Raw genomic sequence first — 57,671 nt, forward strand, 5'->3', positions numbered from 1 at the left:
CAAATAGCACCAGTATTTTTGGATAAGGAGAAAACCTTAGCAAAAATTGAGGCAACCATTATAGATGCTTCTGAGCAGGATGTAGCATTACTCGTCTTTGGAGAAGCCTTATTACCCGGATATCCTTTTTGGTTAGCCCTGACTCAAGCAAGTGAGTTTAATAATTCTGTTCAAAAAGAGATCCATGCGCATTACGCTATGAACTCGGTTGTTATAGAAAATGGAGATTTACAGGGAGTATGTAACTTAGCTAAACAGTATAAAATCGCTATGTATATTGGCGTAATTGAGCGTCCTATGGATAGAGGAGGTCACAGTTTGTATGCCTCCTTGATTTATATTAGTGAAGAAGGAAACATACAATCTGTTCATCGCAAATTACAGCCTACCTATGAGGAGCGACTAAGTTGGTCCCCGGGTGATGGTAATGGATTACAAGTTCATGAATTGCCACCATTTACTGTTGGAGGCTTAAATTGTTGGGAAAATTGGATGCCGTTACCCCGAGCTGCGCTCTATGGTCAGGGAGAAAACTTGCATGTAGCAGTCTGGCCGGGAAGTGATTTTAATACCAAAGACATAACGCGTTTTATAGCAAGAGAATCCAGATCCTATGTGTTGTCAGTTTCTAGTGTACTCAAACTTTCAGATATTCCTCAAGATTTCCCGAATCGAGCTGCTATCTTTGGTTCTCTTAAGACTCCGTTGGCTAACGGTGGCTCCTGTATTGCGGGGCCCGATGGCGAATGGATAGTGTCTCCAGTAATTGATAAAGAAGAGCTGATTACCGCGACCTTAGATTTTAATGAAGTTTTGAAAGAGCGTCAAAATTTTGATCCTGTGGGTCATTATGCACGTCCTGATGTAACACGACTTTATGTAAACAGAGAACGACAAAGTACAATTCAACTAGATAAAGAATAGTTGCCTTATAAAGAGGGAATAAGCTATCTTTGTGCAAAATTTCAGATATGAGTCGTGGAGATAATTCCAATAAAGGAAGTAATAGTGGAAGACAGGGTGGAAAATCCAGAGGAAAATCTTATGCAAGAGGGAATGCCCCTATACGAAAAAAAGAACCGGTTAAACGAATTATCAAAGTCTCTGACGAGATGAGGCTTAATAAATTTGTTGCGAATTCTGGGGTTTGTTCACGTAGAGAGGCAGATTTATATATACAAACAGGAAGTGTTTGGGTGAATGGTAAGCCTATTACAGAAATGGGATATAAGGTAAAGCTTACCGATGAGGTTAAATTTGACGGAAGGTTGATTACGCCTTACAAAAAAGAATATGTGCTTCTTAATAAACCTAAGGGTTTTGTCACTACTAATAGTGCAGAAAAAACCAGAACCGTTATGGATCTGGTAGCAAATGCATCAAAATCGGTACTGAAACCGGTAGGGCGTTTGGATCGCAATACAACTGGTTTACTATTATTTACCAATGATGTTGATATCGAAAGGAAACTAATTGATCACAAAGTAGGCGTACGTAAGATCTATCATGTTGAGCTAAGTCGTAACTTAAAGTATGAAGATCTAATTAAAATAAAAGAAGGCATCAAGCTGAAAGAAGGTCTTATTAACGTAGACGAGATATCATATATTGATGGAGCTTCCAAAAATGAGGTGGGGATAGAATTAAAATCTTCAAAAAACAATATCGTACACAAATTATTTGAACATTTAGAATATGATGTTGTAAAATTAGATCGTGTTATTTATGCAGGATTGACCAAAAAAGATTTACCAAGAGGACACTGGAGGATTCTTACAGAACAAGAGGTTGTCAATCTTCGAATGATGTAGTTTCTTTTAATGCAGTAGTAAGTGGTGCAGCCAAAATATTTTTGAGAATATCATAATATTGCTTCGTAATATAAATTCCATTATGTCCTGCACCCTCAATCATTATGTGATTTATCTTATCTGGATACAGCGCCTTAAGTTTCTTTGAGTTTTCTTTGGGACTAATCAAAAAGTCTCTGGAGCCATGAAAGATATAGACGGGACAAGAAACTTCTGATAAGAATTGGTAGGAAGGGATTTCATAATTTATCAGCATTTGAGGTACAGGAGCAATACTTGCAATAAAAGTATTCCAAGAATAGTACGGGGCTTCTAGTATCAATAGCTTTGGATTGTTTTTTGCGGCGGTATATGCGGCAAAACCAGTTCCTAGAGAAAATCCAAGAACAATAATACGGGATTCATCGTAACGTGTTTTGACATAATTGTATACTTCTTGAGCATCATTATATAGTTGCTCTTCTTGAGAGTAAAAGCCATCACTTTTACCATAGCCACGGTAATCAACAAATAAAATATCATACTGGTTATCGGTGTATAGCGAAGCTCTCTTCCCCCAGTCATGGATAGCGCCTGCATTACCATGAAAATACAGAATCACACCCTTAGATGCGGTTGATGTTTTGAAAAGCAAGGCATTGAGCTCTATTTTTTCGGCAACTTTGATGTTGATTTCTTCAAACGGTTGTTCAAATTTGTACTCGTATGCTTTATCCAGTAATTTCGGATTAAAAAAGAACCGTTCCTGTCTAAAGTATAAAAAAACATAAGCCCCCAGAATAAGCAGGGATATACCTAAAATAGTTCTGAGAATTCTTCTCCCTGTTTTTTTGTAATTAATTTTCAAGATGAGAGGTCTTTGCTTTTTTATGCTGAAAGATTTCAAAAATAAATATACCGATTACGATTAGATATTCTAAAGCGACCAAAGCTAAATTTTCACTAAAATTAGTTTCGGCATACGCACTATAGCTTAATACAACTGTCAGTGACCACCAAAGAACATAACGATAGGTAGTAAAGATTGATAAAAAAACAGGAATCGCCAGATACCAGGGATGAACTGTAGTAGAGAGTAAAAAATAGAGAGAAATTGCAAACAACATAGCTGTAAGTACCTGAGGAAAATTTGAGTTTTTTCTAAAAATGCTCAAACTCAAAATTCCTAAAACAGATAGAACAGGTAATATTTTACCGACTGTTCCTATTATATTCCAACCAACAGTTTGATAACCGAACCATCTAATAATATAGTAGATGCTGGCATTAAATTCAAAATTTTGAAACCACAGTGCAATAGTTTGGCTAAAGTTTTGCAGAAATTCGTTACTTATAAAGGGAAGAAAGGTTAACAATGCAATCGTAATAGTCAGCGTATAAAAAAGCAACAATTTTGGAGCTTTTCTGAATCTGGAAGGTTGAGCTTTGTAAAATGGAATAAAATATTGAAAAAGCAACGGTAGCAGGAGCAAGGGTAACAATTTAACAGAGATAGAGAGTCCAAAAACCGCTGCAGCCCAATGCCATTGTTGTTTGGCTAATAAATATAGTGACCAAGCTAAGAAAAATACCATGACCGCCTCAAAATGTAAGTTTCCCGTCAATTCTATAATTATAAAAGGATTAAGAAAGTAGAAAAAAATATGATGCTCAGGTAAGTTTAGAAATGTGAGTAGTTTTTTGCCAAAATAAAGCGTCCCAATATCTGCTAAAATGATGATTGAACGGAGTATAATTACAGTTCCCAAAATACTGTTGTCTGCAATCAAAGCAGCAATGCTATAACAAAGCTGACTTAGCGGAGGATAATTAGTGTAGTGGCTTCCGTTTAACGCTCCCATTCCATCGTATAGGACTTCTGCCTGAGCAAGGGGAGCGTTACCTTGAGAGATCCACTCCAGCGGTAAAGTTAGGTATGGATTGAAGCCTTGTACCAGAAGTCTGCCATCCCATATAAAACGATAAAAATCCTGAGATAAGTTGGGGATGGCAAATAAGAACAGAAGCCTAAATAGCAATCCCACCCCTGCCAAGAATTTAAAATCATGCTTGTAAAGACTAAGTAGTTTGTATGCAAAGAAAAATAATGCGCTGTATAAGCAAACTAATTTTATAAAATCAGTCCGTTCCAAAGAATACGCAAAAATGAGATAAAAAAGAAAACTGAAAATCAGAAGTATGATTGGGATGCCACTATATTTCTGAAGTCGACCGATCACAGTTTTGAAGTGATAGATTTTATAAACACAAATCCAAATCCTAAGAATAACATCATATGAAATAAAAATAAACCAAAATCCTGTAGTTTAAAAGCACTATACAGTGCAAAACCAAAGTATCCCATGAGTAGTGCTTCAATAATGGTATTACCTGAAATATTTTTATTGATGTATTTGTTGTCTTTTAGATTATTTTTTAACGTACTTACATTGAATTTTGGCGTTCTAATGAATTCACTCTTCTTACCTAAATGACCTTCTAGTACTGCCACGGAGTTATGAACCGAAAACCCCATTGCAATTGAGAAAAATGTAAAAAACATTTTTATGTACTCCATAAAATTCCAAAAACCTTTACCATGAATCCTCTTAAAGGTGTACCAATAACAGAAGAAAAATATCACGGTGCTTAAGGCAAAAAAGGCGATGACATTAAAGTACCAGCTGAATAAAGGGTTACTATTTTTGATATACAAAATAGGTACGCTTAATATAGCCACCAATAAAACCAAAAGAAAAAGGCTACTATTTAATAAATGAAAAAAGCTATGCAATTTTGTTTTAAATGGCACAGTTGAATCCTTGAGGAGTTTCCAGAATAACTTCTGAAAATTTTCGGCAGCTCCTTTGTTCCAGCGAAATTGTTGCGAACGTGCAGCACTAATTACGATCGGTAGCTCCGCCGGAGTTTCTACATCTTCAAGATATTTAAACTTCCATTTTTTCATTTGCGCACGATAGCTCAAATCTAAATCTTCGGTTAGTGTATCTCCCTGCCAGTTACCGGCATCAAGAATACATTTTTTTCTCCACACACCGGCAGTACCATTAAAGTTGATAAAGTGATTATTATAATTTCTCCCTACTTGCTCCATTGTAAAGTGAAAATCCAATGCGAATGCCTGAATTTTAGTTAACAGGGAATAATTGCGGTTGATATGACTCCATCGTGTCTGAACGACACCAATACTTGAGTCTTTGAAAAAAGGAATGGTTCGTAGTAACCATTGGTTACCGGGCAAGAAATCGGCATCAAAGATAGCTACAAATTCACCTTTAGCTATGTTTAGACCTTCTTTAAGTGCACCCGCTTTAAAACCACTGCGATCTTCTCTGCAAATATGCTTGATATCAAGTCCTGTATCTCTTAATGTTTTTATTTGGGCTGCTGTACTCATAACAGATTCGTCAGTAGAATCATCCAGAACCTGAATTTCTAATTTATCTTTTGGATACTCTAATAGCGCTATGTTATCTAGCAAACGTTCCATTACATATAGCTCATTATAAACCGGTAGTTGGATGGTAACGAATGGGATCTCTTGTGAGTTCTCAAAATTGAAAACAGGAGATTCATCCGGTTGCCTTTGCGATTTTATATAATTAAAGAGCAGGTTGAGTTGCGTTAAACTATATAAAAAAATAATAAGTAACGCGAGGGTGTAAATTATGATAATGGCAATATCCACTATTTGAAACTGTATTTAAAAATCCAACTTAATATCTTAATGCCTGCAAATATAGCACCTTTTACCGTTCCAGAAACTTTTGAAACTCCTATTCGATTCTTATATGGTACTTTAACTTCGGTATAGGTATAATTTTTTTTGATCGCTTTTAACTGCATTTCCACAGTCCAACCATATGTTTTATCCTCCATTTCGAGTGCTAAAAGCTTACTGAACTTAATAGCCCGAAACGGTCCTAAGTCAGTAAATTTAGCTCCAAAAAATAAGCGCATAAGGTTTGTTGCCAGCCAATTTCCAAAAATTTGAGGAAGAGTCATAGCTCCTTGCTCTCTCAGCTCTTTGGTTCGAGCACCAATCACCAGGTCTATGTTATCAGTAAGAATGGGGTCAATAATCTCCGTCAGATTTTCTGGGTAATCACTATAATCCCCATCCAGGAATACAATAATATCAGGTTTAATCTCTTGATTTTTGATATATTCTATACCCTTCAAACAAGCATACCCGTATCCCATACGCGGCTCTTTCAACACGGTAGCCCCTGCTTTCTTAGCAGCTATTTCCGTATTATCTGATGAGTTGTTGCTCACCACCACTATTTCCGAAACAAATTTGGGAATATCTCGAATAACCAGTGGTATTGCATCCTCTTCATTAAAGGCGGGAATAATAACTTTTATAATTGAATTCATCTTTTCTATGAACCTAAGTAGTGTGTTTTTGCTAATGATGATTTTCAAAACTAGCGTGCAAAATCAAACGGCGCAATATCGTAAATAATATCCACTCTTGGCAGCTATTCCTGGACTAATGGGCTAAGCGTCCCACAGGTCTTGACATACTTTATTTTCCTTGATTAACATAGTCCATCAAATCGACATCATTACCAAGTAATATTTCATTGGAATTGATACGTCCGTTCATACTATCATTTTCCAGTTTTAAAACTCCACGAGGACAAACCGCCGAACAAATACCACAACCTACGCAGCTGGATCGAACAATATTTTCTCCTTTTTGCGCGTATGCTCTAACATCAATTCCCATCTCACAGTAGGTTGAGCAATTGCCACATGAAATACATTGTCCGCCATTTGTTGTAATTCTAAACCTTGAAAACAAACGTTGTTGAAACCCTAAAATTGCAGCCATAGGACATCCAAAACGACACCAAACGCGATTTCCAAAAATTGGATAAAATCCGGTCCCTACCACTCCGGAGAAAATTGCACCGATCATAAAACCATAACTCGCACGCAATTTTTCAGCTTCAAAAATGAATAGATTTCCATCGCTGCCAAAAAAGTGAAGCGCTAATAAGACAATGATGAGAGTGAAGTATCCTATGGCGCCATAAACGGCATCTTTGGCAAGTTCTTTACGTTTGAAAAGCATCACAAGAGCAAACACAAGTGTAAGCAATGTTCCTACTCCAATTAAAAACAGGTCTTTTGTCAACCAATACTTTGAACTGTCGTCTCCAAGATACGAGTGTACAACCGCTGTTGTCATTATAGTTACGAAGACTACAACACTGTGTACCACCCAACGCTCAATTTTCCAGGCAGCTTGACTTTTGTCACTCAGGTGTCTAAAAGGATCTCCAGCAGTCTCAGCAAGACCACCGCAACCACACACCCAGCTGCAGTACCATCGTTTACCATATTTATAGGTGAGTATAGGAGTAATTATAAAAATAGAAGCGATACCAAAAATCAATAGGGCTGTTCCTATCGAGCCGGCACTTATAAAACTATCCACCCTGTATTGCTCGAAGTTGTAATAATTAAGAGGCCAAATATTCTTAAGATCGTAATACGGTAAAGAGAAGGAATCTGAATTAAGCCTGGCCATAAACTCCGGAATCAAAAAAGCAAACGCTAGTTGGAAGAACATGACAGATATGGTTCTTAATTTTTCATATCGGTTGTGTTTATATTTTAAAAAGAACTTAAAGCCAAAAGCTAAAATCGCTATTGTATAAAGTGTGCCATATACAAACCACTGGCTTGCGGGGTTGCCACTAAGAATCTTGCTCAAGGGGTCAAATAATCCTACCAGACCGGTATTGTCACCTTCGTTACGCAATCCCAAAAACTGGGGATAAAAGTACAAAACGATATAAAATCCAGTTAATACGACGCCCAGTATCCACGCCCAAACACCACGATTTGCGATAGACTTAAACCAAACGCCATCATTTTTAATGCCCTCTGTCTTATGAGAATAGGCAGCTAGGGAGAACCAAATAATTCCGCTTGTTATTGCTGTAAGAGCGGCTGCAAGCCACATACTTTTATTGGGAAAATTATAGTTTGTGAGCGCTAAAATAAAAATACCTAATCCAGTCAATCCTAAAACAACTGCGAATTTTTGTGAAGTGGTTAATGACTTGGGAGGGTTGCCTCCTGTAAGTGATAGGTTATGTTCTATATGTTTCATACTATTGATCTAAAACGTAGATGATTGTTAATTTGTGTGTAAGGTATGTACGGTGTGGGATGCTTTGAAAGCTGTTTTTATTTCTGCCTCGTAGTGTGCATAGAACTCCGGGTCAAAATTAGCTTCTCTTAAGTTTTCGATGACGTAATGGACATCTTTTTTCTGAGTGAGCCAACGATCAAATACCTCGTGTCTTAAACGTATACCAAAGGTGTTGATCCCAATGAATTGTAGAGAGTCTTTGTTGTAATTAATTGTAATGCATTTAGTATCATCACTATGTCTCCAATGAAAATGTTTTTCATGTTCTTTAGGTTTTGCAAATACCCAACCATATGTCTGATATTCAATATCCAGGAACTTTGCGCTGTTAAACCAATGTCCCGGTTGATATTTCATAGGTTTTCCACAAAGTGTTTGTGCAACTACTTCTCCCATCATTCTTCCGGTATACCAAACAGCTTCTACAGGGTTTCTATTTCCAATAGCTGTGCGCTGCTCAGCGCAATCACCAATAGCATAGATAGATGGAATATTAGTTCTCAAATGGGCATCGACTAAAACACCTCGATTTGTTTCTATATTGCTCTCTTTAAGAAATTCGATATTGGGAGAAACACCAGCTGTGAGTCCCACCACAGAGCACTCAATTACTTCTTGCGTTTCTTTAATCACCACACCTTTCGCAGCACCCTGATCATCCAATAGAATTTTATCTAGATTAGTGTTTAGCCGTAAGTCAATATGATGATTTCTGATATGACGATTGATCATTTCACTCTCACCTGGAGGAAGTACGGTATCCCAAAAACTTTTCTCACGCACCAAAAATGTGACAGGGATATCTCTGGATCTCAGCATTTCTGCCAATTCAATTCCAATCAGTCCACCACCCACAATCACTGCTCTCTTGCATACAGTATTATTAGGCGCAACTTTTTCTAAGGTTTCCAAATCTTGTTTATGGTATAAACCAAGCACTCCCTTTCCATCCTGTCCCGGCCATCCAAATTTATTAGGCTTAGAACCAGTGGCTATGATCAGCTTATCAAACGAGAGCGTTTCTCCATTGTCAAAAATCAACATATTTTGTGCCCCTTGAATCTGAATTACATTACCTTGTTTGAGATTTATTTTGTTTTTCTTCCAAAACCAATTTTCGTAAGGCTGGGTGTGTTCAAATTTCATATGCCCCATATACACATACATTAAAGCTGTTCTCGAAAAAAAATACTCAGTTTCTGCAGATACCACCGTAATTTTTTTATCAGATAGTTTTCTAATATGGCGAGCGGCAGTTATACCAGAAATTCCGTTACCTAAAATTACAATGTGTTCCATAAGTAATATAAATGTATAGTTGACCTAAAATACGCTTCTCAAAACATTAGGTCGTTAAGAACTTTTAAAACTTAATCATTTTGTGTTATTTAGAATAATTACCAATAAGGACTTGAAAACTTGAAATGGAAAAAAACTATAATTATTCTGGTAAATAGTTAACTATTTTTTAAAAAATCCTCAAAAAATTAACATTATCACTCTTTTTGAGTTAAAGATATATCAATTGAAAAAACCTTAACGGTATCCCGTTTTGAATCGAAGTAGTTTTGTTTCATAACTAATCAAATTTTTATCGTATGTCGTTATTAACCATAATATTAAACATTTTACTACCGCCATTGGCCGTGTTCTTGAAACATGGGTTGGGTATGACTTTCTTAATCAGTGTTCTACTTACATTAATAGGTTGGTTGCCTGGAGTGATTCATGCATTTATAGTAAATGACTAAAATATTATTAATTAACTATCAAAATTCAAAACAATTATGAAAAAGCAATTATTATTACTGGCTATATTAAGTGCAACGCTAATTAGCTGTGATGTCAATCAAAAAAAAGAAGCCAAACTTCCAGATGTTGATGTGGATATTGATGCCGAAGAGGGTCAATTGCCAACGTATGATGTTGATTGGGCAGATGTAAATGTAGGAACAAAAACTAAAACCATAAAAGTGCCAAAAGTGGTAGTTGTCATGGAAGAAGAAGAAGTAGAAGTGCCTTACATCGATCTTGATATGCCTAATGAAGGTGAAAAAGAAGAAATGAGTATTGTTGTTGAGACCGAAGTATCGGGCAAGGAACATGATATTGAAATTCAGGAAATTCGCGCTGATGGTAAGCGATTGTATGTTATTTCAAAATTAGAAGCTTTAGATACTGATTTAGGAGATAAAACAATGCGTATACAAGATCAGATTGAAATTAACGCGCCTGATTTAGACATTAAACATATCATTGTAGGAGAGCGTCCTGACAGAACTTTTAATGGACAGTATACTTATGTAGGAACAATGAACGATTTTAATGATCGTATCAAAAACGCTAAGGTAATCTATAAGCGATAATACAGTTAATGGTTGATTTTTAGATTACTTTGTGGCTCTCAGATTTTTCTGAGAGCCATTTTTTTTGTTCTTTTAAATCCTCCTTACAAATCTTTAATGAAATACACCTATACCTTTTTAATTCTCTTAGTTTGCTTTTGTTGCACTGCTCAAAATAAATATGCTACCCGTTATTATTTTGATGCCCATTATTTCTACGGAACGATATTAGAACATAATCCTGATATAAGTCATTTGATTACACAACATCCGGAGGGAGTGGTACTAAGTTATAACCGTAAGACTTATGGAGAAAGACCATGGGAAGGATGGTACAACTATCCGGATTATGGGGTGTCTTTTATTTACCAAGACATGCAGAATGAGTTTCTCGGGGATAATTATGGTTTGTATGGACATATGAATTTTTATTTTTTGAAAAAACATGTTCAGTTTAGGTTGGGTCAGGGAATTGCAATTACTACAAATCCTTATGATAGAAATAGTAACTACATCAACAATGCATATGGATCTAGACTTCTTAGTTCAACATATATAAAATTGAATTATACACGCCCCGCTCTTTACAAAGGAATCGGTTTAGAGGCCGGAGGCACTATAATCCATTATTCTAATGCAAGTTCAAAAGCTCCGAACAACAGTACTAATACCTTCGCTTTTACCGTAGGGCTTACTTATGATCCAAATTATACCGAAGAAAGAAGTTATATAGCCAAGGACTCAACAACCTTCAAAAATCAGCCGTTACGATTTAATCTCGCGGTATTGGCAGGTGCTAATGAAACCGATGTAATCGGATCTGGACGGTATCCTTTTGTAACCTTTTCAGGCTACGTGGAAAAGCGCATTGGTCGTAAGAGCGCTCTGCAACTAGGCGCAGATTTTTTTGTGTCCGAATTTTTAAAAGAATATATTAAATATAGATCAATTGCATTTCCTGAAGATGGAATTGATGGAACCGAAGACTATAAGCGGGTTGGATTGACTGCAGGGCATGAGTTATTTATAGGGGATCTTTCGGTAGTAACTCAAGTTGGCTATTACGTATATTATCCGGTGCCTTATCAAGGAAGGTGGTACAACAGGCTGGGTCTGAAGTATTATCTTTATAAAGACATCTTTGCTAATGTAACTGTCAAATCTCATGGTGCAACGGCAGAGGGTGTGGAGTTTGGAATGGGAATACGATTGTAAAAAGATATAAGATGGTTAGATTATTGGCAATTATCATTGTAGTTATCATGTGTGTAGGATGCGATGCGGAAAATGCTCCCGATTGTTTTCAGGCTGCAGGTGATACTATTAAAAAAGAATTTGTGGTTCCTGAGTATTCAAAAATTTCAGTGCTACAGCGTACGCAATTAATAGTCAAACAAGGAATTGCTCAATCCGTGGTAGTGGAAACAGGGGAGAACCTATTGGATGACATTGACATATATGTACAGGATGGTACCTTAATTATAGATAATAAGAACGCCTGTAATTTGGTTCGTGAATATGGACTAACCAAAGTGTATGTTACACAGCAAGAGTTGTCTGAAATAAGAAATGCAAGTGGTCTCCCCGTGAGAAGTGATGGCATGCTATCATATGCTACGCTACAACTAACATCAGAGGATTTGGAGACTGAAGATGCATTTCATAAAACAGGAGACTTTTATTTAGAACTGACATGTGATAGTCTAAGCATTATTACTAACGGAAAATCAAATTTTTTCTTATCAGGAGCGGTTAATACACTAGATCTACAGTTTATGGAAGGGGATAGCCGCTTTGAGGGTAAGGATTTGAGTGTCAATACCGCTACTATTTTTCACCGAGGTACAAATGATATATATCTAAATCCACGGAATGCTGTGACCGGTGAGCTAAGAAGCACAGGAAACTTAATTTTATTTAATACGCCCCCTGTTCTTGATGTGAAAGCCTTGTATAAGGGAAAGGTGATAATCAAAAATTGAAAACGTATATGCTATTTCTATCCTATTTCGACTGATTTTTTTTAAAAAATGGGGATAATTCCTATGAAATGATTGGGTTGAATGTTTCATATCGCTATAATTGTGTCAAATTGCTTGTATACTCTCAAAACAATCAATATTTGTTAAAACCTTAAACCTAAATAATGATTCCGCCAATTGTAATTTTATCGATAGTTATAATTCTATTTATCACTGGAATAATTTTGATTATTCGCTTTGTGAAGAAAAACAATAAATGAAGTTAATATTTTTGATATCACTTTTTTTGTCTTACTCTTCTTTATTAAGTCAGGAATACTCGAGTCAATTTGCTTATTTTTCTAAAATAGAAAAACAGGAAAATTTACAGTCATTTTTTAACGAAATGTTGGATGTGGATATGTCCCTTCAATTAATCAAAGTTTTAGATGGAGAAATAATTGATCTTTTATTTATTCAAAGTGAAAACTTTAATTTTTTAGAGGGCGTTAAAAACGATAATGAGTATCAGGATTTTTTGTATTATCGATATCATGACATTTATGCTGCGTTATTTCAGTATGACCAGATAAAAGGAGTTAGAATACGAGTTAAAAATGAAGAGTTGTCAGGGAATCTCTATTCTGTGGTTGAGGATCATGTAACTTATTTTCCTTCTAAAAAAGAATTTAAAATGAGAGTTCCTCGAGGAATACTATATAAAAAGTGGTATGTACCAACTATCGATTATAGTGACGTCTTTTTTGAGAACGATCTTTCAAAAATTCCTATAGAAAAAATAGATGATATTATTTTTGAATTTAAAGTTAGACATATTAAGAAAATCAAGGAGTAAGCCTAGAGTCCATAGTAAAGAGTAAGCAATAATTAAACCATCAGTAGGATATCCAAATTAAAATTCATTTACGCATTTATTACGATTGCAATTTTAAATACCAACTTGGTATGATGTTCTAGAGATTCTATCGAAACTAACCCGAATTACGAAACTCCAATTGATAGTATAGAAAATCACGGTTTTCTAAAGCGGATAGTGTAAAGTCTAATATTGTAAAACCTAGAAGCTCATTAAAATTGACACTGATAAGGAAGCACAACTTTATTTTGAAAGTGTAAATAGCTATATAGAGAAATCATCAAATAGCTTAAACCTTTTAAAAATCTAAAAGCAAAATCTAGCCAATCATTTCCTATCGTACTTGAAGATGTTGTTAATGAACTTATTATGTCTTGTCTACCACCAATGCTTAAACCATCCAACAGGAGTAAAGGAGGAGGGGGAGGAGGCTCCGTTGCTGGAACAATCTGTTTGTCTAAAGAAGCATTTGCAGGTACATACTATAATGTCCGTCTAGTTTATGAAACGGACGAATATGGTAGGCTTAGAATAAAAGAATCTAGTTCTTACATCTCAGGGCTCACTTATGGCTGGGAATATACCCATCATACCTCTTATACTAGAATTAGTGCTGATAATACTGTTAGTTTTGAAGTCGATGGGACAACAAGTATTAACGTTGATATAGGAGGGATTGGAACTGTATCTACCAGAAGTACTCTTTTAAAAGGCTCTTATAATCCTTGTACTGGAAGAGGAGGAATTGAAAAAATCCTGGAAAGTTATCAAGATAATCAAAATTGATATGAACATGAAGTTTTAGTATCAAATCAGTGCAGTATAAAGCACTGATTGGATTTATATATTGAGTGATCACTTCGCTACCTTCTCTTTATAATAAGCACAAAGCTCTTCACCAGAGGCGCCAAACCATCTTTTTATATAGATAATCAGAAAATGATACTGTAACCGCCAAACGCCATGTTCTTGATAACGGCGTGACGACGTAACAACCCATGAGGGAATAACAGAAAATATTTTTTGATCATATAATTTACCAATGAAATGATTATCCTCAAATACAACATAACGTTCATCATATCCACCAATCTCTTGAAATACTTTTTTGCAAACAAATAAACTCTGATCCCCTCCTCTGCAAGCTCGGTGATTTATTTTGGTGAACCAGGCCATAAGTTCAAGCCACCAATGTTTGTGGTCAAACTTCATTCTAAAACATCCTGCTCGCTTATTGTCTTTAACGTAGGTAACGATAGCTTCATCAAAATGCTTTGGAGGTAAGCTATCTGCATGTAAAAAATATAAAATATCAGCTTCAGCTTTATTAGCTCCGAAGTTCATCTGAACAGCTCTGCCTTTATTTGATCTAAAAACTTTTATTGGAAATGCGCCAATCTTTTGTGCGACGCGATGACGATCATAGTCATTTACTTTTTTGAGTGTATCATCTGTACTTCCACCATCAATTAATAATAGCTCGTGTATCTGAGTGCCCGATACCTGATCGAGATGCTTCAAAAGCACTTCGATAGTGTTTTCTTCATTAAAAACAGGAACAATAATACTAATCATTCAATAAGACGGTTCTTAAGCTTATTCGTTTAGATTCCAGTTATAGTCTAGGTAATCAATAGTTGCATTTTTGCTGATTTTGATATCCGTAAAGGGGTTGATAAAATCAATAACAGATTCGTTTCCGTTAATTAAATAATCACCTTTATACCAATCAAATATAGACGAAAGTTTTAGAGAGTTCTCTGAGATCTGATTTTTTTCGCTATTTATAAATTCTCGTGTTGCTTTATCTAACTGCTCATTAATTTTACCTGCCGTATAGGCTTCGTTTAGTAATTTAGGGCATGATATGGAGGCACAGTTGATAGCAAAATGTATTCTGGGCTCGTTCATTTTACGAAGCACACCGTTTTCGATTCCTCCTAATGATAACGTACGATCCCCTATAGGCACGATAGCTTTGGTCCAGGCACCGCTAATATCCTTAATACTTTTAACGGGGTAATTTTCAACAATTAAGTCTACTGTATACGCATTGTATAGATTAATATAGAATGCTAAGAGTTCTTGTAAGGACCAGTCATCGTTGGGTTGCATACTGGATACATATTTCAAATACTTCTGTAACTCCTCCCGGTTATCCTTCAGGCTTTTATAATCAACATCACCATTGGCATCCACGTATCTTTTTAAGATCTTATCCCACGCCGCATGATCTACATTCATGACTGAATTAGCGGTCGTTGAGGTTAGTTGCTGCGGAGTTGTCTTTGTGGGTTGACCCTGACTGGTCAGTCCTGCAGCACCCAATAGAGTACAACTACCAATTAGGATACTGGTAGTAAAGAGTAATATTAAACTTTTAGGTATCATTTTCATAGTATTTTATGTTCGGTTATTTCTTTTTAAAACTTAATGGATATAATTCCTGAGCAATGAAATTATTAGGAAATTGCTCATCATTCTCAAAACCTAATTCAATATCTCTTCCGTTTGAGGGAATGTGATCTGTCTTAAACATATAATCCCAAAGACTAAGTGAGATCCCAAAGTTTACCCCTACAGTTTTATGCTTAGGTAAAGTTTTTGAATGATGCCAAATATGCATCTTAGGATTATTGAATATGTATTTCATAAATCCATAATCCCAACCTAGGTTTGCATGGTTGAGATGACCGATGGTCAGCGCAAAGAAATGAACAATTGCGACATCTTGAGCATCAAAACCTCCAATAATAGCTAATGGAATATATAAAATAGATTTATAAAGTACCGGCTCCATCCAATGGTATCTCAGGTGACCGGCAAAACCCATTTCCTTAATGGAATGATGAACTTTATGAAAATTCCATAAAAAAGGGACTTTGTGTAACAATCTATGGGTGTTCCACTGAACGAAATCAGTCACAAGAAAAAATATAAGGAGACCTAAAAATCGTGGTAATACATCGATATCAAATAGCTGAAAATCTGAAATCTTCAAGCCAATACTCCCTAAAAGATCATTGAAGAAACGCTCAGCAACGTTTGAGAGAGCAATAAAAACAATTAAATTAAGCAAAAAGAAATTGAAAAACATATAAAAGGCATCTAGCCAAAAATCCTTGCGAAACTTAGATTGATTTTTTCTCCACGGAAAAATAATTTCGAGGATCCAGACGATTAGTGATACAACGATTAATCCATAAAAGTAATTCGCCCAGGAATTTTCAAACAAAACTTCTTTTACAAGATAGTTCCAGTATCCCGTATAAGATTCACCAACAGTCTGAAGATATTTTTCCATAAAATAAAATAACTATTCAACTATAACATAGTCGTAATAAACATATGAAGCTAACAGATGTTCTTGTAGTATTGAAGGCGGATTGTGGCAAATAGCACAATCCGCCTGAAGATCTAGCAGCAACCCCCACCATCATAGTGGTAAGTTGATTCACTGATAAAAATATCATCTCTTTTAAGATCAGCCAATGCGTTCGCTGTTTTGTCACAAATTGCCAAGGGTTGATTTTTTACCAAAACATGACCTTTCTTGTCGTCAAAGTGATTGCCATCTCCGTAATATATCGCAGCCTTACCTGTAAAGATGCAAGGGCCATCTGCTGGCATTGGATCTTTAATAGCTGCTACTTCGATGGATTCAATGTAAATCAATTCATCAGTTGCATAATTTTTTGGGTCCAAAATACGATACGGCTTGCGCGCTCTAATCTCAATGGTACCAAAGCCTACATCAGTTAAGGCTTTTACATATTCTGCAATAGGAAGACTACCACTTAGGCACAAAGCTCTTAACCGCTCGTCATTACGCAACGTATCATTCATCGATTGTTCACAGGTTGGATCACTCATAACGAGTCTGCCATGTGGTTTTAAGACGCGGTACATTTCTTCGATCGCTTTTTTAAGATCATCAGCCTTGAAAATATTAAAAAGGCAATTTTGTGCTGCCACATCGATGCTGTTATCGTCTACCGGAAGGTTAAGTGCATCTCCAAAGCGCAAGTCTACAAAATCACTTTTAAACCAGTCATTTTGAGTTTCAGCTACTTTAAAGTTCTTTTCTGAAGCTTCAATCATTTCCTTAACGACATCGACACCAATCACGCCCCCTTTTTGTCTGGAAAAATATGAGAATTGTAGTAACTCCATACCTCCACCAACACCAACGTATAATACTTTGGGATTATTTGTGAGATCTCTGGCATTAACGGTACTTCCACAACCGTAATTCATTTCTTGCATGATCTTTGGAATCTTTAATCCCGGTAATTCCCAAATTGGGTTGGTAGTACAGCATAATCCTACATCTGGGGTAAGTGCAGCATCTTTATAAACGTCATGGGTAGTATCTAAGTAGCTCATAGTATTTATTATTGTAAGTATTTTTATAGTGATTTGATGACTTCTTTAAAAATTGTAATCATGTCAGGCTCAGCTTTTGCGGCCATACTGATAATTTCCTCAATATTAATAGGTTTTAGATTGTTTGGATCACACTCATCAGTTAATACAGATAATGCAACCACAGGTAGATCAAGATGGTTTGCTACAATCACCTCGGGCACCGTACTCATGCCAACAGCGTCAGCACCGATAATTTTTAAATATTTATATTCTGCTCTCGTTTCAAGCTGTGGTCCTAAGACCGATGCATACACCCCTTTATGTAATTTTATTTTGTGCTCTTTGGCAATAGCTTCTATCTTATTATTAATGGTGGTATCATAAGGAGCGCTCATATCGGTAAAACGCGTACCCATTTGTTCTACACCTTTAAAGGCCAATGGAGATCCTCCTTGTAGGTTGATATGGTCATCAATAAGCATCAATTCACCCTTGTTAAAGTCGAGGTTCACAGCTCCTGAAGCATTAGAAACTAAGAGTGTTTTTATACCTAGACTGTGCATTATGCGTACTGGATAGGTCACATCCTGAAGTGTGTATCCTTCATACAAGTGAAACCTCCCCTGCATAACGATCACGTTTTTGCCTTCAAGTTTTCCGTAAATCAACTTTCCTTTGTGAAACTCAACTGTCGCGGTGGGAAAGTAAGGGATGTGATTATAACTAATTTCTTTTATTACTTCAAGTTCGTCCAAAAGTTGTCCCAAACCTGTACCGAGAATAATTCCTACTTCAGGATTCTCAAATCCTTTATCTCTCAGATAATCTCTTGTTTCTTCAATATAATTGGTCATATTTTTATTTTATAAATTGTTGAAATACTTCGATATCTTTAATGTCTTCAAAATAATCGATATCGTTTCGTTCCTCTAAAACTTTAACTTTTTTGCCTTCCAAGTCTTTTAGTGTATCCTTTAAAACTGTGGCTGTTCCCCATTCTTTATTTTGAAAGAGAGGGCTTGTCAATGTATTCATTCCCAAAAGATAATATCCGCCATCTTCTGCTGGTCCGATGACGTAATCGTTTGTTTTTAAAGCCTCAAAAGCAGCCTCGATATCTTTTTGCTCAACATCGTATAAGTCACTTCCCATTATGATAATATGTTGGTAACCATTCTCAAACCCAGCAGAAAATGCTTGCAGCATTCGTGCCCCTAAATCTTCGCCTAATTGGTTTTTCTTATTATATAGTGTAGGATCCCAAATATCATTTTCTCTTACTTTTACAGAATAATGAACCTCTTTGTCGACTTTAAGGCCTCTGGTCACATTAACCGTATGCTGCAATAGAAACTTATAAATATCAAGTGCAGATTGCTCACCTATAGTGGCGGCTAATCTGGTTTTGCATTTTCCTAATTCAGGATTTCTGGTAAATAGTAGAAGAAGATTTTTTGTTCTTGTAGTCAATCTTAGTGAGTTTTTATTAATTTTAGTTAGAATACATTAATAGCGTTTTTTGAATACTTACTCCATTGCTCAGAGTAGATGTGCAAGCTATCAGTTTCAATAGCATTCCTATTTATGATGGGTAAATTCTTGTTTTTCCATTCAAAAATTCCTCCATACAGATTTTTGACGTTTTTGTAGCCTGCATTGATCAACTTTTTACCAGTTGCATGAGAGCGTACACCAACACTACAATATACGACGATTAATGTATTTTGGTTTGGATAAATTTTCTTAAAAGTATCTAAGTTAAAATTTTCGTAATCAACAAAGATGGAAGTAGCGATATGACTTACCGCATGCTCTTTTTTAGATCTGGAATCCAAAACAACAGCTTCATCTTTACACATTATTAATTCTTCTATTGAAATGTAAGGAACTGAATTATCGGTATAGCGATGTAACAGCGCATCCAAATTTGACTGAGCCGTGATATCCTTGCCAAGACATCCTAAAAGAATACAAATAATATATTTCATCATATCATAATCCATTTAAGATTTAACGATTAGGCAACAGTTCCCTGACAGCTACTGCCGGCACCTGCAGTACAACCATAGCAATGCTGCGAAATGATTATATCTCTATTGTTTAAGATGTCTTCATTGTAATCTTTGATATGCTGAATTTTACTAGCTACTTTAAGATCGAGCATTTGATTAAAATCACAATCAAATAAATAGCCATCCCAACTTATTGAGATTGTATTGGTGCACATTACATTTGCAACGGCCCCGGGATTATAAGCTTCAACCAAGGCATACATATAGTCTTCATAATTTTCTGAGGCTATTAGGTAGTCTAGAAATCTGCTGATGGGTAAGTTGGTTATGGCAAATAAATTATGAAATTGAATATCAAAATCCTCTGATAGTGCTTTTTTAAAATCACGCTCCAATGCCCCTTGATCACCAGGTAAAAAAGCGCCCGAAGGATTGTATACTAAGTCTAGCTTCAGATCACTACCAGGCATTCCATAACCTCTTTCATTTAATTCCTGTAATGCTTTAATAGACTTATCAAAAACTCCATCACCTCTTTGTTTATCAGTTTTACCTCGCGTCCAGTGTGGCATCGAGGATACAACATGCACATTATACTTTTTAAAAAAATCAGGTAAATCGTAATATTTTTTATTAGCTCTAATGATAGTTAGGTTACTACGAACTATGAAATCTTTTATTCCGGCTTTACTAGCTTCTTCAACGAACCATCTGAAATTAGGATTCATTTCGGGTGCTCCACCAGTGAGATCCAACGTATGCGCACCAGTGTTTTTAATCACTTCTAAACAATGTGACATGGTTTCCTTCGTCATGATTTCTTTACGATCCGGTCCGGCATCCACATGGCAATGCTCACAAACTTGATTACACATATATCCTACATTGATTTGTAGAATTTCTAATTTATTTGGACGTAAAGTTTTATGGCCTGATTCGGCTATTTTATCTGAAAATTTTGGAAGTTCGCCATTTTGGAAAATCCCGTTGTTAAGTATTTCAAGTTGTTTATTAGCGTAAGCTAATTCGTCATTTCTTTTATGTAAAGATTTCGTCGCCATAGATAAAGGGTAAACTATTAATATAGTATAGGTTTTGGAGCTAAGTGTTTTTGCAAGTATAAACGATCTAATTACATAGATAGTTTTTCGTATTTGTTCATCATTTGAACACCATGAACGAGTGTAGCTCCACTTTCGATTGCAGCTCCAGCATGAACGGCCTCCATCATTTCTTCTTTTGTAATGCCGCGCTGTAATCCATCTTTTGTATACGCGTCAATACAGTAGGGGCATTTTACCACATGCGATACAGCTAGGGCTATTAGGGATTTTTCTCGAGCCGTTAAGGCTCCTTCTTCAAAAACTTTTCCATAGTAATCAAAAAATTTCTTACCTAATTCTTCACTCCATTCTGTAATGTTTCCAAATTTGCGCAAATCTGCAGGGTCATAATAGGGCTTTGCCATAATCGTTTTAAATTTTTACGAGTCTTTGATGTAGTCGTTATAGTGTCATCACAACTTACAAAAAAATGTTGAACATTGAGGGGTACCGTGAATTGAAAAGAATAAAAGCACCTCACAATTCTGTTAAATAATCATTTTAGGTTTCAAGATTATACAAAGAGAATCCAAAACCAATTAAATAACGTATTTTTAACCTTTGTCGCACTAGTTTTTGTTTGTTATGCTGTGCTAATATTTATAAGGATGAGGAAAAAAGTAACATTAAAGCAATTGGCAAAGGAGCTAAATTTATCAATTTCTACAGTGTCTAAATCATTAAAGAATGATAGGGAAATAAGCCAGAAAACAATTGCGAGGGTTAAGGAATTAGCAGAATTCTATAAATATAAACCTAATGCGTTAGCGGTAAGTTTGAAAAGTAGCAGAACCAATACTATTGGTGTTATTCTACCGGAAATTTTAAATCATTTTTTCGCTAAAGTTTTAAATGGTATTGAGCAAGAAGCGTCAAAACATGGCTATAAAATTTTAACATGCATTTCTAATGAGTCCTATCAGAAAGAGGTGGATTATGTGGAGATGCTATCCAATAATAGTGTGGATGGTTTAATTATGTCGTTGAGTCAAGAAACACAAATCACCAATCAATTGGATCATATTAAGGAGTTAAAAAGAGATAATATTCCTGTGGTATTATTTGACCGTATTAATGAAACCATAGATTGTGATAAGGTAATTATTGATGATGAGAAAGCGTCGAGTAAAGCGATGCAACATCTAGTTGACTCTGGATGTAAAAATATTGCGATAGTCACTACCATTTCAAGCCTAAGTGTAGGGGAGTTGAGATGCACAGGAGCTAAGAAGATAGCCGAGATGTATGATGATGTCTCCTATCATATGCTTATGATTGAGGAGGTTGCTAATGTGGAATCCATAATTGAAGAATTTTTAACATCCAATGCTGTAGATGCTGTTTTAGGATTAGATGAGACTGCCGCTGCAGTTTCAGTTAATATAGCTGCCAAAATGGGATTAAAAATTCCAGAGCAGTTGTCAGTTATTGGTTTTACAGATGGGTTGTTGGCTAAATATTCGTATCCTAAATTGAGTATTGTTTCACAACATGCAGAAACATTAGGGGCCATAGCAACGCAACGTTTATTTAAACGTTTAGCGATGAAACCTTCAGAAAAAAATAAAGCTGTAACCGAAATTGTTGAAACAACACTATTGCTGAGAGCTTCGACGTTGCCGGTGCTAAAAAATAAATAGTTCAGTAGGGAGAACTAAATCATATCTAAAAACTACCAATTAAACCGAGCTGACCGGGTCCCATGGTGATATTCCATTTGATACCAAGACGCTTACTTTTATAAGCATATCTCTTATTTTTATTTAAGTAATTGTCAATACCATCGACTACTACTACACTGATTGCTACTCCTAAAACTACGTCGGTCAACCAGTGTGCGCCTGCCCAGAGTCTAGAAACAGGAGATACAAGTCCTAAAGCGTAAATTCCGCCTTTAACATAGGGATTAGTAAATTGTTTTGAAATTGCGTAAGCAGTGGTGAATGAAAGAATTGCATGCCCTGATGGAAAAGAATGATATCCTGAATCATTAGAATAAAATCTAAAATCAGTGGATCCCTTTCCTGTTGAGGGTCGCGCTCTACCGGCCAAAGTTTTACTAATGGTTTGTATAATGCCACCGGCAGTGGCCGATGCAATAAGGAGAATACCTGTTTTGCGAACCTTTTCGTTTTTTGTAAGTATGCCAAAGGCATATACACCAGTTGTTAATCCGTAATTTAATAAAGGTTTACCAAAGCGAAATCCGGTTTCTTTCACAATATGAGGAATGTCCTCTTCTTGCTCTAAAAAATAATCATTTGCAGGTTCGTCTATGGCAAGAAGTAAGGCGCTACCCGCTACAATCCCGGCAAAAGTTGTCCAATCTCTTTTTTTCCAACGTACAGGATTTGTGTAGACATGTTTGATTCCGCCAAAGGCTGAAGCTCCATCATGTTTAATCATGTCCCATCTAGACATTTCTGGATCGGTTTCTAAACTATCTTCATCTTGTCCAAACATTTGGAAACTGATAATCCAGAATAAAAGGAAGCTAAATACTTTTAATAAATTCATTCGGCAAAAGTAATAGCTTGCCATCAACCTTGTCTTAAATTTATCTAAAAAAAAAGCATCAATTTTATCTTTGAAAGCTGAGATATTATCATTCGATAGCGTAAGGTATAGCTTAAGCTATCGAATGATCTTGTTTTATTAACTTTTTTACTTTAGCTAAGAAAGGCTCCAGCTCAAAGGGCTTTGCTATAAATCCAGATGCTCCGGCCTCCAAACATTCTTTTTCAGCTTCATGTAAGGCAGACATCATAAGAATTGGAATATCTTGCAATTTTTCATCTAACTTAAGCGATGCACAAACTTTTGTTCCATCAGTTCCCGCGATATATTTATCCAGCAGGATTAATTGAATTTCATTATTTACAATCTGATTTTTGATCGTCTTAGGATCTTTAGTGATAATCGCATTGTAATTATTAAATTCTAATATCTCCTTGACCATCACCCCAAGGATTTTGTCGTCATCTACAACTAAAACAGTATTCATTAATTATTTTTATTAAAATTTATTAAGGGTAAAGTGAATGTGAATTTTGATCCTTTACCTTTTTTACTCTCTACATCTATGGTTCCTCCATGACGGTCAATAATTTCTTTGACCAGAAATAAACCAATACCAAACCCTGAAAATGTTTCTTCATTTTCTCCTTCAACTCTATAAAAGCGATCAAAGATTTTGCTAAGGTCTTTTTTCGGGATGCCTATCCCATAATCTTTTACACTGATCGCTCCATAGTTTTCATCTTTTTTATAAATAGCGATTTCTATCAACTGACTTTTTGGAGCATATTTAATGGCGTTAGTAATTAGATTTATCAATACTTGCCCAACTCTATCCCGGTCAGCAAGTACTTCCATCTCAAAGCTATCATGAAATTCAACTTCACTTAAATCTGACGAAAATCTAATGTCTTCTACAGTTTCGTAGATTAATTCGTTGAGACTAAAATGTGTCTTTTTCAATTCTAACTTACTATTTTCTACTCTGGAGAGATCAAGCATTTCAGAGATTAATCGGGTGAGTCTGGATACTTGGCTATCGATTCTTTTTAATGATCGTTGCACCGGGACTAATGCTTCCGGAAATTCCTGATTGGCATTAATCATACTTAATAACAACTGAACATATCCCTTGATTGAAGTGACAGGTGTTTTTAATTCATGACTCACCATTTTGAGAAATTCTTCTTTTCGTCTCTGCTCTTCTTTTACTCTGTGAATTTCGGTACAGGTACTCAACCAAGTTTTAATATTTCCGGTCTCATCATGAATTGCCACTGCGCGATATAAGTGCCATTTGTATTTACCGGATTTATTAAGAAAACGCAACTCCATTTCTTGACCCTCACCGGTTGCATAGGCAACGTTTAGTTTTTTAAAAAATTCTTCCTTATCATCCGGATGGATTATTTTTGTCCACCCTTTATTTTGTAGTTTTTTTAAACTAAGACCAGTGTATTCCTGCCAACTTTTGTTGTAATATATAATTTCGCCAGTTGGGTTTGCACTAATAATTTTATCAGGTAGGAGATCGATCATTTGCCTGAATTTCTTTTCGCTTTCAGAAATTTTATGATAGAGTTCTGTCTGTTTAGATACATTAGTGGCAATCACAGCTACTTTCTCTACTTTGCCATTAAGACTAAAAATAGGTTGATAGGCAAAATCATAGTAATCCTTAACCATCTTACCTTCTTTAAAATGCTCTGCAGGCACCTCAAAGGCGTGGTAGGCCTTACCGGTTGCCAGTACTTGTAATAAAAGATCTTCAAAACCTTGCTTTCTTATCTCCGGCAGAACTTCGAGTAGTGGTTTGCCAATAATATTTTTACCTTTTCCCCAATTCTCTAAAATTGTGTCATTAGCAATTTCAATGATTAGCTTTTCACCTTGTAAAATAGCGATAAGATAAGGAGAGAGATATATCAGTTGATCATAATTACTAATTTGTTCTTGTAGCTTGCGCTCTAGAGTTATAGAAGAGGTAATATCTTTTAAAGATACTAAAATACGATCGCTGGATAACTCTTCTGTAAATGAAAGTTTTTTGGCACTTATTTCATAGTGTTTATGAGCTATTTCTAGAGTAATTGGCACATTAGTAGATGGAGTTTCGTGTAGAATTGAATTAAGGAGTAATTTAATTTTTTTATGATCCCATTTTTTATTGTCAATTCCAAAAAATGATTTATTTAAGATATTTTCGGAAGGCTTATCAGATAAGGCTAAGAAAGCTTGGTTGCTTTCTAGTACGCGTAGTTGCTCATCCAAAAGCACAACGGGATCACCTAAATTATCAAAAATTATCTTAGGTAGACAAATACTGTTTTCAGAACTATTTTTGTCTTGTTTACGTGTGATACTATTCTCTTGGCTGTTTGTCAAATATGATTTTTTTAAAGCACTTTCTCTCATCTCGATATTCCCCACATAGGATTTGGTAAAGATATGTTTAAAGTGGAAGTGAATATTATAAATTGATGTTAAGGAGCCGAGTTTTTAGTTATTGTTATGATAAAATATTCCCTTGAATTAACACTCTAATCAATTTATTAAATCAGAATACCACAAAACAAAAAAACCCGAACACAAAGTTCGGGTTTTCTCTTGCTTTAAAGTGGTGCCTCCAGGAATCGAACCAGGGACACAAGGATTTTCAGTCCTTTGCTCTACCAACTGAGCTAAGGCACCTTGTTGTAAGCGGATGCAAATATAGAGCCTTTTTTTAATTCGCAAAAGATTTTTTTAAAAAAATCTGTTTTGTACCTTTGAACAATAGTTAAAAAACATGAATTTAGTCATCGATATTGGCAATACAACCATTAAGATAGGGGTATTTAATGGAGAGAAATTGGTCTTTAAAATAGCAGCACAATTAAAAGATTTTGAGGAGGTTATTGTTTCTGTTTTGTCCGAATATCAAGAGCTGAAAAAAGCGATTATCGCATCGGTAGGAAAGTTGTCCCAAAAAAAATTAAATTTTCTTCAAAAAAAAATTGAAACCTTAGTTTTGGATGAACATGTATCGATTCCCTTTAAGAATTTATATAGCACTCCACATACTTTGGGCGTAGATCGTATAGCACTCATTGCTGCGGCAGTTTATAATTGCCAAGGTCAAAATGTATTAGTGATCGATGCAGGAACATGTATCACCTATGATTTTAAAAATAAAAACGATGAATATTTAGGAGGAGCGATATCACCGGGGATACATCTTAGATATTCTAGCTTACATACGCACACGGCTAAGCTGCCAAAATTAAGTTTAATCGCTCCTGATCAACTAACTGGAGATGGTACAATAAATGCAATACATTCTGGCGTTGTGAATGGCGTTGTATACGAAATTGATGGAGTAATTGAAGAATATTGCAACATCTATGGTGATTTAACAGTTATTTTAACCGGAGGAGATGCACATTTTTTGTCTAAAAGATTAAAAAATAGCATATTTGCCACCTCTAATTTTTTGTTAGAGGGTCTAAATTATATTTTAGCATTTAATAATACTCAATGATAAAGAAGATTTTAGTAGTCCTGCTGGTGATTGTTGCCGGTTTTTCATATGCGCAAGAGGGAACATCCTCACCTTATTCCTACTATGGTATCGGGCTCCAAAAATTCAAAGGTACGGTCGAAAACAGGTCCATGGGGGGGTTGAGTTTTTTGACAGATAGTATTCATATAAATTTGCAAAATCCTTCGGCCTACGGTGATTTAAAACTTACCGCCTATACTTTGGGTGCTACGTATAATTCTTTGAAACTAAATAGTCAAAATGGCTCATCTTCTACAGATAATGCAACTTTAGATTATCTGGCTGTTGCTATTCCTGCCGGAAAATTTGGTTTTGGTTTTGGTGTAGTGCCTGTAAACGCTGTAGGGTATCAATTAAAGTCAGAGCAGGCGGATGGTTCAGAAACGCGTTTTAGCGGAACCGGAGGTCTTAATCGTGTATTTTTAGCAGCGGGTGTTCAAATTAATAAAAACTTAAATGTAGGATTAGATCTACATTACAATTTTGGAAATATTCAGAATAAAGTACTACGCACTCGTTCAGATATTTTATTTAGCACACGTGAAATTAATGATTCTGATTTATCGGGTTTTAGTATGTCATTAGGTGTAACATATCGTACGATGCTTACTGATAAGCTTGAGCTGACTACTTCAATAGTTTCCAGTCCCTCTTTTGCATTAACTTCAGAAAATGACAGAACTTTGTCCAGTGTTGTTGTGAATAGCAGTGGCGGCGAAACGCTTATCGAGTCACAGGATGTTGAGGTTGAAAATCGGGATCTGGATTTGCCGGCAGAGTTTAAATTCGGCGCTGGTATTGGTGCTCCTAAAAATTGGTATGTAGGAGGAGAATATAGCTATGTAGATGCAGAGAATTTTGAAAATCGTTCTTTTACGCAGGAAGGAGTTACCTACGATAACGCATCAAAATTTAAATTAGGGGGGTATTATATACCTAATTATCGTTCACTTACCAGTTATTTAAATCGTATTGTATATAGAGCTGGGGTGCGGTATGATGAAACAGGTTTGACTATTGATGATAATGCAATAAATGAGTTTGGCATATCTTTTGGAGTAGGACTACCAGTGGGAAGATTGTTCTCTAATCTAAACATCGGTTTTGAATACGGACAGCGTGGAACAAAAGATGCCGGATTAATAAGAGAAGATTTTATGAACCTCTCATTAAGTTTATCTTTGAACGACAAATGGTTCAGACAAATAAAGTTTAATTAACTACAATTTATAAAATATGAATACTAAATTTTTATACACGTTAGCAGCTGGTTTGGTTTGTGGGGTAGCGAGTCTTAATGCTCAGGCTACCGACTGCGCAACTACGGCTTCTATTGCATATGAGCATGCCAAAGTGAAAAATTATGAAGCAGCAGAGAAACCTTTATGGGAAGTTCGTAAAGAATGTCCTACATATAGTGTTGCGACCTATCAATTTGGTGAGAAATTATTGAAGGCTAAATTAAAAAAAGCTCCGGATGCTGAGAAGACAGCTGTAGTAAATGAGTTAATTTCTTTACTAAAAGAACGTTATCAATATTTCCCTGGTAAAACAAAGATAGGAGATTTGCACTCTGATATAGGTCAATTAATGTTTGACAACAATATTGGAACTAAAGAGTCTCAATTTGAAGCATTTGATAAAGCATATACAGAGGACAAAGAAAATTTCAAAGGAGCTAAAAAGCTATATACATACTTTACACTATTCGTAGACTTACATAATGAAGGTAAGAAAGAGTTGCAGGCTGTATTTGATCTTTATGACGATGTAACGGAAAAGATTGAAGGTGAAGAAAGTGAAAAGGCTGCTACAATAACTGAGTTGACTGAAAAATTAGACGCAGGAACAGCTTTAACTTCAAAAGAGAAGAGAAGCTTAAAGAATGCAGAAATTAATTTGCAAGCATATAGTAAGGTGAAAGCTGGTGTTAATCAAAAGCTTGGTGTTCTAGCGGACTGTGAGAATTTGATTCCGCTTTATAACGGACAGTTTGAAGCTAAAAAAGGAGATGCTATTTGGTTAAAAGGAGCTGCAGGAAGAATGTCAGCTAAAGAATGTACCGAAGACCCATTATTTTTCAAATTGGTTGAAGCGTTGCATAAAGCAGAACCTTCTGCTAAATCTGCATACTATTTAGGATTGTTAGCATTAAAGGATAATAAGAGATCAACGGCTCTGGATTACTTTAACCAATCGGCAGAACTAGAAACTAAAGCAAGTGATAAGGCAAAAGTGTACTTTAGAATTGGTGAAGTTTTGAAAAAGCAAGGAAGTTTTGGTAAGGCAAGAAGTTATTATAGAAAAGCTTTAAACTATAAACCTTCTATGGGAGTTGCTCATCTTAGAATAGCAAGTATGATTGCTAGTAGTGCAAATAATTGTGGAGATGATGTGTTTAGCAAAAGAGCTGTATATTGGTTAGCTGCAAACTATGCAAACAGAGCAGGTAAAATTGATCCTAGTTTAAAATCTACGGCAGCGCAAACTGCAGCTAGTTATAATGCAAAAGCACCATCAAAAACCGATATTTTTAACAACCCAGGAGTTACTTCGGTAAAAATCGGATGTTGGATCGGCGAAACGGTAAGAGTTCCTAAGTTGTAATGCGTAAAAGCTTACCTCATATAATCATAAACTTTGTCACAGCATTTGCTGTGACATTGTTTTTTTCATGTCAATCGAAGCGGAATAATCAAAATCGATCTGTGAGTATAGAAGATGTGCCAATAGGCGAGATTTTTGATGTTAATCTGAAATATACAGATTCCGGAAGATTGACTGCAGTGCTTAAGGCTCCAAAAATCTTAGATTTTACAAATCAAAACTTCGCATATCACGAATTTCCTGATGGTGTTGTGTTGGATCTAATCGATAAAGAAGGTAAAATAAGTGTGGTCAAGGCTGATTACGCTATATCTTACAGAGAAACCGGACTTATAGATATGCAGGGCAATGTAGATATTAAAACTGCAGATAGTACCCATCTCAAAGCAAAACAACTATATTGGAATCAAAATAACGATTGGATTTTTACCGATCAGCCTTATACCAGTTATTTGCCGGACGGAGCTATCAATCAAGCTGATGGTTTTGATGCTAACCAAGATTTTACTATCTTGAATTCTCGCATTAATGAAGGTGTAATGGTTATAGATGAATAAAATAGTATGATGAAATTTTTTAAATTTTTTGAAATCGCATATATTTTAATCGCGATTTTTTTTCTTTATCAGGCCTACATCGAGTGGGATTTAGAAGATAGCAAAAGTATTTTGTATCTCTGTTTTGCAGGGGTTGCTGTGTTTATGTATTTCTTCAAAAGAAATTTCCGTAAACGTATTGATGCTAATAAGAATAAGCAATAATGGAACTCCAAATTATTGTTGTTGTAATATCTCTACTGCTTTCTGCTTTTTTTTCCGGAATGGAAATCGCATACGTATCTTCCAACAAGATTCATATTGAAATAGAAAAAAAACAAGGTGGCTTCTTGGCTAGTATACTGATTTTGTTGACCAGAAAACCATCAAAGTTTATTGCTACTATGCTTGTAGGCAACAACATAGCGTTGGTGATTTATGGATTTTATATGGGAGATCTACTGGTGCAACTGCTACAGGGGTTCTATCCACAACTAACCGGCGGACTAAGTTTGTTGATTCAGACAGTGTTGTCAACGTTGGTTATTTTATTGACCGCAGAGTTTTTACCAAAAGTTTTTTTTCAGATTTACGCTAATTTTTTCCTGAAACTATTCTCGTTTCCGGCTTACGTTTTTTATGTGTTGTTTTCTCCTGTGTCTACTTTCATTATCTGGGTGTCTGATTTTGTATTAAAGCATTTTCTAAAAACAGATGGGGATGAAGTGCAATTAGCGTTTAGTAAAACCGAATTAGGAGATTACATCACAGAACAAATGGAGGCTGTAGAGTCCCATGAGGATATCGACAGTGAAATTCAGATTTTTCAAAATGCGTTGGAATTTTCTGAAGTGAAATCAAGAGAAGTGATGGTGCCACGTACCGAAGTTGTTGCTGTAGATAAAGATAAAGCAGTAGACGAGGTAAATACAATTTTTGTAGAAACCGGACTTTCTAAAATCTTAGTTTACAATGAAACCATCGATGATATTATAGGGTATGTGCATTCCTTTGAGCTTTTCAAAAAACCGGTTTCTCTTCGATCCATACTAATGCCTGTTGTTTTTGTTCCCGAAACGATGTTTGTCAAAGATGTTCTCAATCTGTTGACCAAAAAACATAAAAGTATGGCCGTTGTAATAGATGAATATGGTGGAACTAGTGGTATTATTACAGTAGAGGATATCGTTGAAGAGCTTTTTGGAGAAATTGAAGATGAGCATGATTCTGTTGAATTAATAGAAGAACAGTTGGATGCGGATCGTTACCGTTTTTCTGGCCGTATGGAAGTAGACTATATTAACGAAACCTATAAAATTAATTTGCCCGTTGGCGATAATTACGAAACCCTTGGTGGTATGATTGTCGATCATACCCAAGAAATTCCGCAGCAAGGAGACGAAATTTTACTAGCAGGTTTTAAGCTTCATATTGTTGAGACTTCGACGACAAAGATTGAGGTAGTTGAGTTACATCGTATTCAAGAGGAGTAGTGAGTATTTTCTAATAACGGCATGCTTTAATCTCTACTTTAGCTATGTTGTTATGAGATTAAGGACCTAAATAAATAGCATAATCGGTTTCTAATTTCTAAGTAGTTTGGTAAAGAAAGTGTCTTTTTAAAACAACGAAGAGTTGACGACAACTCCATCAGTTTCTTCACAATTTTGAATTGCAGCAAGAAGTCTAAGTACAGCTTTTTATCATCAGGATACGACTGATAGTTTACTGCATATCAGAAAGTAAAAAAAGTTGTAAAGACTTTTGTTCTTTAATTGGTATTAATCCAATAAAATGGTATTTTCGCCCACTATATTTGAATAAATTACACTTACAATGGCAGTTTTAAATAAAATTAGACAACGTTCAGTTTTCTTAATTGTGATTATCGCACTTGCGCTATTTTCATTTGTATTGGCAGATTTGATCCGTAATGGCGGAGCAATTTCTCAAAAATCTCAGAATACAATAGCAACAATCAATGGAAATGATATTGATAGAACAGCGTTTGCTCAAAAGGTAGAGGCTGCATCCAGAAGTTTTGGAACGAATGGTTCTAGCATTCAAGCAGTAAATTATGTTTGGAATCAAGAAGTTAGAGAAGTATTGTTCGATGAACAATTCGAAGAGCTGGGGATCCAGGTTGGGGAGGATGAAGTGAATATTCTCGTACAAGAGTCGTTAGCAAATAATCCTACATTTCAAAACGAAGCAGGAGTTTTTGATAAAGCTAAATTACAGGAATATGTTGCAAACGTTAAAGCGACATCACCTGAAGCGTATCAACAATGGTTGGATTATGAAGCTTCTGTAAGTAAAGGTGCTAAAGAAGAAGCTTACCTGAATATGATTAAAGCGGGTGTTGGAGCTACATTGAGTGAAGGCGAACTTGCTTATAAAATGGAAAATGATAAAGTTGATATCAAATATGTACAATTGCCTTATAGCAGTATTCCTGATACTGAGGTAACTGTTTCAGATGCAGAAATAGAAGCGTATATCGAGAAATATCCTAAACGTTATAAAGCGGATGCATCGAGAAGTCTTCGTTATGTTGTATTTGAAGAAAAGCCAAGTGAAGAGGACGAAGCTGAGTTAAAAGAGGAAATTACTGCACTCCTTAATGATAGAGCCGAATTTAATAGTGCTACAAATACTACAGATAGTATCAAGGGTCTTAGGAATACTGAGAATGTTGAAGAATTTATAAATGAAAACTCTGCGTTAAAATACAGTGATCGCTTCAGCTTTAAAAATAATGTATCTTCAGCTATTGCCGATGATGTATTTGAGAGTAATGTTGGTGACGTTTTTGGGCCGTATAAGGATGGTGAATATTACAAAGTGTCTAAAATTGTAGCCAAGGAAACTATGCCTGACTCAACAAAAGCAAGTCATATCCTAATTTCCTGGAAAGGTTTAAATACTGCAGGTACAACTGAAAGAACAAAAGAAGAGGCTAAGAAACTTGCTGATAGTATTTTGGCAGTAGTGAAGTCTGATAAGGATAAGTTTGCAACCTTAGCTACAGAGTATTCTGCTGATTCTTCGAATAAGGATAAAGGAGGCGACTTAGGTTATTTTACACCTGGAACTATGGTAAAGCCTTTCAACGATTTTAGTTTTAATAACGGAAAAGGAGAGATAGGAGTTGTAGAGACAGCTTTTGGATATCATATCGTAAGTATCGAAGATCAAACTGAAGCAAAAACGGCGGTGAAGCTTGCAACACTTGCCAGAAAGATTGAATCTAGTGAAAAGACGATGAACACTATCTTTACCGAAACGACAAAGTTTCAAAAAGAAGCTAAGGATTCAGACTTCAGCGAAGCAGCCAAAGCAAAGAACTTAACTGTTCGCCCGGTAAATAAAATTAAGGAATTAGAAGAAAATATACCTGGTTTAGGAGCACAGCGTAGTGTTGTACAATGGGCTTTTAATGAAGATACCAATGTAGGTGATATTAAGCGTTTTGATGTACCTGCAGGATATATTGTAGTACAACTTACGGCAAGTACTGAAAAAGGTTTAATGAGCGCTGCTGATGCTTCAATGACAGTGAAGCCTATTTTGTTAAAAGATAAAAAAGCAGAATTGCTGAAAAATAAAATATCAGGTACTACTTTAGATGCAATTGCTAGTAGCCAAGGGCAAACGGTAAAAACAGCATCTGCACTTAATATGACCACACCCACTATTAGCGGTGCCGGGACAGAGCCTAGAGTTGTAGGCGCTGCATTCGCATTGGCTGAAGGTAAAGTTTCAAATCCGATTCAAGGTAATAACGGAGTGTATGTTATTGAAGTTGTTAAAAAGACACCTGCAATCAAACTTGACACTTATAAAAGTTATGCAAATCAAACGTCAAAAACACAGGTTAACGCAGTAAATTCTCGTGTGTTTAATGCATTAAAAGATGCTGCGGATATCGAAGATAAAAGAGCCAATTTTTATTAAACAGCTATAAATAGCATAGCACATAAAAGCATAAAAAAAGCCCCGAAGATTTTTCTTCGGGGCTTTTTTGTATTTGTTTTTAGTCGTTCTTGAGGTTTAATTTAAGAACGAACCTTTTGCTCCCATTTCCAGGCAGAAGCTAATGCGTCATCTAAGCTACTCTCAGCTTTCCATCCTAGCTCAGTATTCGCATTGGACGTATCTGCATATGCTGCGGTGATATCGCCTTCACGCCTTCCAACAATTTTATAGTTTAATTTTTTGTCGGATACGGATTCAAATGAGTTAATTACTTCTAGCACGGTATTGCCTGTACCGGTTCCTACATTGAACACTTCAAAATTGGCAGGATTATTCTTTTCTAATAATCGCTGTAGTGCAATAACATGTGCTTTGGCAAGGTCCACAACATGGATGTAATCTCGTATACAGGTGCCGTCACTTGTTGGATAATCATCTCCGTACACAGAAAGCTGATCTCTCATACCAATGGCTGTTTGGGTGATATACGGAATTAAATTTTGTGGAACTCCGATAGGTAACTCACCGATCTCAGCAGTGGGATGTGCTCCAATGGGATTAAAATAACGCAAGGCTATAGCGTTGAGATTTGTCTTAACTTTACAAGTGTCCCGTATTATTTCTTCCCCGATTTGTTTCGTATTTCCGTAAGGAGATTCTGCCGGTTTGACCGGAGCGTTTTCTGTAATAGGAAGTTCATCAGCTTGACCGTAAACTGTACAAGAGGAACTAAAAATAAAATTAGCTATCTGTAAGTCCTGTAACTCTTGTAAAAGATATACTAGAGTAGCAATATTATTTTCATAATATAGCAACGGTTTTTCGACGCTTTCTCCAACAGCTTTTGAAGCTGCGAAGTGAATTACTCCTTTGATATCAGTATGTCGCTTAAAAAAATCTTGCACTTTGGATTTATCGCGTAAATCAAACTGCTCAAATTCGGGTTGTGTGTTAGTAATTTTTGTGATGCCTGCAAGTACCTCCACCGAAGAGTTGGAGCAGTTATCAATAATCACAACTTCGTACCCTTTATTTTGAAGCTCAACTACCGTATGAGATCCAATAAAACCGAGACCTCCGGTTACTAAAATTTTCATTTATTAATTTTTTCAATGGCTATGGATGTAACTTATCCATATTGGTTAGGTTACAAATGTATAAAATCGAGTGCTCTTCAAATCAACAAACAACGTTAGGGAGTGTTATCTTTTTGCCAAAATTGATAAAATAAGATACATCGTTGAAGTGAGCCTTCATAAAAAGACAAGGTCAGGAGTTTCCTGACCTTGTCTTTTTGCGGTAAATTTGAAAGTTATAAGATTTGTGAGACTTTCTTGTTTACAAACTCTAAAAATCGCTCATCCTCCTCAGTAAAAGGGTCAGGGGAATCAGAATCGATGTCGATTTGACCAATATTCTCTCCGTCCTTAAACATGGGAACAACAATTTCAGATTTTACTGAAATGCTACATGCAATATAGTTGTCTTGTGCCTGAACATCCGGAACTACAAAATTTTCATTCGATACCGCCACTTGTCCACAGATTCCTTTTCCAAAAGGAATGATCTCATGATCTGTAGGAGCTCCGACATACGTTCTTAATTTCAGCTCCTCTTTATCTCCGTTTTTGAAATAAAATCCAACCCAGTTATAGTAGGTGACATTATCCTTCAGTAATTGGCAAATAGCCCGCAGTTTTTCATCAGTAGAAAGTTTCTGAGTTTCAATAATTGTATCAACTTCAGGTTTTAGTGCTTCTAAGGTCATAGATCAAAATTTGATGCAAAAATATTTATTATTTCTTAGAATCGATCGCTTAAGTCATTCTATTGTTATGTTAAAATAAATCGATATTGAAATTATTACGTACTTTTGTAGTAATGAAAAATGCTTTTCGAAATATTATTTCGGTTCTACTTGCGGTTTTAGTTTTGTCTTCAACACTATCTTTTACCGTATCTAAGCATTACTGCGGAAATTTCTTGGTTAATACGGCTATTTTTACGCCTGCTAAAACCTGTGGTATGGAGGCCGAACTTCAATCCACATCTCCCTCAAAAACATTAGTTCACAAAACACCTTGTTGTAAGGACACATTGCAGGTGGTTAAGGGACAAGATGAATTGAAAAATGCATTTGATATCCTTGACTTCAAAAAGCTGGTATTTACGCAGACTTCTCAAAGTGCGTATCACAACTTTCTGAAACCAATTGAGAGTACACCAATATTTTACTCAAAATATTCACCACCACCCATCATCAGGAACTTCACCCAATGGTATGGCACTTTTCTAATTTGAGATGCTAAGAGTGCGATAGGTGATTTACCCCTGTTGTGAGCTACGTGTAAATATCATAGTATTTTAAGAGATAAATTTTAAAATACTTTAGAGAGCACCGTCATCTATCCATTAACGTTCGATCTATCTTTTAAAGCTTTGCAACGATAGTTTGCATGAGGAAAATTCCTTACAAGGATTGGTCTGAGTCATAGAATTAAGTTTTGTAGTTTTCAACCCGGATAGAAATCATTATTTTTCTAAGATCAACAAATTTATAAAAGTAACATGACGCAATTGAATACAATTTTTTATATAAACGAAAGGCCGGCAATTGGTGTTGGTTTTATTCTCTTGTTTTCCATGCTTAATATTAGTTTGGGTATTGCGCAAACCCTTCAGGATTATCAGGAAGAAGCTGTACAGAACAATCCTGAATTGAAAGCTTTGCAGTACAATCTGGATCTAAGTGAAGAACGGATAAATGAAGCAGGAAGTTTACCCAATACTACTGTATCAGCGGGCTATTTTGTGCAAGAGGCTGAGACCAGAACCGGTGCACAGAAAGCAAGATTTAGTGCACAACAAATGGTTCCTTTATTTGGAGTGCTAAATGCTAAAAAAGATGCCGCCAGACAGATGAGCTTGGTTGAAATGAACAGACTGGAAACTGCTAAAAGCAAACTTTTCTTAAGTCTTAAACGAACATACTATACGCTATATGCCCTAAATGCCAAGCAGCAAATTTTACACGAACGGTATAAATTATTAGAAACATATAAGGAGATCGGTTTGACCGCACTTACTGCAAATCGCGCAACCGCGGTTGATATTTTAAAAATTAATATCGCTTTAAATGAAGTTCGTAATCAAGAGGAAATACTTAAGGGAGAAAAATTATCAACCCAAAAAGAATTTAATAGTCTTCTTAACCGTGATGGATTTGATTCAGTATATGTGGTCGATAATCTTTTTATTCCGGAGGAAGAACCTACTATGATTATGGAAGAAATAAATAATCATCCAGAACTCATGGCTTATGAATACCAAACCAATGTAATTGATGCTAAGCTAAAACTAAATAATAAAGAAGCGCTGCCGGCTTTGGGGTTTGGACTGGATTATGTAATTGTGCAAGAACGATCGGATATGATAGTACCGGATAACGGAAAAGATATTGTAATGCCTATGGTTTCTATGTCTATCCCTTTATTTGCTAAAAAATATAGATCACAATCCAAACAACTTGCCTTAGAGCAGGATAAAGTTATGCAACAATATGATGCTGCACAAAATATACTAGAAAATCGTTTGGAGCGCGCTATCAATGAGCGAATCACATCGAGAATCAATTATAATACACAACAAAAGAATATCGAGCAAGCACGTCAAGTTGAACAAATCCTTCGAACTGGCTATACAACTTCCCAAATTGATTTTGATGAGTTACTTGATATTCAAAAAATGATATTAGATTTTGAATATAAAAAGATTGATGCTATAAAACAATACTACATACAAACTGCAGAGATCACCTATTTAAACGTCAGTGAATAAGTATAAAACCATATTAAATTAAATAAACATGATAAAAAGAATGATTTTAAAAACAACAGTACTACTTGCAGGATCAATACTATTTTTTTCTTGCGCAAAAGAAAAGAAAACACACGAGACTCAGGTAAATCATGAAACTGTAGAGGCAGTTGAAGAGGAGGGTGTAAATTATAATGCTACAGATGATCGGACAGCCATCAAATTTGAAAATGAGATGGTGAGCAATCTATATACGCACTATTTAGCAATCAAAGGAGCTTTGGTAAATTCGAATCCAAAAGATGCGATGACGCACGCAAAAGCGTTATCAAACATGATTTCTGAGGATGAAAATTTTAAACAATTGAAGGCTACAGCAGAATTAATGGCGCTCACAACAGATATTGCAAAACAGCGTGATTTTTTTAGCACCCTTACAGATGAAACGATAAAGGTTATTGGTCAGGCTAAAATTGCTTCTGGTGAAGTATATAAGCAATTCTGCCCTATGGCATTTGATGGTAATGGAGGATATTGGTTGTCAGATTCCAAAGAAATTCGTAACCCATATTACGGAAACAGAATGTTGAAATGTGGAAGTGTAAAAGCAACTATAGAATAAAAACCATAGAAAGATTCTAAAAGAGCGATGGAAAAAGTGTTACACATAAAAAATATGGTTTGCGATCGCTGTATACTGGTGGTAAACCAGATTTTTGAGACTTTAGAGATTCCCGTAATTTCTTTAGAATTAGGCGTAGCAGTCATCGCTCTCAAAAATGCATCTTCTTTGGATAGCATTGATCGAGCCTTAGAAGAAAAAGGCTTTGTTCGTGTTTTAAAAGAGCAAGCGCAATTGACCAATGCCATCAAAGGAGTTCTTATAGCAACAATGGACGGAGAAAATGGAATCCCTAATGAAAACATATCTTCTTTTTTAGTAGAAAAACTTGGCAAAGATTATGGGCAACTTAGTAAATGTTTTAGCAGGGTTGAGAAAATGACAATTGAAAAATATTGGATACAACTAAGAGTTGAAAAAGCCAAAGAGTATATCCAGATGGGAACTATGAATTTTTCTGAAATAGGGTACGCACTAAATTATAAAAGTAGTAGTCATCTTGCATCCCAATTTAAGATGATAGTTGGGGTAAGCATGAGTGAATACCGAAAAAGTGAACATTGGAACCGTAGAGCTTTAGACCAAATTATATAAAAATGAACCATAACTTCATAAACAGCTTAGTGGGAATATGCTAATTTTATAGTGGTAAAAATGATGTAAAATGAAGCACACATATAAAATTCAGGGGATGAGCTGTAATGGCTGCCGAGCTCATGTTGAAAAGACACTGAGTACAATTGATCATGTTGAAAAAGTAGTGGTGAGTCTTGAAGATGCCGAAGCAACGATTGAAATGGCGAAGCATATTCCGATTACAACTTTTCAAAAAGCGTTAGATACGGATGGGGGCGGCTATGCAATAGCTTTACCGGGACAGGAATTTATATCATCTCAAACATCAAATACGAAAGCATCAGATGGTAAAGGGACCGGTGTTTTTTATTGCCCCATGCATTGTGAAGGAGAAAAAACGTATGATCAACCAGGAGATTGTCCAGTGTGCGGAATGGATTTGGTAGAAGAAATTAGTTTGAAAGCTTCAGTAACACAATATACATGTCCTATGCACCCGGAGGTTGTCGAAGATGCACCTGGAGATTGTTCTATCTGCGGAATGGATCTTGTTCCTATAAAAGCAGATGCGAGTGCAGAAGAGAAGAACTACAAACGACTGCTAAAAAAGCTATGGATAGCGAGTGCCTTTACATTACCGATTTTTCTAATCGCTATGTCAGAAATGGTACCGGATAATCTGTTGTATGATTGGATGGACATGGTGTACTGGAACTGGATACAACTGTTTTTATCACTGCCCGTTGTATTTTATGCAACTTGGATGTTTTTTGAACGTGCTTATCGATCTATCGTTACCTGGAATCTCAATATGTTCACCTTAATCGGTATTGGAGCAGGGATTGCCTGGGTGTTTAGTGTATTCGGATTGTTATTCCCTGATTTTTTTCCGTCTCAATTTAAATCACATCAAGGGACAGTGCATGTGTATTTTGAAGCTGCAACGGTAATTTTAACTTTAGTGCTTCTGGGTCAGGTATTAGAAGCACGGGCACATAGTAAGACCAATAGCGCAGTAAAAGAGTTGCTTAAACTGGCACCAAATATCGCTTACAGAGTTACAGACGGTGAAGAAGAACGCATACAAATAGATCAAATCGTTATCGGAGATCGATTGCGTGTAAAACCAGGAGATAAAATTCCTGTAGACGGTCGTATCGATGAAGGTGCCAGCACCGTAGATGAATCGATGATTACCGGCGAACCTATTCCTGTAGATAAGAACGTTGGAGATATGGTGCGTTCGGGTACTATCAACGGAACGCAATCTTTTGTAATGTTGGCTGAAAAAGTGGGTAATGACACCCTTTTGTCTCAAATTATCGAAATGGTGAATAAAGCGAGTAGGAGTCAGGCACCTATTCAAAAACTTGCAGATAAAATCTCCGGATATTTTGTTCCGGCGGTAGTAGTTAGTGCTATCATTACTTTTATAGTCTGGGTACTTGTCGGACCCGACCCGGCATATGTGTATGCGCTGGTAAATGGTATAGCTGTGTTGATAATCGCATGCCCCTGCGCCTTGGGCTTGGCAACACCCATGTCCGTTATGGTTGGTGTGGGTAAAGGAGCGCAATCCGGCATACTAGTTAAGAACGCAGAAGCCTTACAGAAATTGAATACAATTGATACCTTAATTATAGATAAAACCGGAACCATAACCGAAGGAAAACCTTCAGTAGAGGATGTCGTATCTGTTTCTGATAGGTATTCAAAAAATGAAGTGTTGCAATATATTGTTTCCCTGAACCAACATAGTGAACACCCATTAGCAGAAGCTACCGTTCAATATGCAAAACAACAGAACATAACAGCATTTGAAACTGAGAAATTCACTTCGATTACAGGAAAAGGAGTGACAGGAACCACTTCAGGAAAAAAGATAGCTTTAGGGAATGAGAAATTGATGATTGAAGTAAACGCTTCGCTCTCAAAAGAACTGAATAGTAGTGTCATTCAGGAACAACGACGCGGTAAGACAGTATCCTATCTTTCTGTTGATGGTATAGCGGTAGGATTTGTGGTGATCAGTGATGCCATTAAGAAAACCAGTAAAGAAGCTATTGCGACGTTAATAGCCAAAGGTATTGACGTCATTATGTTGACCGGGGATAATGAAGATACTGCGAGGGCAGTTGCATCAACCTTAGATCTTACGGATTTTAAAGCAGAAATGTTGCCTCAGGATAAGTTATCAGTGGTAGAAAATCTACAGAAGAAAGGAAAAAAAGTAGCGATGGCTGGAGACGGTATCAACGATGCACCTGCATTAGCACAGAGTGATGTAGGAATTGCTATGGGAACCGGAACCGATGTAGCAATTGAAAGTGCAGAAATAACTTTGGTAAAAGGGGATTTACAAGGGATCGTAAAAGCACGAAACCTTAGTCATAAGGTGATGGGAAATATCAAACAAAATTTGTTTTTCGCATTGATTTATAATGTGGTTGGAATACCTGTAGCGGCAGGGGTTTTGTTTCCTTTTTTCGGCATCTTATTATCTCCGATGATTGCCGCCTTAGCAATGAGTTTTAGTTCGGTTTCAGTAATTGCAAATTCATTACGATTAAAAGCCGCAAAAATTAATTAATAATAAATAAGATGAAAAAACTAATAGGTGTTGGTGTAGTATTAATGTTATTTTATGGTTGCAACGAAAATAAAAAAGAAAGCCCAATACACTCCAATCATGAAGTAACGAATGTTGAGGTGCAGACTGCAAGAAAAACATTGAGCCCCCATAAGAGTGTCATGCAAATGATAGGTGACGCACATATTCATATTGATTACTCCTCGCCCGGGGTAAGAAACAGAATTATTTTTGGAGGATTATTACCTTATGATACAGTTTGGCAGGCTGGAGCTCATAACGCTACTTGGATCGAAACCAATAAAGACTTAATTATTAACCAAAAAGAGCTGCCCTCGGGTAGATACGGTTTCTTTGTAATTCCTTCAAAGGATTCATGGATCTTAATTTTTAATAAGAATTGGGAACAACATGGCAAAGATGAATACTCCGAGCAAGATGATGTTTTAAGATTTGATGTGGCACCTGTTACCGTAAATGAGGTTCAAGAGCATTTAGAATACACTATTGAGAAAAAGGACAGCGACGAAGGTTTGATACGATTAAGATGGGAAAAGATAGAGGTGAAATTTCCTTTTAAAGTCAAAAAATAACTATCTTATGGTAAGAAGAAAACTTGCTATTAATATTCGAAAAACCCATAGGTATTTGGGACTCTTTATCGGCGTTCAATTTTTGCTATGGACAATTAGTGGCTTATATTTTAGCTGGACAGATATTGATGAAATCCATGGAGATCAATTTAAAAAAGAAGCTGTACTCTTAAGCTCCTTTGCTAATCTACAGAGTCCTTCTAAACTGCAGCCTACTGTACCTCTTAAGTCTTTGGAGTTAAAAGATATCGCAGGGGAACCTTTTTATTGGGTTAATGAAGAAATATTGTTGCATGCAAGGACTGGAGCTCTCAAGAAAGAAATTACAGAAGACGAAGCAACTAAAATTGCAGAAAAAAACATGAGGGATGGACTCTTAGTAGAAAACATTAGGCGAATCGAAAATGTTGATGAGCACCATGAGTATAGAGGACGGCCATTACCTGCTTTTGTTATTTCATATAAATCCACTAACGATATTAAAGCATATGTCTCTATTACAGATGGAAAGTTTCAAACTTTGAGACATAGAGACTGGCGATTTTTTGACTTTTTATGGATGACACATACTATGGATTATGAAGGAAGAGATAATTTTAATACAGTTATTCTCAGAGCTTTTTCTTTATTAGGTTTGTTGACGGTACTCAGTGGGTTCTTACTCTGGTATATAAGCTCTCCAACCGTAAGAAGATTAGTAAAGTTAAAGAGGAACTGAAGATTCAAATGTTGAGTCTCAGTAAGGAATATTTCAAATTATAACAAACAGCTTATGGATAGAAAGGTTTTATATATTGCTTTAGCAGCTTTAGCAGCTTTAGCAGGATTGTTTGCCGGTTATTTTATTTTTGGAAACAACGAGGTGTCTACCGAAACAAGCAACATGCATGATCACGATTTAGAAAGCAATGCGGATCAATTGTGGACATGTTCTATGCATCCGCAAATACAGCAATCAGAACCGGGAGATTGTCCAATCTGCGGCATGGATTTGATTCCTGCAGAAACGTCCTCAGATGGTTTAAGTATTGATCAATTTAGATTGACTAAAAATGCCATGGCACTGGCAAACATCCAAACCCAAAAAGTCGGAACTAGTGGTTCAGCAAATAATACGTTATCTCTTTCTGGAACTATAGTTAAAAATGAAGAAAAGGAAGTAGTGCAAACTGCTTATTACGCCGGGAGGTTAGAAAAGCTGTATGTGAACTTCGAAGGAGAAACAGTAAAATCAGGGCAATTGTTGGCTCAGATATATGCTCCTGAACTGATTGCTGCGCAACAAGAACTTTTAACAATGGCTGCTCTTAAGAAATCGCAACCCGATTTGTACAATGCTGTACGTAGCAAATTATTACTATGGAAGTTCTCAAACAAGCAGATCGATGCGATAGAATCTTCCGGAGTAGTACAAAATACAATTCCAATATATGCTAAGTCATCCGGTATTGTGATTTCAAAAATGGTGGAAGTTGGTGATTACGTTAAGGAGGGACAGCCGATACTTAAGATAGCAGATCTAAGTACAGTTTGGGCAGTTTTTGATGTGTATGAATCTGCTATTGATCAATTGAAAAAGGGTCAGAACATAACAATCCGTACCAAGACGTTTCCTGAAGAAATTAAATCAACTATCTCATTTATCGATCCCGTACTTAACTCTAATACCAGAGTGGTAGCAATTCGTGCCGTACTTCCAAATAAAAAAGATAGACTGAAACCCGGAATGTTTGTAACGGGAGAGGTCAATGTTTCTGGCAATGACCCAAAGCCAGAAGAAATAATTATTCCTAAAAGTGCAGTATTATGGACGGGAAAACGTTCTGTGGTTTATGTTAAAACTAATCCGGATGAGCCGGTGTTTGAAATGAGAGAACTCAAAATAAAAAATAATATTGGTGAATCCTATACTATATCAGAGGGGTTGTCTCCTACAGATGAAATAGTGGTCAACGGAGTTTTTACAATAGATGCTTCCGCACAGCTGCAAGGGAAGCGATCGATGATGAATTCTAAGAAACCTCAAAGTCACTCGATGAATGAAAGTGTAATGGTGATACCTAGTGCAGTCCAAAAAGAATTTGAAGAGGTAATTTTGAATTATATTACGCTCAAAGATGCCTTTGTCGTTGCGGATGCAGAAAAAATTAAAGAGGGAGCTAGCCTATTGTTAGTGTCCACAGCAAAGATAGAACGATCTGCGATGGATAAAATGCTTAGCTCTCATGTTTTCAGGATCGAAGAAATGGCACAAGCAATACTTGATAATGAAACGATTGAAAATCAGAGAGATCATTTTATTGCGCTTTCTGAAGAGATTATTGCGATTGCGAAAAACATGGATACTTTAAACAGTACCTTTTATATCATGAATTGTCCTATGGCAGATTCAAATAAAGGCGCAGATTGGCTTAGTAAAGACGAGAAGATTAAAAATCCGTATTTTGGACTTGAAATGCTTGGATGTGGGAGTGTGATTGATACCCTTTCTACAAAATAAAGGTGTTGAGCTAAACGGTTTATATAATGAGAAGTTATTCTTGGTTTTTATTAATTGGTTTATTGATTTCGTGTGCTAAGCCTGTTGAAGAGAAGAAAACGTTTTCCGAAGAAAAAACCAGCACTCCGTCTAAAGAAACTGAGCTGTCTAGTCAAAAGCGTGAAGATAAGAAAGCAAAAAGTAATCCTGTGACGCAAATTAAAGCGGATCCGAACGAACTTAAGGCATTACCGGATGCTACCTTAGTTGATATTACCAAGTATTCCGATGAGTTCACTTTGAATATCAAATATGCAACTTCGGATAATTTCCTGAAAACAGCTGTCTATGACTGTGCAGCCTGTTATGTCCGTGCACCCGTAGCTGTTGCTTTGATAAAAGCTAATAATAAATTAATGGAACTGGGATATCGTTTGCAGTTTTTTGATTGTTATCGACCCCATAGCGTACAAAAAAAGATGTGGGAGATTTTCCCCAAGCCTGGATATGTAGCTAATCCACGAGGAGGTTCAATTCATAATAAAGGTGCTGCAGTTGATCTAACAATAACAACCTTGGAAGGTTTGCCTATTGATATGGGGTCGGCCTATGATCACTTTGGATGGGAATCGCATCATGCCTATGCTAATTTAACAGATGAGGTGAAGCAACATCGGACATTGCTCAAAGAAACCATGTTGGCTTTTGATTTTAAAACTATTAGAACAGAGTGGTGGCATTATAATTATGTGGGGGGACGGCGCTATCCAATTTCAGATTTCAAATGGAATTGTACCGAGGATGAAGAGTAAATAGTTTTCTTTTTAAAAACCTTTAGAAAAAAATACAGCATCCAAAAGGATGCTGTATCGCAACAATAATAAAATCGGAAAAAATTAAAATTGCTCAACTTCTGTGCTTCCTGCCATAGCTACGGTAGAGGAACGCCCTGCCGTTACTGTGTTTTGAACAGCATCAAAATAAGTGGTTCCAACAAAACCTTGATGTTTTACAGCTCTAAAGCCATCTTTTTGCAAAGCAAACTCACGTTCTTGTAGTTCTGAATAACCTGCCATACCACGTTCTTTATAAGCTTTTGATAGCTCAAACATACTTGTGTTTAGTGCATGAAAACCTGCCAGCGTAATAAACTGAAATTTATATCCCATAGCCGCTAGTTCTTCTCTGAACGTTTCCATTTCTTTTACAGATAATTTTGATGCCCAATTAAAAGAAGGAGAACAATTATACGCTAACATTTGATTTGGATATTTGGCATGAATCGCTTCTGCAAATTTGCGAGCTTGCTTCAGATCAGGGTTACTGGTTTCCATCCAAATGAGATCTGCATACGGTGCATACGAGAGACCACGGTCAATACCTTGCTCTATTCCATTTTTAACATGGAAAAAACCTTCGTCAGTACGTTCACCTGTTACAAATTTATGATCCCGTGCATCAATATCACTAGTCAATAGATTTGCTGCGTCAGCATCTGTTCTTGCGATAATTATAGCAGGTACACCCATTACATCTGCAGCAAGTCTTGCAGCAACCAGCTTGTTGATCGCTTCTTGCGTAGGGACCAATACTTTTCCGCCTAAATGCCCACATTTTTTAGCAGAACTTAATTGATCTTCAAAATGCACACCACTGGCTCCTGCTTCTATCATGGCCTTCATCAATTCAAAAGCATTGAGATTACCTCCAAATCCTGCTTCGGCATCGGCAACAATAGGAACTAAATAATCTTTGGTAGTTGTTTCTTCATTAACCACCTGTATTTGATCAGCTCGTAAAAGAGCGTTATTGATGCGTTTTACCACTTGTGGTACACTATTAGCCGGATATAAGGATTGGTCGGGATACATTTGGCCCGCAAGGTTTGCATCGGCTGCTACTTGCCAACCGCTTAAGTAGATAGCCTCTAATCCAGCCTCGACTTCTTGAACTGCTTGATTACCGGTTAGTGCTCCTAATCCTGCTACAAAATCTTGTGTTTTAAGCTTCATCCAAAGTTTTTCGGATCCTTGCTTAGCAATACTGTGCTCTATACGATACGAGCCTTGTAATTTTACCACCTCTTCTGCAGTGTAAGGACGGGTTACGTTGTTCCATCTTGGATTGGTAGACCAGTCTACAAGAAGTTCTTCAATTCGTTGCTGTGTATTCATAATATATTGATTTTAGTGTATTCGTTTAAATTATTTTTATAGATAGGTGTATGCCTTTGTGGTTAAAAACTCATCGAGTTCATTACTTTCGACTAAATCTCTGAACAGCTGTACCGCATTTTGATATGTTTGTTTTTCAAACAATGCTGCGCCAACTTGCTGTTCAATAGTATTGAGTTCGTCATCTAAGAGTGTTTGATATAGCTCTTGGTTAAAAGTTCGGCCATCATCGAGTGCCACTTTATTTTGTAGCCATTGCCATATCTGTGTTCTGCTTATTTCTGCTGTCGCAGCATCTTCCATTAGATTATACAAAGCAACTGCTCCATTACCACCAAGCCAAGTAGCGATATAGTGTATGGCTACATTGATGTTTTTTCGTATACCTTGTTCGGTAATGGTACCTTTGGGAACCTCTATTAGTTGCTTTTCGGTAATTTGGATATCGGTACGTTTGTTAGCTATTTGATTTGCTTCTGGCATATGTGTATCAAAAATCTCGGTTGCCAACTTCACCATATCAGGATGTGCTACCCAAGTACCATCGTGGCCATTACGAACTTCGCGTTCTTTATCCGCACGGATTTTAGCAAAAGCTGCGGCGTTTTTTTCTTCATCATTTTTGATTGGGATTTGAGCAGCCATACCTCCAATAGCCAGAATATTTCTTTTGTGGCAACGCTGAATAACCAATTTGCTATAGGCATCCATAAATGGACTCGCCATAGTTACCTGGTCACGATCCGGAACAATATATTCAGGATGATTTCTCATTTTTTTGATATAGCTAAAAATATAATCCCATCGACCACAATTAAGACCAACGATATGATCTTTAAGAGCGTAAATGATTTCGTCTAACTGAAAGCTGGCAGTAATAGTTTCAATTAGGACTGTAACTTTAATCGTAGCATGAGCGAGACCCAGAAATTCTTCAGTAAAGTTTATCACATCATTCCACCAGATAGCTTCGGTAAAATGTTCCAGCTTTGGTAAATAATAGTAAGGTCCTGTTTGTTGTTCGTTCAAATTGATTGCATTGTGGAATACATATAACCCAAAATCAATCAACGAAGCACTAATAGGCTGGTGCTCAATCAACAGGTGTTTTTCTTCTAAGTGCAAACCTCTTGGACGCACTAAAAGCGTAGCACAATGCTCATTAAGATGATAGGTCTTATCACGTTTTGGGTGATAAAAAGAAATGGTTTTATTAACGGCATCTTTTAGGTTTTGCTGCCCTTGCATGCAGTTATCCCATAGCGGAGCATTACTGTCCTCAAAATCTGCCATAAAGGTTTTGGCTCCCGAATTAAGAGCGTTAATGACCATTTTTCGATCTACAGGACCGGTAATTTCGACACGGCGATCCAGAAGATCCGAAGGAATCTTTTCTGCAGACCATTCACTGTTTCTAATTTCTTTGGTGTGCTCAGGAAAACAAGGAAAAGACCCCAAGTCTAAGAGTTGCTGTCTGTATACTCTATTGTCAAGTAGTTGCAAACGTTTTGGATTAAAACGTTTGTGTAAAGCTTCTAAAAAAGTTAAAGCCCCGTCGGTTAAAATGTCCGGATAGTAATTTTTTACCTTCCGGTCAAAGCTGATTTTCTGATTAATATTGATTTGTGTCTCCATAACATATCGATTGAGTGAACAATATTAAAAAAAAGTTTTTTATAAAACAAGCGAACGTTCGCTAAATGAGAATATTTTGTTTTTGAAAATATTCGCAAGAATGCTTACTTTTGATCTATATGGCAATAGCAGAAGAATATATACGCTTGATTTTTGGTCTGAAAATCAAGCAGATACGTAACGAAAAAGAATTATCTCTATTTGGGTTATCTAAGTTGAGTGGTCTCTCAAAATCGTATTTAAATGAGATAGAAAAAGGAAAAAAATATCCTAAGACGGATAAAATTATTCGATTGGCTGAAACTTTAGAAGTGCCTTATGACAGTTTGGTGTCTTTAAAACTGGATAAAAACCTTGCGCCTATTGGAGAAATATTGCAATCGGGAATACTTGATGAGATTCCGCTGGAATTATTCGGAATTCAGCAAAGTGATTTAATTGATATTATCGCCAATGCACCTTCTAAGGTGAATGCATTTATAAGTACAATCATCGAGATTGCGCAGCACTATAACTTGAGCAGAGAAGGTTTTTATTTGGCTTCTTTGCGATCGTATCAAGAGGCACATAATAACTTTTTTAAAGAGCTTGAAGAAAAAGCCATTCGTTGTGCTAACTCCTATCAACTTGATCTAAACGGAAAAATAAATTCGGCCGAGTTAGAAGAAATTCTAACAGAGGAATATGGGTATAAAATTATAACAGAAGCTATCCCTAATCAGGAGGAATTGGAGAATTTACGCTGTGTCTTTGTACCTGGGACCAAAACGCTACTCTTGTCAGGTAGGGTGGATGAGGCTCAAAAAACATTTATTTATGCCAAAGAATTAGGGTATCAGTATTTGGAAATTAAAGAACGCCCTTATACATTTTCATGGATCAAATACGACAATTTTGAAGAGGTGTTGCATAATTTTTATGCCTCTTATTTTGCCGGCGTATTGATTTTACCTAGAGTACATCTTAAAAACCAATTGAAGACGGTTTTTTCAAGGAAAAAGTTTTCAGCCGTTGATTTTCATAAGGTGATGCATCAGTATAATGCTTCTCCGGAGTCATTTTATCAGCGTCTGACAAATATCTTACCAAAGGATTTTGGGATGCAGAATGTGTTTTTTCTTCGTTTTACCCACAAGCTGGGAGCGAATAAATTTAACTTGGTAAAAGAATTACATATTACGCATCAACAACAACCCCGTGCTAATGAAATAAATGAACATTACTGTCGTCGATGGATGGCTATTAAAACGTTGCAGCGCACGGCTAAAGAGAATATTCCATATGCTTTTGATATTCAGATCTCTGATTATGAAGACACTGGGCAGAAGTATTTAGTATTCACCTCGGCAACCAAAGATCCTTTTAGAAAAGAGTTTTACCGCAGTATTGGTATAGGGTTTTTAATTTCGCCGGCACTCGAAAAGAAAATAGCTTTTGTAAATGATGCAAAGATTGCTACGGTAAAAGTCGGAGTTACCTGTGAAACCTGTTCGATACATGATTGCGAAGTAAGAATGGCGCCCCCCAAACGATTACTGGCTAAAGAAAAGTTCAAAAAAACCGAAACTTTGGTAGAGGAGATGATGAATAAGTTTTCTTAAGCAACCTCTGATATTATAATAAAAAAACGCTATATGAAATACATCAAATAGCGTTTTTGTTTTTTTGAGTTCGTCTTACGACTTACATCATACCTGGCATACCTCCGCCCATTGGTGGCATTCCGCCGCCGCCAGCAGGAGCATCCTCTTTAATATCGATTAACGCACACTCAGTAGTTAAAATCATCCCTGAAACTGACGCAGCATTTTCTAATGCGACACGTGTTACTTTTTTAGGATCGATAATACCAGCTTCAAGCATGGCAACATATTGTTCAGATTTAGCATCGTAACCAAAGTCATCTTTTCCTTCGATCACTTTAGCAATTACAACAGAACCTTCTCCGCCTGCATTCTCAACAATAGTACGTAATGGTGCTTCTATAGCACGATTAACAATCTGTACACCTGTTGCTTCATCAGCGTTTTCTGTTTTGATAGCGTCCAGCGCTGCTTTAGCTCTTACAAGCGCTACACCTCCACCGGCAACAATACCTTCTTCAACAGCGGCACGAGTTGCGTGTAAAGCATCATCCACACGGTCTTTCTTCTCTTTCATTTCAACTTCAGAAGCAGCACCTACATACAAAACAGCAACACCACCGGCTAATTTAGCCAAACGTTCCTGTAATTTTTCTCTGTCATAGTCAGAAGTAGTCGTTTCGATTTGCGCTTTAATCTGGTTCACACGATTCTTGATCATTTCTTCTTCACCAGCGCCATTCACAACGGTTGTATTATCCTTGTCGATAGCTACTTTTTCTGCAGTACCTAACTGTTCGATAGTTGTGTTTTCTAAGGTAAATCCACGTTCTTCAGAAATTACAGTACCTCCGGTCAGGATTGCAATATCTTCAAGCATTGCTTTACGACGATCACCAAATCCAGGAGCTTTTACCGCTGCAATTTTTAGGGCACCACGTAATTTATTAACTACCAAAGTAGCCAAAGCTTCACCATCAACATCTTCAGCAATAATAAGTAAAGGTTTTCCTGTTTGAGCCACTGGTTCTAATACCGGTAATAAATCTTTCATTGCAGAGATCTTTTTGTCATACAGTAAAATGTATGGATTCTCAAGATCAGCAGTCATTTTTTCACTGTTAGTAACAAAATATGGAGATAAATACCCTCGGTCAAACTGCATACCTTCAACAACATCTACATACGTATCTGTTCCCTTAGCTTCTTCAACAGTGATTACACCTTCTTTACCTACTTTACCAAAAGCCTGAGCAATTAGGTCTCCAATCAATTCATCATTGTTTGAAGAAATAGCAGCTACTTGCTTAATTTTTTCTGTTGAACTTCCTACTTCTTTAGTTTGCTTTTCAAGATCAGCAGTGATCGCTTCTACAGCTTTATCAATACCGCGTTTCAAATCCATTGGATTTGCTCCCGCAGCAACGTTTTTAAGGCCTTCTTTTACGATAGCCTGTGCTAATACAGTTGCGGTTGTTGTACCGTCACCGGCAAGATCATTCGTTTTTGAAGCTACTTCCTTTACCATTTGAGCACCCATATTCTCTAATGGATCCTCTAATTCAACTTCTTTTGCAACAGAAACACCATCTTTGGTTACTGTTGGCGCTCCAAAAGATTTACTAATGATTACATTACGACCTTTAGGTCCTAAGGTTACTTTTACTGCATTTGCCAATGCATCCACACCACGCTTAATGCCGTCACGTGCTTCTAAGTCAAATTTTATGTCTTTAGCCATAATAGAATTTTGTTTTTTGATTTTGAGTTCTGAGTAATTTTTATCAATCTAGAAATTACCGAACGCGATTTGTGTTTGTATTGAACCCTTTATACAATTGCAAGGATGTCATCCTCACGCATGATCAAATAGTCTTTACCATCTAATTTTAATTCGGTACCGGAAAATTTTCCGTAAAGAACCGTGTCACCAACTTTTACAGTCATGTCATGGTCTTTTTTACCATTACCTACAGCAGCAACTTTACCTTTTTGTTGTTTTTCTTGCGCTGAATCAGGTATGTATAATCCTGAAGCTGTTTGTTTTTCTGCCGGAAGTGGCTCAATTACCACACGATCCGAAAGAGGTTTAATGTTTACTCCCATTATGATTAGTTTTAATATTAAAATTACTATACAATTGTTCTATCTAATCATTCAGAAATTGTGCCAGTGGATAGATACTGACAAATTGAAATAAAAAATGCCGACTTATATGACAAGTCGGCATTTTTTATAGGATGTGCAGCGTATACTGCTATCTTTTAATTGTTCTCTGTTGGAGGTGTTGTTACAGGAGGAGCCTCCACCTGAATGTCCTCGGTGTTAATTTTGGAATCTTCGATCCCTGAACCTCCCATTAGGTCAATGTTTGATAATAAAATCAAAACTAGTAGTAAGGTTGCCAAAGCCCAAGTACTTTTATCTAAAAAGTCGGTTGTTTTTTTGACACCACCTAGCTGTTGTGAGCCGCCACCACCAAAAGATGAAGAAAGTCCGCCTCCTTTTGGGTTCTGTACCATGATTACTACAATCAGTAAAAAAGATACGATAACGATAAGTATTAAAAAGATTGTAAACGTTGTCATTATATTGTTATTTATTTTCTTGTAATTTCTTTATTGCCCGAATTTGGTCTGCAAAGAAACCACTTTTTTCGGGATTTTTCAAAATTAATATTTTATATGCTTGAATGGCCTTTTTATAATTCTTTTGAGATAAATACACCCTTGCCAGCGTTTCTGTCATTAACTCATCTGGTGCCTGATTATGCTCCTTAGCAATGTTGCGGGTTGGTTGTGATTTATCTGCCGGTTTAATCTTGGGATTGTTAGCAATAAATTGATCGATAATTTCAAACTTTTGCTGTTGTACGAGGCGTGTATTTTTTTCGTCCGGAGTTTTATTTTCTTTTTTGTCGGCAACTGATTCAGCATCAGAATCCTCTTCGTTTTCTCGATCTATCGGATGTAGGTTTGTGAGTTTCAGCCATTCTGTAAATGAATGTGTCTCCTTCTTAGTAAACTCTAATGGGGCGTCCGGATGTAGCTCTTCTTTAGGAGTATCTGTAGGTTGCAACCTAGTTTCTGCCGAAGATCCAGTATCTGCGACCGTTTCCTCTTGAACCGTATTACTCTCCATGGCCTTAGTTTCAAAAAGTGCTGGATTCAAAACCTCTTCGGCCTCATCAATATTCATAGCAACTGCTTCGTCCATAGATACTGATATGGTATCCTTTACCAACAGCTCCTTTGCAGATTGCTGTACTGACGATTGGTTGTCACGCTCATCAGGGCTAACGTTTATAAAATCTGAAGACGTTATAAATTCAAATAAAACCCTACGATCCGTGGTATATGCTGCCGTAGTCTTAAGTTCTTTGTTATAAAGAAAACTGCCTTGATCTTTTAAGCCTTTTAATAAAATTGAACGAGCCGATTGGAAATAAGGAAACTCCTCTATTAAATGCTCTAAGGCATCAATGTGATCCTTCTTGATTTGAGAAGGATTATTTAGAAGAAAAGATAACGACTTGCTGTTCAAAACTAATACTTTTATTTCCTGAATTAAGATAAGAAAATTTAATTACAATGCATTACCACTTTGCTAAGGTTGCATTAAAAACATCCTGCGTTAAGCGTTCATAAATTATTTGAATTGCTTCATCACGAACTGCGTTTTCTGAACGGGAAGCAGCATAATCGTAAAAGAACGAAAAGCGTTGTTCTAAATCTTGTGTAGGATCGTTGGTGTCATAAAAACGGACATTTATAGCAATAGTTAGTCTGTTCTGCGCTGCAGTATTTTCTGAAGTGGCAGTATTGGGAGCAACATAATATTGAACAATCTCACCTTCGTAGACGAGGTCTCCGGATGAGGTAACCAAATCCAGATTGGTTTGGTTTAAGATAAGATCTTGCAATTGATTTGTAAATGTTTGATCAATTCCCGGGATTACTATAGAAGCCTGATTCGAAAAAAAGTTCACTTGAAAAGTTTCGGTTTCAGGAGAAATTGATATGCCACTGAACGAATATGCTCCACAACCATACAGCATGATACTGCTAATTAGGGCTACAAAAATGATTTTTATATTTCTCATACAATATTAGTAATTGCGATGTTTAACTACGCTATAATTAGAGGTCGTATTGCTTAATTTTACGGTACAAAGTTCGTTCGCTAATTCCAAGTTCATCTGCCGCTGCTTTGCGTTTACCGCGATGTCGCTCCAGTGATTTTTTAATCAGTTCAAGTTCTTTGTCCTGAAGGGAAAGTGTTTCTTCTTCTTCAATTTCTTCTGCAAAATGATATTTATCTTCAGCTGTGGGAGTTGCAGGAGTAGCTGCCGCCTGAATTTGTAAAATCTCTCTAGCTTCTTCTTCCTGTGAATCTTCGTAAGCTACATCTTCCTCTTCGTCATCACCGTAGATCTTACGAATCAATCCCTCATTTTCTTTTTGAACTTGTTTAGAGTTTCCGCTTTGCATCAGTTCCATGGTAAGTTTTTTAAGATCATTAAGATCATTTTTCATATCAAAAAGAACCTTGTATAGAATCTCACGTTCATTGCTGAAGTCACTATCTTTCTTGCTAGAGGAAATTACTGCGGGTAGATTACTGCCCATATTCGGTAAATAACCATGCAATGATTTACCTGTAATAACTCTTGTTTGTTCAAGTACTGAAATTTGCTCGGCAATATTTCGTAATTGACGGATGTTACCACTCCAATGATATTGCTCTAATAAAGCAGTGGCTTCCTCATCAAGCCGGATCGTTGGCATTTTATATTTTGTAGCAAAATCGGAAGCAAACTTTCTAAAGAGTAAGTGAATATCTTCTTTTCGTTCTCTCAGAGGAGGTAAATTTATTTCCACAGTGCTGAGTCGATAGTATAAGTCTTCTCTAAACTTTTCCTTCTTTATCGCTTCAAACATATTCACGTTTGTAGCTGCAACGATACGCACATCGGTTTTTTGAACTTTAGAAGATCCAACTTTTATAAACTCTCCGTTTTCAAGCACACGAAGTAATCGAACTTGAGTAGTTAAAGGTAGTTCTCCGACTTCATCCAGAAATATGGTACCACCATCTGCAACTTCAAAATACCCACTACGGGTTTGTGTAGCTCCTGTAAAGGCGCCTTTTTCGTGACCAAAGAGTTCACTGTCAATTGTCCCTTCAGGTATAGCACCGCAGTTTACGGCTATATACTTACCGTGTTTACGATGCGAGAGCGAATGAATTATTTTAGGAATACTCTCTTTACCCACTCCGCTTTCTCCAGTCACTAGAACTGAAATATCGGTTGGGGCTACTTGTATGGCTTTTTCGATAGCTCTGTTTAGCTTAGGATCATTTCCTATAATTCCAAAACGTTGCTTTGTAGCTTGAACTGATTCCATATGTTGTTAACTTCAAGTAAATAAATTAATTATTATCAGAGTAGGCTACAGCTTTACCTAGTAGTGTAGCACTTGTGCATTCGCTAATATGAACGAGCACAAAATCTCCAATTTTATAATGTTCTTTTGGAAAAATAGCTACGATATTCTGCGAAATCCTTCCGCTCCAATGTTGATCAGATTTTTTTGATTCTTTCTCAATAAGTACTTCAAAAGTTTTGCCGAGATACGATTCATGCCTGTATGCACAATGTGTTCGTTGAAGTGCAATAACTTCGGCAAGTCTCCTTTTCTTTACAGCTTCGGGTACGTCATCCTCAAATTTTCTTTCGGCCATGGTGCCGGGTCTTTCAGAATATGCATACATATATCCGTGCTCATACTTTACATGTTCCAATAATGAAAGCGTATCTTGATGATCCTCTTCTGTTTCTGTAGGAAAGCCTATGATCATGTCTTGCGTAATAGAACAATCAGGAAGAATATGCTTAATATCATCAATCAGTTTCATATACTCCTCACGGGTGTGCAAACGATTCATTTTCTTTAATATACGATCACTCCCGCTTTGTATAGGAAGATGAATGTGGTTACAAATATTAGGATGTTTTGCCATTATATTAATAACATCCAAAGTCATATCCTGAGGGTTGGAAGTTGAAAACCGGATGCGTAACTTAGGAAACTGCTGTGCTACCATATCCAACAGTTTTGCAAAATCTGTAGCTGTTGCTTTTTGTAAGTCACTGGCTTTCTCAAAATCTTTTTTTAAACCACCTCCATACCATAGATAACTATCCACATTTTGTCCTAGCAGCGTAATTTCTTTGTAATTCTTACTTACTAAGTCATTCACTTCTTGTAAAATGCTTTGCGGATCGCGACTTCGCTCTCTACCTCGGGTAAAGGGAACCACGCAAAAAGTACACATGTTGTCACATCCTCTTGTAATGGATACAAATGCCGACACCCCATTGCTCTGTAGTCGCACGGGAGCAATATCGCCATAGGTTTCTTCTTTAGATAAGACAACATTCACAGCATTACGGCCCGCATCCACCTCTTCAAGCAGATTGGGTAGATCTTTATAGGCATCAGGACCAACAACTAAATCTACAATTTTCTCTTCTTCCAGAAATTTACTTTTCAGGCGCTCGGCCATACAGCCCAATACGCCAACCTTCATTTTTGGGTTGACCTTTTTTACAGCGTTATATTTTTCTAAACGTTTTCTAACGGTAAGTTCTGCTTTTTCTCTAATAGAACATGTGTTCACCAAAACGAGGTCAGCATCTTCCAAATTTTGAGTGGTGTTGAAACCATTCTCAGCAAGTATGGACGCAACAATTTCGCTGTCACTAAAATTCATTTGACACCCGTAACTCTCTATAAAAAGCTTGCGTTTATTGGTCTCTCGTGAATCAAGAACGAGTGCCTGTCCTTGTTTATCTTCATCTATAATCTTCTCCATCTATAATGTACTTACTTGGTAATTTTATTTGGACAAAGATACTCTTAAAAGAATAGCTGCCAAAGTGGCAGAGCTTTTTTATAATTATTTTTTACTTCAAGTCGTCGGTATCGGTATTTATAGTATTGATGCGAGATAATTGAGTTATAACTATTCTACATTATATATTATACTTTTACACTAGTTAATAGAATATATTAGGAGTCTGTATTTTCTATTTACTGATTATGAACATCGAATTCTCGATGAGAATCAATTTTATAGTCATAAAGCGCAAGAAATTCCGCTAAAATTATCCCAAAAAATTTTGTTGTAAAAAAATTGACATACTTTTGCTGCAAGAAAAAAGAGGATTATGGCTAAGAATTTAGTGATCGTAGAGTCACCTGCTAAGGCAAAAACAATAGAAAAATTTCTGGGAAAAGAGTATACCGTGGCGTCTAGCTTTGGGCATATTGCTGATTTGCCGGCAAAGGAACTTGGTGTTGATGTCGAAGGGGATTTTAAGCCTAAATATATTGTTTCGAAGGACAAAAAAGATGTTGTTAAGAAGCTGAAGGATCTGTCCAAAAAAGCAGAAATGATTTGGCTAGCTAGTGATGAGGATCGAGAAGGAGAGGCGATAGCTTGGCACCTTGCCGAAGAGCTTAATTTGGAAGAAAGTAGAACCAGAAGAATAGTGTTTCACGAAATTACAAAAAACGCCATTCTTAAAGCTATCGAAAACCCACGTAAAATTGATTACAACCTGGTAAACGCACAGCAAGCTAGACGTGTTTTGGATAGATTAGTTGGGTATGAACTCTCGCCGGTTTTATGGCGTAAAGTAAAAGGAGGCTTGTCTGCGGGACGTGTGCAGTCGGTATCAGTACGATTGATTGTTGAGCGAGAACGAG

55 protein-coding genes and 1 tRNA gene (2 of these 56 cut by a window edge) are annotated in these 57,671 nt (G+C 36.5%); 26 read left to right on the forward strand and 30 right to left on the reverse strand.

The features are described 5' to 3' along the window. A protein-coding gene (locus ACJRPK_RS04465; protein ID WP_407138588.1) for a carbon-nitrogen hydrolase family protein crosses the window boundary here: on the forward strand, positions 1-924 show its 3' portion. Its footprint begins 30 nt before the window's first position; 924 of the gene's 954 nt are visible here — the last part of the coding sequence; its start codon lies off the left edge, out of view; the stop codon is at positions 922-924. A gap of 47 nt (positions 925-971) precedes the next feature. Further along, a complete protein-coding gene (locus ACJRPK_RS04470) occupies positions 972-1,811 on the forward strand; it encodes a pseudouridine synthase (RefSeq protein WP_407138590.1) in 840 nt (279 codons plus the stop codon). Here ACJRPK_RS04470 and ACJRPK_RS04475 read toward each other — a convergent pair. The 6 genes from ACJRPK_RS04475 to ACJRPK_RS04500 all read right to left on the reverse strand — a co-directional run bounded on the left by ACJRPK_RS04475 (position 1,792) and on the right by ACJRPK_RS04500 (position 9,282). Next, the gene (locus ACJRPK_RS04475; protein WP_407138591.1) at positions 1,792-2,658 is read right to left on the reverse strand and encodes an alpha/beta hydrolase; all 867 of its coding nucleotides are present in this window, start codon (positions 2,656-2,658) and stop codon (positions 1,792-1,794) included. The two genes, ACJRPK_RS04470 and ACJRPK_RS04475, sit on opposite strands and share 20 nt — an antisense overlap. Continuing rightward, positions 2,648-3,835, reverse strand: coding sequence for a mannosyltransferase (locus ACJRPK_RS04480; protein WP_407138824.1), 1,188 nt, complete (start codon positions 3,833-3,835; stop codon positions 2,648-2,650). The genes ACJRPK_RS04475 and ACJRPK_RS04480 overlap by 11 nt, the downstream gene beginning before the upstream one ends. Positions 3,836-4,026: 191 nt before the next feature. Beyond that, the gene (locus tag ACJRPK_RS04485) at positions 4,027-5,499 is read right to left on the reverse strand and encodes a cellulose synthase family protein (protein ID WP_407138592.1); all 1,473 of its coding nucleotides are present in this window, start codon (positions 5,497-5,499) and stop codon (positions 4,027-4,029) included. Then, a complete protein-coding gene (locus ACJRPK_RS04490; RefSeq protein ID WP_407138594.1) occupies positions 5,499-6,191 on the reverse strand; it encodes a glycosyltransferase family 2 protein in 693 nt (230 codons plus the stop codon). The genes ACJRPK_RS04485 and ACJRPK_RS04490 overlap by 1 nt, the downstream gene beginning before the upstream one ends. 151 nt (positions 6,192-6,342) lie before the next feature. Further along, the gene (locus tag ACJRPK_RS04495) at positions 6,343-7,941 is read right to left on the reverse strand and encodes a 4Fe-4S binding protein (protein ID WP_407138595.1); all 1,599 of its coding nucleotides are present in this window, start codon (positions 7,939-7,941) and stop codon (positions 6,343-6,345) included. A 27-nt stretch (positions 7,942-7,968) separates the two neighbouring features. Further along, the gene (locus ACJRPK_RS04500) at positions 7,969-9,282 is read right to left on the reverse strand and encodes an NAD(P)/FAD-dependent oxidoreductase (protein ID WP_407138596.1); all 1,314 of its coding nucleotides are present in this window, start codon (positions 9,280-9,282) and stop codon (positions 7,969-7,971) included. 299 nt (positions 9,283-9,581) lie between these two features. On the opposite strand from ACJRPK_RS04500, the gene ACJRPK_RS04505 reads away from it, so the two are divergent. The 6 genes from ACJRPK_RS04505 (at position 9,582) to ACJRPK_RS04530 (ending at position 13,952) form a co-directional block, all read left to right on the forward strand. Next, a complete protein-coding gene (locus ACJRPK_RS04505; RefSeq protein WP_148781267.1) occupies positions 9,582-9,734 on the forward strand; it encodes a YqaE/Pmp3 family membrane protein in 153 nt (50 codons plus the stop codon). Between the two features lie 36 nt (positions 9,735-9,770). Continuing rightward, positions 9,771-10,349, forward strand: a complete 579-nt coding sequence (locus ACJRPK_RS04510; protein WP_407138597.1) for a hypothetical protein — start codon at positions 9,771-9,773, stop codon at positions 10,347-10,349. Between the two features lie 96 nt (positions 10,350-10,445). After that, positions 10,446-11,543, forward strand: coding sequence for an acyloxyacyl hydrolase (locus ACJRPK_RS04515; RefSeq protein WP_407138598.1), 1,098 nt, complete (start codon positions 10,446-10,448; stop codon positions 11,541-11,543). 11 nt (positions 11,544-11,554) lie between these two features. Continuing rightward, complete coding sequence (locus ACJRPK_RS04520; RefSeq protein ID WP_407138599.1) at positions 11,555-12,310, forward strand: head GIN domain-containing protein; 756 nt, start codon at positions 11,555-11,557, stop codon at positions 12,308-12,310. A gap of 256 nt (positions 12,311-12,566) precedes the next feature. Next, positions 12,567-13,145: a hypothetical protein gene (locus ACJRPK_RS04525; protein ID WP_407138600.1), complete on the forward strand. Its 579-nt coding sequence runs from the start codon at positions 12,567-12,569 to the stop codon at positions 13,143-13,145. Between the two features lie 390 nt (positions 13,146-13,535). After that, positions 13,536-13,952 carry a hypothetical protein gene (locus ACJRPK_RS04530; RefSeq protein WP_407138601.1) on the forward strand — a complete coding sequence of 139 codons (417 nt, stop codon included), beginning with the start codon at positions 13,536-13,538 and terminating at the stop codon, positions 13,950-13,952. A gap of 69 nt (positions 13,953-14,021) precedes the next feature. On the opposite strand, the gene ACJRPK_RS04535 is transcribed toward ACJRPK_RS04530, so the two are convergent. From ACJRPK_RS04535 to ACJRPK_RS04575, 9 genes are all read right to left on the reverse strand, one after another. After that, the gene (locus ACJRPK_RS04535) at positions 14,022-14,741 is read right to left on the reverse strand and encodes a TIGR04283 family arsenosugar biosynthesis glycosyltransferase (protein ID WP_407138602.1); all 720 of its coding nucleotides are present in this window, start codon (positions 14,739-14,741) and stop codon (positions 14,022-14,024) included. Positions 14,742-14,762: 21 nt separating this feature from the next. Then, positions 14,763-15,563, reverse strand: a complete 801-nt coding sequence (locus tag ACJRPK_RS04540) for a DUF547 domain-containing protein (RefSeq protein ID WP_407138603.1) — start codon at positions 15,561-15,563, stop codon at positions 14,763-14,765. Between the two features lie 16 nt (positions 15,564-15,579). Continuing rightward, complete coding sequence (locus ACJRPK_RS04545; RefSeq protein ID WP_407138604.1) at positions 15,580-16,470, reverse strand: sterol desaturase family protein; 891 nt, start codon at positions 16,468-16,470, stop codon at positions 15,580-15,582. 113 nt (positions 16,471-16,583) lie between these two features. After that, positions 16,584-17,552 carry an arsenosugar biosynthesis arsenite methyltransferase ArsM gene (gene arsM / locus ACJRPK_RS04550; RefSeq protein ID WP_407138605.1) on the reverse strand — a complete coding sequence of 323 codons (969 nt, stop codon included), beginning with the start codon at positions 17,550-17,552 and terminating at the stop codon, positions 16,584-16,586. Between the two features lie 23 nt (positions 17,553-17,575). Next, on the reverse strand, positions 17,576-18,388 hold the full coding sequence (locus ACJRPK_RS04555; RefSeq protein WP_407138606.1) for a purine-nucleoside phosphorylase: 813 nt from the start codon (positions 18,386-18,388) through the stop codon (positions 17,576-17,578). Positions 18,389-18,392: 4 nt separating this feature from the next. Further along, the gene (locus ACJRPK_RS04560; RefSeq protein WP_407138607.1) at positions 18,393-19,004 is read right to left on the reverse strand and encodes a TIGR04282 family arsenosugar biosynthesis glycosyltransferase; all 612 of its coding nucleotides are present in this window, start codon (positions 19,002-19,004) and stop codon (positions 18,393-18,395) included. A 26-nt stretch (positions 19,005-19,030) separates the two neighbouring features. Then, positions 19,031-19,525, reverse strand: coding sequence for a rhodanese-like domain-containing protein (locus ACJRPK_RS04565; protein WP_407138608.1), 495 nt, complete (start codon positions 19,523-19,525; stop codon positions 19,031-19,033). Between the two features lie 26 nt (positions 19,526-19,551). Next, positions 19,552-20,607 carry an arsenosugar biosynthesis radical SAM (seleno)protein ArsS gene (gene arsS, locus ACJRPK_RS04570; protein WP_407138609.1) on the reverse strand — a complete coding sequence of 352 codons (1,056 nt, stop codon included), beginning with the start codon at positions 20,605-20,607 and terminating at the stop codon, positions 19,552-19,554. A 71-nt stretch (positions 20,608-20,678) separates the two neighbouring features. Next, positions 20,679-21,014: an arsenosugar biosynthesis-associated peroxidase-like protein gene (locus ACJRPK_RS04575; RefSeq protein ID WP_148781279.1), complete on the reverse strand. Its 336-nt coding sequence runs from the start codon at positions 21,012-21,014 to the stop codon at positions 20,679-20,681. Positions 21,015-21,257: 243 nt separating this feature from the next. Between ACJRPK_RS04575 and ACJRPK_RS04580 the strand changes: the two genes are divergently transcribed. After that, positions 21,258-22,289, forward strand: a complete 1,032-nt coding sequence (locus ACJRPK_RS04580; protein ID WP_407138610.1) for a LacI family DNA-binding transcriptional regulator — start codon at positions 21,258-21,260, stop codon at positions 22,287-22,289. 25 nt (positions 22,290-22,314) lie between these two features. Here ACJRPK_RS04580 and ACJRPK_RS04585 read toward each other — a convergent pair whose 3' ends face one another. From ACJRPK_RS04585 to ACJRPK_RS04600, 4 genes are all read right to left on the reverse strand, one after another. Next, positions 22,315-23,166, reverse strand: coding sequence for a phosphatase PAP2 family protein (locus tag ACJRPK_RS04585; RefSeq protein WP_407138611.1), 852 nt, complete (start codon positions 23,164-23,166; stop codon positions 22,315-22,317). A 112-nt stretch (positions 23,167-23,278) separates the two neighbouring features. Further along, complete coding sequence (locus tag ACJRPK_RS04590; protein WP_407138612.1) at positions 23,279-23,653, reverse strand: PleD family two-component system response regulator; 375 nt, start codon at positions 23,651-23,653, stop codon at positions 23,279-23,281. Beyond that, positions 23,653-25,551: an ATP-binding protein gene (locus tag ACJRPK_RS04595; RefSeq protein WP_407138613.1), complete on the reverse strand. Its 1,899-nt coding sequence runs from the start codon at positions 25,549-25,551 to the stop codon at positions 23,653-23,655. The genes ACJRPK_RS04590 and ACJRPK_RS04595 overlap by 1 nt, the downstream gene beginning before the upstream one ends. A 233-nt stretch (positions 25,552-25,784) precedes the next feature. After that, positions 25,785-25,857, reverse strand: a tRNA-Phe gene (locus tag ACJRPK_RS04600). A gap of 97 nt (positions 25,858-25,954) precedes the next feature. Between ACJRPK_RS04600 and ACJRPK_RS04605 the strand changes: the two genes are divergently transcribed. From ACJRPK_RS04605 to ACJRPK_RS04630, 6 genes are all read left to right on the forward strand, one after another. Continuing rightward, positions 25,955-26,686, forward strand: a complete 732-nt coding sequence (locus ACJRPK_RS04605; protein WP_407138614.1) for a type III pantothenate kinase — start codon at positions 25,955-25,957, stop codon at positions 26,684-26,686. Further along, positions 26,683-27,927, forward strand: a complete 1,245-nt coding sequence (locus ACJRPK_RS04610; protein WP_407138615.1) for a hypothetical protein — start codon at positions 26,683-26,685, stop codon at positions 27,925-27,927. Before ACJRPK_RS04605 ends, ACJRPK_RS04610 begins: the two co-directional genes overlap by 4 nt. 16 nt (positions 27,928-27,943) lie before the next feature. Beyond that, entirely contained in the window at positions 27,944-29,314 is a 1,371-nt protein-coding gene (locus ACJRPK_RS04615) for a tetratricopeptide repeat protein (RefSeq protein ID WP_407138616.1), read from the forward strand. Next, the gene (gene lptC, locus ACJRPK_RS04620; RefSeq protein WP_407138617.1) at positions 29,314-29,871 is read left to right on the forward strand and encodes an LPS export ABC transporter periplasmic protein LptC; all 558 of its coding nucleotides are present in this window, start codon (positions 29,314-29,316) and stop codon (positions 29,869-29,871) included. Before ACJRPK_RS04615 ends, lptC begins: the two co-directional genes overlap by 1 nt. A gap of 203 nt (positions 29,872-30,074) precedes the next feature. Next, entirely contained in the window at positions 30,075-31,343 is a 1,269-nt protein-coding gene (locus tag ACJRPK_RS04625; protein ID WP_407138618.1) for a hemolysin family protein, read from the forward strand. A gap of 343 nt (positions 31,344-31,686) precedes the next feature. Then, entirely contained in the window at positions 31,687-33,807 is a 2,121-nt protein-coding gene (locus ACJRPK_RS04630; RefSeq protein WP_407138619.1) for a peptidylprolyl isomerase, read from the forward strand. A gap of 101 nt (positions 33,808-33,908) precedes the next feature. On the opposite strand, the gene galE is transcribed toward ACJRPK_RS04630, so the two are convergent. Both galE and ACJRPK_RS04640 read right to left on the reverse strand, forming a co-directional pair. Beyond that, positions 33,909-34,925 carry a UDP-glucose 4-epimerase GalE gene (gene galE, locus ACJRPK_RS04635; RefSeq protein WP_407138620.1) on the reverse strand — a complete coding sequence of 339 codons (1,017 nt, stop codon included), beginning with the start codon at positions 34,923-34,925 and terminating at the stop codon, positions 33,909-33,911. 215 nt (positions 34,926-35,140) lie between these two features. After that, on the reverse strand, positions 35,141-35,596 hold the full coding sequence (locus ACJRPK_RS04640) for a GAF domain-containing protein (protein ID WP_407138621.1): 456 nt from the start codon (positions 35,594-35,596) through the stop codon (positions 35,141-35,143). An 86-nt stretch (positions 35,597-35,682) separates the two neighbouring features. Between ACJRPK_RS04640 and ACJRPK_RS04645 the strand changes: the two genes are divergently transcribed. The 9 genes from ACJRPK_RS04645 to ACJRPK_RS04685 all read left to right on the forward strand — a co-directional run bounded on the left by ACJRPK_RS04645 (position 35,683) and on the right by ACJRPK_RS04685 (position 45,316). Further along, positions 35,683-36,129 carry an HYC_CC_PP family protein gene (locus ACJRPK_RS04645; protein WP_407138622.1) on the forward strand — a complete coding sequence of 149 codons (447 nt, stop codon included), beginning with the start codon at positions 35,683-35,685 and terminating at the stop codon, positions 36,127-36,129. A 276-nt stretch (positions 36,130-36,405) separates the two neighbouring features. Further along, on the forward strand, positions 36,406-37,665 hold the full coding sequence (locus tag ACJRPK_RS04650; protein WP_407138623.1) for a TolC family protein: 1,260 nt from the start codon (positions 36,406-36,408) through the stop codon (positions 37,663-37,665). Positions 37,666-37,693: 28 nt separating this feature from the next. Beyond that, positions 37,694-38,266: a DUF3347 domain-containing protein gene (locus ACJRPK_RS04655; RefSeq protein WP_407138624.1), complete on the forward strand. Its 573-nt coding sequence runs from the start codon at positions 37,694-37,696 to the stop codon at positions 38,264-38,266. A gap of 27 nt (positions 38,267-38,293) precedes the next feature. Beyond that, positions 38,294-38,860 (forward strand): helix-turn-helix domain-containing protein, encoded by a 567-nt coding sequence (locus tag ACJRPK_RS04660; RefSeq protein ID WP_407138625.1) that lies wholly within the window; start codon positions 38,294-38,296, stop codon positions 38,858-38,860. A 70-nt stretch (positions 38,861-38,930) separates the two neighbouring features. Beyond that, on the forward strand, positions 38,931-41,432 hold the full coding sequence (locus ACJRPK_RS04665; RefSeq protein ID WP_407138626.1) for a heavy metal translocating P-type ATPase: 2,502 nt from the start codon (positions 38,931-38,933) through the stop codon (positions 41,430-41,432). Between the two features lie 11 nt (positions 41,433-41,443). Beyond that, entirely contained in the window at positions 41,444-42,025 is a 582-nt protein-coding gene (locus ACJRPK_RS04670) for a DUF2911 domain-containing protein (protein ID WP_407138627.1), read from the forward strand. 7 nt (positions 42,026-42,032) lie between these two features. Then, positions 42,033-42,743 (forward strand): PepSY domain-containing protein, encoded by a 711-nt coding sequence (locus ACJRPK_RS04675; protein WP_407138629.1) that lies wholly within the window; start codon positions 42,033-42,035, stop codon positions 42,741-42,743. 54 nt (positions 42,744-42,797) lie between these two features. Then, a complete protein-coding gene (locus ACJRPK_RS04680) occupies positions 42,798-44,525 on the forward strand; it encodes an efflux RND transporter periplasmic adaptor subunit (protein WP_407138630.1) in 1,728 nt (575 codons plus the stop codon). 26 nt (positions 44,526-44,551) lie between these two features. Then, on the forward strand, positions 44,552-45,316 hold the full coding sequence (locus tag ACJRPK_RS04685) for a M15 family metallopeptidase (RefSeq protein ID WP_407138632.1): 765 nt from the start codon (positions 44,552-44,554) through the stop codon (positions 45,314-45,316). Positions 45,317-45,400: 84 nt separating this feature from the next. Here the strand turns inward: ACJRPK_RS04685 and aceA are convergent, their stop codons facing one another. Both aceA and aceB read right to left on the reverse strand, forming a co-directional pair. Continuing rightward, positions 45,401-46,678: an isocitrate lyase gene (gene aceA, locus ACJRPK_RS04690; protein ID WP_407138633.1), complete on the reverse strand. Its 1,278-nt coding sequence runs from the start codon at positions 46,676-46,678 to the stop codon at positions 45,401-45,403. A 36-nt stretch (positions 46,679-46,714) separates the two neighbouring features. Continuing rightward, a complete protein-coding gene (gene aceB / locus ACJRPK_RS04695; protein WP_407138634.1) occupies positions 46,715-48,313 on the reverse strand; it encodes a malate synthase A in 1,599 nt (532 codons plus the stop codon). Between the two features lie 119 nt (positions 48,314-48,432). Here aceB and ACJRPK_RS04700 point away from each other — a divergent pair, with 119 nt between their 5' ends. Further along, a complete protein-coding gene (locus ACJRPK_RS04700; protein ID WP_407138635.1) occupies positions 48,433-49,914 on the forward strand; it encodes a helix-turn-helix domain-containing protein in 1,482 nt (493 codons plus the stop codon). Positions 49,915-49,996: 82 nt separating this feature from the next. Here ACJRPK_RS04700 and groL read toward each other — a convergent pair whose 3' ends face one another. The 7 genes from groL to miaB all read right to left on the reverse strand — a co-directional run bounded on the left by groL (position 49,997) and on the right by miaB (position 56,775). Beyond that, a complete protein-coding gene (groL, locus tag ACJRPK_RS04705; protein ID WP_148781308.1) occupies positions 49,997-51,637 on the reverse strand; it encodes a chaperonin GroEL in 1,641 nt (546 codons plus the stop codon). An 89-nt stretch (positions 51,638-51,726) separates the two neighbouring features. After that, positions 51,727-52,002, reverse strand: a complete 276-nt coding sequence (groES, locus tag ACJRPK_RS04710; protein ID WP_148781309.1) for a co-chaperone GroES — start codon at positions 52,000-52,002, stop codon at positions 51,727-51,729. 158 nt (positions 52,003-52,160) lie between these two features. Next, on the reverse strand, positions 52,161-52,484 hold the full coding sequence (gene secG, locus ACJRPK_RS04715) for a preprotein translocase subunit SecG (RefSeq protein ID WP_148781310.1): 324 nt from the start codon (positions 52,482-52,484) through the stop codon (positions 52,161-52,163). Positions 52,485-52,491: 7 nt separating this feature from the next. Continuing rightward, the gene (locus ACJRPK_RS04720; RefSeq protein ID WP_407138636.1) at positions 52,492-53,439 is read right to left on the reverse strand and encodes a hypothetical protein; all 948 of its coding nucleotides are present in this window, start codon (positions 53,437-53,439) and stop codon (positions 52,492-52,494) included. Positions 53,440-53,491: 52 nt separating this feature from the next. Then, positions 53,492-53,998: an LptE family protein gene (locus ACJRPK_RS04725; protein WP_407138637.1), complete on the reverse strand. Its 507-nt coding sequence runs from the start codon at positions 53,996-53,998 to the stop codon at positions 53,492-53,494. Positions 53,999-54,035: 37 nt separating this feature from the next. Then, positions 54,036-55,304 (reverse strand): sigma-54 interaction domain-containing protein, encoded by a 1,269-nt coding sequence (locus ACJRPK_RS04730; RefSeq protein WP_407138638.1) that lies wholly within the window; start codon positions 55,302-55,304, stop codon positions 54,036-54,038. Positions 55,305-55,329: 25 nt separating this feature from the next. Continuing rightward, positions 55,330-56,775, reverse strand: coding sequence for a tRNA (N6-isopentenyl adenosine(37)-C2)-methylthiotransferase MiaB (miaB, locus tag ACJRPK_RS04735; RefSeq protein ID WP_407138639.1), 1,446 nt, complete (start codon positions 56,773-56,775; stop codon positions 55,330-55,332). 355 nt (positions 56,776-57,130) lie between these two features. Here miaB and topA point away from each other — a divergent pair, with 355 nt between their 5' ends. Further along, a protein-coding gene (topA, locus tag ACJRPK_RS04740) for a type I DNA topoisomerase (RefSeq protein ID WP_407138640.1) crosses the window boundary here: on the forward strand, positions 57,131-57,671 show its 5' portion. 1,997 nt of this gene lie beyond the right edge of the window; 541 of the gene's 2,538 nt are visible here — the first part of the coding sequence; its start codon is at positions 57,131-57,133; its stop codon lies off the right edge, out of view.

The sequence above is a fragment of the Aquimarina sp. 2-A2 genome, from assembly GCF_045505135.1.
GTDB classification, from domain to species: Bacteria; Bacteroidota; Bacteroidia; order Flavobacteriales; family Flavobacteriaceae; genus Aquimarina; species Aquimarina intermedia.

What these genes read in the sequence shown, in the direction of transcription:
- ACJRPK_RS04470 (WP_407138590.1), top strand. Translation starts at nt 972, where the DNA reads ATGAGTCGTGGAGATAATTCCAATAAAGGAAGTAATAGTGGAAGACAG.
- ACJRPK_RS04490 (WP_407138594.1), bottom strand. Translation starts at nt 6,191, where the DNA reads ATGAATTCAATTATAAAAGTTATTATTCCCGCCTTTAATGAAGAGGAT.
- ACJRPK_RS04495 (WP_407138595.1), bottom strand. Translation starts at nt 7,941, where the DNA reads ATGAAACATATAGAACATAACCTATCACTTACAGGAGGCAACCCTCCC.
- ACJRPK_RS04500 (WP_407138596.1), bottom strand. Translation starts at nt 9,282, where the DNA reads ATGGAACACATTGTAATTTTAGGTAACGGAATTTCTGGTATAACTGCC.
- ACJRPK_RS04505 (WP_148781267.1), top strand. Translation starts at nt 9,582, where the DNA reads ATGTCGTTATTAACCATAATATTAAACATTTTACTACCGCCATTGGCC.
- ACJRPK_RS04510 (WP_407138597.1), top strand. Translation starts at nt 9,771, where the DNA reads ATGAAAAAGCAATTATTATTACTGGCTATATTAAGTGCAACGCTAATT.
- ACJRPK_RS04515 (WP_407138598.1), top strand. Translation starts at nt 10,446, where the DNA reads ATGAAATACACCTATACCTTTTTAATTCTCTTAGTTTGCTTTTGTTGC.
- ACJRPK_RS04520 (WP_407138599.1), top strand. Translation starts at nt 11,555, where the DNA reads ATGGTTAGATTATTGGCAATTATCATTGTAGTTATCATGTGTGTAGGA.
- ACJRPK_RS04525 (WP_407138600.1), top strand. Translation starts at nt 12,567, where the DNA reads ATGAAGTTAATATTTTTGATATCACTTTTTTTGTCTTACTCTTCTTTA.
- ACJRPK_RS04530 (WP_407138601.1), top strand. Translation starts at nt 13,536, where the DNA reads ATGTCTTGTCTACCACCAATGCTTAAACCATCCAACAGGAGTAAAGGA.
- ACJRPK_RS04535 (WP_407138602.1), bottom strand. Translation starts at nt 14,741, where the DNA reads ATGATTAGTATTATTGTTCCTGTTTTTAATGAAGAAAACACTATCGAA.
- ACJRPK_RS04540 (WP_407138603.1), bottom strand. Translation starts at nt 15,563, where the DNA reads ATGAAAATGATACCTAAAAGTTTAATATTACTCTTTACTACCAGTATC.
- ACJRPK_RS04545 (WP_407138604.1), bottom strand. Translation starts at nt 16,470, where the DNA reads ATGGAAAAATATCTTCAGACTGTTGGTGAATCTTATACGGGATACTGG.
- arsM (WP_407138605.1), bottom strand. Translation starts at nt 17,552, where the DNA reads ATGAGCTACTTAGATACTACCCATGACGTTTATAAAGATGCTGCACTT.
- ACJRPK_RS04555 (WP_407138606.1), bottom strand. Translation starts at nt 18,388, where the DNA reads ATGACCAATTATATTGAAGAAACAAGAGATTATCTGAGAGATAAAGGA.
- ACJRPK_RS04565 (WP_407138608.1), bottom strand. Translation starts at nt 19,525, where the DNA reads ATGATGAAATATATTATTTGTATTCTTTTAGGATGTCTTGGCAAGGAT.
- arsS (WP_407138609.1), bottom strand. Translation starts at nt 20,607, where the DNA reads ATGGCGACGAAATCTTTACATAAAAGAAATGACGAATTAGCTTACGCT.
- ACJRPK_RS04575 (WP_148781279.1), bottom strand. Translation starts at nt 21,014, where the DNA reads ATGGCAAAGCCCTATTATGACCCTGCAGATTTGCGCAAATTTGGAAAC.
- ACJRPK_RS04580 (WP_407138610.1), top strand. Translation starts at nt 21,258, where the DNA reads ATGAGGAAAAAAGTAACATTAAAGCAATTGGCAAAGGAGCTAAATTTA.
- ACJRPK_RS04585 (WP_407138611.1), bottom strand. Translation starts at nt 23,166, where the DNA reads ATGAATTTATTAAAAGTATTTAGCTTCCTTTTATTCTGGATTATCAGT.
- ACJRPK_RS04590 (WP_407138612.1), bottom strand. Translation starts at nt 23,653, where the DNA reads ATGAATACTGTTTTAGTTGTAGATGACGACAAAATCCTTGGGGTGATG.
- ACJRPK_RS04605 (WP_407138614.1), top strand. Translation starts at nt 25,955, where the DNA reads ATGAATTTAGTCATCGATATTGGCAATACAACCATTAAGATAGGGGTA.
- ACJRPK_RS04610 (WP_407138615.1), top strand. Translation starts at nt 26,683, where the DNA reads ATGATAAAGAAGATTTTAGTAGTCCTGCTGGTGATTGTTGCCGGTTTT.
- ACJRPK_RS04615 (WP_407138616.1), top strand. Translation starts at nt 27,944, where the DNA reads ATGAATACTAAATTTTTATACACGTTAGCAGCTGGTTTGGTTTGTGGG.
- lptC (WP_407138617.1), top strand. Translation starts at nt 29,314, where the DNA reads ATGCGTAAAAGCTTACCTCATATAATCATAAACTTTGTCACAGCATTT.
- ACJRPK_RS04625 (WP_407138618.1), top strand. Translation starts at nt 30,075, where the DNA reads ATGGAACTCCAAATTATTGTTGTTGTAATATCTCTACTGCTTTCTGCT.
- ACJRPK_RS04630 (WP_407138619.1), top strand. Translation starts at nt 31,687, where the DNA reads ATGGCAGTTTTAAATAAAATTAGACAACGTTCAGTTTTCTTAATTGTG.
- galE (WP_407138620.1), bottom strand. Translation starts at nt 34,925, where the DNA reads ATGAAAATTTTAGTAACCGGAGGTCTCGGTTTTATTGGATCTCATACG.
- ACJRPK_RS04640 (WP_407138621.1), bottom strand. Translation starts at nt 35,596, where the DNA reads ATGACCTTAGAAGCACTAAAACCTGAAGTTGATACAATTATTGAAACT.
- ACJRPK_RS04655 (WP_407138624.1), top strand. Translation starts at nt 37,694, where the DNA reads ATGATAAAAAGAATGATTTTAAAAACAACAGTACTACTTGCAGGATCA.
- ACJRPK_RS04660 (WP_407138625.1), top strand. Translation starts at nt 38,294, where the DNA reads ATGGAAAAAGTGTTACACATAAAAAATATGGTTTGCGATCGCTGTATA.
- ACJRPK_RS04665 (WP_407138626.1), top strand. Translation starts at nt 38,931, where the DNA reads ATGAAGCACACATATAAAATTCAGGGGATGAGCTGTAATGGCTGCCGA.
- ACJRPK_RS04670 (WP_407138627.1), top strand. Translation starts at nt 41,444, where the DNA reads ATGAAAAAACTAATAGGTGTTGGTGTAGTATTAATGTTATTTTATGGT.
- ACJRPK_RS04675 (WP_407138629.1), top strand. Translation starts at nt 42,033, where the DNA reads ATGGTAAGAAGAAAACTTGCTATTAATATTCGAAAAACCCATAGGTAT.
- ACJRPK_RS04680 (WP_407138630.1), top strand. Translation starts at nt 42,798, where the DNA reads ATGGATAGAAAGGTTTTATATATTGCTTTAGCAGCTTTAGCAGCTTTA.
- ACJRPK_RS04685 (WP_407138632.1), top strand. Translation starts at nt 44,552, where the DNA reads ATGAGAAGTTATTCTTGGTTTTTATTAATTGGTTTATTGATTTCGTGT.
- aceA (WP_407138633.1), bottom strand. Translation starts at nt 46,678, where the DNA reads ATGAATACACAGCAACGAATTGAAGAACTTCTTGTAGACTGGTCTACC.
- aceB (WP_407138634.1), bottom strand. Translation starts at nt 48,313, where the DNA reads ATGGAGACACAAATCAATATTAATCAGAAAATCAGCTTTGACCGGAAG.
- ACJRPK_RS04700 (WP_407138635.1), top strand. Translation starts at nt 48,433, where the DNA reads ATGGCAATAGCAGAAGAATATATACGCTTGATTTTTGGTCTGAAAATC.
- groL (WP_148781308.1), bottom strand. Translation starts at nt 51,637, where the DNA reads ATGGCTAAAGACATAAAATTTGACTTAGAAGCACGTGACGGCATTAAG.
- groES (WP_148781309.1), bottom strand. Translation starts at nt 52,002, where the DNA reads ATGGGAGTAAACATTAAACCTCTTTCGGATCGTGTGGTAATTGAGCCA.
- secG (WP_148781310.1), bottom strand. Translation starts at nt 52,484, where the DNA reads ATGACAACGTTTACAATCTTTTTAATACTTATCGTTATCGTATCTTTT.
- ACJRPK_RS04725 (WP_407138637.1), bottom strand. Translation starts at nt 53,998, where the DNA reads ATGAGAAATATAAAAATCATTTTTGTAGCCCTAATTAGCAGTATCATG.
- ACJRPK_RS04730 (WP_407138638.1), bottom strand. Translation starts at nt 55,304, where the DNA reads ATGGAATCAGTTCAAGCTACAAAGCAACGTTTTGGAATTATAGGAAAT.
- miaB (WP_407138639.1), bottom strand. Translation starts at nt 56,775, where the DNA reads ATGGAGAAGATTATAGATGAAGATAAACAAGGACAGGCACTCGTTCTT.